The organism is Blautia sp. RTP21359st1_E11_RTP21359_211015, from assembly GCF_040910705.1.
GTDB lineage: Bacteria > Bacillota > Clostridia > Lachnospirales > Lachnospiraceae > Blautia_A > Blautia_A fusiformis.
On sequence record NZ_JBDGAB010000002.1, the window covers coordinates 1 to 57671 of the forward strand.

At 44.8% G+C, this 57671-nt stretch carries 45 protein-coding genes, 2 pseudogenes and 1 other annotated feature (1 of these 48 running past the window's edge); of the genes and pseudogenes, 38 read left to right on the forward strand and 9 right to left on the reverse strand.

What is annotated here, in order from left to right:
* The first annotated feature begins 275 nt into the window (after positions 1–275).
* From AB5026_RS00800 to AB5026_RS00820, 5 genes are all read left to right on the forward strand, one after another.
* Entirely contained in the window at positions 276–1271 is a 996-nt protein-coding gene (locus AB5026_RS00800) for an ROK family protein (RefSeq protein ID WP_250789833.1), read from the forward strand.
* A gap of 402 nt (positions 1272–1673) precedes the next feature.
* On the forward strand, positions 1674–2702 hold the full coding sequence (locus tag AB5026_RS00805; RefSeq protein WP_044962122.1) for a zinc-binding dehydrogenase: 1029 nt from the start codon (positions 1674–1676) through the stop codon (positions 2700–2702).
* A 9-nt stretch (positions 2703–2711) separates the two neighbouring features.
* Positions 2712–3104 (forward strand): VOC family protein, encoded by a 393-nt coding sequence (locus AB5026_RS00810; protein WP_008369413.1) that lies wholly within the window; start codon positions 2712–2714, stop codon positions 3102–3104.
* An 18-nt stretch (positions 3105–3122) separates the two neighbouring features.
* A complete protein-coding gene (locus tag AB5026_RS00815) occupies positions 3123–4487 on the forward strand; it encodes an MFS transporter (protein WP_059086762.1) in 1365 nt (454 codons plus the stop codon).
* An 84-nt stretch (positions 4488–4571) separates the two neighbouring features.
* On the forward strand, positions 4572–4988 hold the full coding sequence (locus tag AB5026_RS00820) for a PfkB family carbohydrate kinase (RefSeq protein ID WP_288245244.1): 417 nt from the start codon (positions 4572–4574) through the stop codon (positions 4986–4988).
* A gap of 97 nt (positions 4989–5085) precedes the next feature.
* Here AB5026_RS00820 and ilvN read toward each other — a convergent pair whose 3' ends face one another.
* From ilvN to AB5026_RS00835, 3 genes are all read right to left on the reverse strand, one after another.
* Complete coding sequence (ilvN, locus tag AB5026_RS00825) at positions 5086–5595, reverse strand: acetolactate synthase small subunit (RefSeq protein ID WP_015526065.1); 510 nt, start codon at positions 5593–5595, stop codon at positions 5086–5088.
* A gap of 12 nt (positions 5596–5607) precedes the next feature.
* Complete coding sequence (gene ilvB, locus AB5026_RS00830) at positions 5608–7326, reverse strand: biosynthetic-type acetolactate synthase large subunit (RefSeq protein ID WP_288245215.1); 1719 nt, start codon at positions 7324–7326, stop codon at positions 5608–5610.
* Positions 7327–7426: 100 nt separating this feature from the next.
* Positions 7427–7668: a binding site (T-box leader), on the reverse strand.
* Positions 7669–7851: 183 nt separating this feature from the next.
* The gene (locus AB5026_RS00835) at positions 7852–9138 is read right to left on the reverse strand and encodes an HlyC/CorC family transporter (protein WP_368212602.1); all 1287 of its coding nucleotides are present in this window, start codon (positions 9136–9138) and stop codon (positions 7852–7854) included.
* A 232-nt stretch (positions 9139–9370) separates the two neighbouring features.
* Between AB5026_RS00835 and AB5026_RS00840 the strand changes: the two genes are divergently transcribed.
* The 5 genes from AB5026_RS00840 to AB5026_RS00860 all read left to right on the forward strand — a co-directional run bounded on the left by AB5026_RS00840 (position 9371) and on the right by AB5026_RS00860 (position 15227).
* On the forward strand, positions 9371–10069 hold the full coding sequence (locus AB5026_RS00840; RefSeq protein ID WP_368212603.1) for an ABC transporter ATP-binding protein: 699 nt from the start codon (positions 9371–9373) through the stop codon (positions 10067–10069).
* Between the two features lie 9 nt (positions 10070–10078).
* On the forward strand, positions 10079–12394 hold the full coding sequence (locus tag AB5026_RS00845; protein WP_368212604.1) for an FtsX-like permease family protein: 2316 nt from the start codon (positions 10079–10081) through the stop codon (positions 12392–12394).
* A 265-nt stretch (positions 12395–12659) separates the two neighbouring features.
* Positions 12660–13037 (forward strand): diacylglycerol kinase family protein, encoded by a 378-nt coding sequence (locus tag AB5026_RS00850; RefSeq protein WP_021652500.1) that lies wholly within the window; start codon positions 12660–12662, stop codon positions 13035–13037.
* A gap of 93 nt (positions 13038–13130) precedes the next feature.
* Positions 13131–13556: a phasin family protein gene (locus tag AB5026_RS00855; protein ID WP_202031287.1), complete on the forward strand. Its 426-nt coding sequence runs from the start codon at positions 13131–13133 to the stop codon at positions 13554–13556.
* Positions 13557–13625: 69 nt separating this feature from the next.
* The gene (locus AB5026_RS00860; RefSeq protein WP_173745797.1) at positions 13626–15227 is read left to right on the forward strand and encodes an AarF/ABC1/UbiB kinase family protein; all 1602 of its coding nucleotides are present in this window, start codon (positions 13626–13628) and stop codon (positions 15225–15227) included.
* Between the two features lie 143 nt (positions 15228–15370).
* Here AB5026_RS00860 and AB5026_RS00865 read toward each other — a convergent pair whose 3' ends face one another.
* Together AB5026_RS00865 and AB5026_RS00870 are read right to left on the reverse strand one after the other, a co-directional pair.
* Complete coding sequence (locus tag AB5026_RS00865) at positions 15371–16189, reverse strand: AraC family ligand binding domain-containing protein (protein WP_368212605.1); 819 nt, start codon at positions 16187–16189, stop codon at positions 15371–15373.
* Positions 16190–17201: 1012 nt separating this feature from the next.
* A complete protein-coding gene (locus AB5026_RS00870; protein ID WP_059086770.1) occupies positions 17202–17846 on the reverse strand; it encodes a YesL family protein in 645 nt (214 codons plus the stop codon).
* A gap of 593 nt (positions 17847–18439) precedes the next feature.
* Between AB5026_RS00870 and AB5026_RS00875 the strand changes: the two genes are divergently transcribed.
* The 12 genes and pseudogenes from AB5026_RS00875 to larE all read left to right on the forward strand — a co-directional run bounded on the left by AB5026_RS00875 (position 18440) and on the right by larE (position 31714).
* Positions 18440–19693 (forward strand): sugar ABC transporter substrate-binding protein, encoded by a 1254-nt coding sequence (locus tag AB5026_RS00875; RefSeq protein WP_195274713.1) that lies wholly within the window; start codon positions 18440–18442, stop codon positions 19691–19693.
* 99 nt (positions 19694–19792) lie between these two features.
* Positions 19793–20695 carry a carbohydrate ABC transporter permease gene (locus tag AB5026_RS00880; protein WP_173723295.1) on the forward strand — a complete coding sequence of 301 codons (903 nt, stop codon included), beginning with the start codon at positions 19793–19795 and terminating at the stop codon, positions 20693–20695.
* A gap of 15 nt (positions 20696–20710) precedes the next feature.
* On the forward strand, positions 20711–21550 hold the full coding sequence (locus AB5026_RS00885; protein ID WP_173723293.1) for a carbohydrate ABC transporter permease: 840 nt from the start codon (positions 20711–20713) through the stop codon (positions 21548–21550).
* 181 nt (positions 21551–21731) lie between these two features.
* The gene (locus AB5026_RS00890; protein ID WP_368212606.1) at positions 21732–23951 is read left to right on the forward strand and encodes an alpha-galactosidase; all 2220 of its coding nucleotides are present in this window, start codon (positions 21732–21734) and stop codon (positions 23949–23951) included.
* Positions 23952–24100: 149 nt separating this feature from the next.
* Positions 24101–25021 carry an AraC family transcriptional regulator gene (locus tag AB5026_RS00895; RefSeq protein ID WP_118608115.1) on the forward strand — a complete coding sequence of 307 codons (921 nt, stop codon included), beginning with the start codon at positions 24101–24103 and terminating at the stop codon, positions 25019–25021.
* A 311-nt stretch (positions 25022–25332) separates the two neighbouring features.
* Complete coding sequence (locus AB5026_RS00900; RefSeq protein ID WP_368212607.1) at positions 25333–26658, forward strand: alpha-glucosidase/alpha-galactosidase; 1326 nt, start codon at positions 25333–25335, stop codon at positions 26656–26658.
* A gap of 152 nt (positions 26659–26810) precedes the next feature.
* Complete coding sequence (locus AB5026_RS00905; protein WP_256137108.1) at positions 26811–26960, forward strand: substrate-binding domain-containing protein; 150 nt, start codon at positions 26811–26813, stop codon at positions 26958–26960.
* Positions 26935–27420: pseudogene (locus tag AB5026_RS00910) on the forward strand (hypothetical protein); the annotation flags it as partial. The gene AB5026_RS00905 and the pseudogene AB5026_RS00910, both read left to right, overlap by 26 nt.
* Positions 27421–27429: 9 nt before the next feature.
* Positions 27430–28980, forward strand: coding sequence for an FGGY-family carbohydrate kinase (locus AB5026_RS00915; RefSeq protein ID WP_235812425.1), 1551 nt, complete (start codon positions 27430–27432; stop codon positions 28978–28980).
* A 91-nt stretch (positions 28981–29071) separates the two neighbouring features.
* Positions 29072–29434, forward strand: coding sequence for an inorganic diphosphatase (locus tag AB5026_RS00920; RefSeq protein ID WP_243874191.1), 363 nt, complete (start codon positions 29072–29074; stop codon positions 29432–29434).
* Positions 29435–29828: 394 nt separating this feature from the next.
* Complete coding sequence (locus AB5026_RS00925; protein WP_022426660.1) at positions 29829–30629, forward strand: MBL fold metallo-hydrolase; 801 nt, start codon at positions 29829–29831, stop codon at positions 30627–30629.
* A 257-nt stretch (positions 30630–30886) separates the two neighbouring features.
* A complete protein-coding gene (gene larE, locus AB5026_RS00930; protein WP_178016029.1) occupies positions 30887–31714 on the forward strand; it encodes an ATP-dependent sacrificial sulfur transferase LarE in 828 nt (275 codons plus the stop codon).
* A 145-nt stretch (positions 31715–31859) separates the two neighbouring features.
* Here the strand turns inward: larE and AB5026_RS00935 are convergent, their stop codons facing one another.
* The gene (locus AB5026_RS00935) at positions 31860–33824 is read right to left on the reverse strand and encodes an oleate hydratase (RefSeq protein WP_303005513.1); all 1965 of its coding nucleotides are present in this window, start codon (positions 33822–33824) and stop codon (positions 31860–31862) included.
* A gap of 157 nt (positions 33825–33981) precedes the next feature.
* A complete protein-coding gene (locus tag AB5026_RS00940) occupies positions 33982–34566 on the reverse strand; it encodes a TetR/AcrR family transcriptional regulator (RefSeq protein ID WP_015526040.1) in 585 nt (194 codons plus the stop codon).
* Positions 34567–34707: 141 nt separating this feature from the next.
* Between AB5026_RS00940 and AB5026_RS00945 the strand changes: the two genes are divergently transcribed.
* The 14 genes and pseudogenes from AB5026_RS00945 (at position 34708) to AB5026_RS01010 (ending at position 51271) form a co-directional block, all read left to right on the forward strand.
* Complete coding sequence (locus AB5026_RS00945) at positions 34708–35736, forward strand: substrate-binding domain-containing protein (RefSeq protein WP_015526039.1); 1029 nt, start codon at positions 34708–34710, stop codon at positions 35734–35736.
* A complete protein-coding gene (locus AB5026_RS00950) occupies positions 35714–37222 on the forward strand; it encodes a histidine kinase (protein ID WP_021650429.1) in 1509 nt (502 codons plus the stop codon). The genes AB5026_RS00945 and AB5026_RS00950 overlap by 23 nt, the downstream gene beginning before the upstream one ends.
* Positions 37200–38798 carry a response regulator gene (locus tag AB5026_RS00955; RefSeq protein ID WP_015526037.1) on the forward strand — a complete coding sequence of 533 codons (1599 nt, stop codon included), beginning with the start codon at positions 37200–37202 and terminating at the stop codon, positions 38796–38798. Before AB5026_RS00950 ends, AB5026_RS00955 begins: the two co-directional genes overlap by 23 nt.
* 41 nt (positions 38799–38839) lie before the next feature.
* Positions 38840–39883, forward strand: coding sequence for a sugar ABC transporter substrate-binding protein (locus AB5026_RS00960; RefSeq protein ID WP_242826998.1), 1044 nt, complete (start codon positions 38840–38842; stop codon positions 39881–39883).
* 308 nt (positions 39884–40191) lie between these two features.
* Positions 40192–41220, forward strand: coding sequence for a multiple monosaccharide ABC transporter substrate-binding protein (gene chvE / locus AB5026_RS00965; protein ID WP_227588556.1), 1029 nt, complete (start codon positions 40192–40194; stop codon positions 41218–41220).
* Positions 41221–41305: 85 nt separating this feature from the next.
* On the forward strand, positions 41306–42844 hold the full coding sequence (mmsA, locus tag AB5026_RS00970; RefSeq protein ID WP_044960730.1) for a multiple monosaccharide ABC transporter ATP-binding protein: 1539 nt from the start codon (positions 41306–41308) through the stop codon (positions 42842–42844).
* A 4-nt stretch (positions 42845–42848) separates the two neighbouring features.
* Entirely contained in the window at positions 42849–44024 is a 1176-nt protein-coding gene (mmsB, locus tag AB5026_RS00975; protein WP_092070224.1) for a multiple monosaccharide ABC transporter permease, read from the forward strand.
* A 380-nt stretch (positions 44025–44404) separates the two neighbouring features.
* A complete protein-coding gene (locus AB5026_RS00980; protein ID WP_227574384.1) occupies positions 44405–45742 on the forward strand; it encodes an IS1182 family transposase in 1338 nt (445 codons plus the stop codon).
* A 713-nt stretch (positions 45743–46455) separates the two neighbouring features.
* On the forward strand, positions 46456–47901 hold the full coding sequence (gene nhaC, locus AB5026_RS00985; RefSeq protein ID WP_015526033.1) for a Na+/H+ antiporter NhaC: 1446 nt from the start codon (positions 46456–46458) through the stop codon (positions 47899–47901).
* Between the two features lie 5 nt (positions 47902–47906).
* A complete protein-coding gene (locus tag AB5026_RS00990) occupies positions 47907–48398 on the forward strand; it encodes an amidohydrolase family protein (RefSeq protein WP_015526032.1) in 492 nt (163 codons plus the stop codon).
* Positions 48399–48451: 53 nt separating this feature from the next.
* The gene (gene iadA / locus AB5026_RS00995; RefSeq protein ID WP_015526031.1) at positions 48452–49612 is read left to right on the forward strand and encodes a beta-aspartyl-peptidase; all 1161 of its coding nucleotides are present in this window, start codon (positions 48452–48454) and stop codon (positions 49610–49612) included.
* A gap of 35 nt (positions 49613–49647) precedes the next feature.
* Positions 49648–49848, forward strand: a pseudogene (locus AB5026_RS01000) (sugar ABC transporter permease); the annotation flags it as partial.
* Between the two features lie 201 nt (positions 49849–50049).
* Positions 50050–50841 (forward strand): ParA family protein, encoded by a 792-nt coding sequence (locus tag AB5026_RS01005; protein WP_015526030.1) that lies wholly within the window; start codon positions 50050–50052, stop codon positions 50839–50841.
* Positions 50828–51271, forward strand: coding sequence for a hypothetical protein (locus AB5026_RS01010; RefSeq protein ID WP_021650455.1), 444 nt, complete (start codon positions 50828–50830; stop codon positions 51269–51271). Before AB5026_RS01005 ends, AB5026_RS01010 begins: the two co-directional genes overlap by 14 nt.
* A 148-nt stretch (positions 51272–51419) precedes the next feature.
* Here the strand turns inward: AB5026_RS01010 and AB5026_RS01015 are convergent, their stop codons facing one another.
* Positions 51420–53141 carry an ABC transporter ATP-binding protein gene (locus AB5026_RS01015; protein ID WP_173739790.1) on the reverse strand — a complete coding sequence of 574 codons (1722 nt, stop codon included), beginning with the start codon at positions 53139–53141 and terminating at the stop codon, positions 51420–51422.
* Between the two features lie 441 nt (positions 53142–53582).
* Between AB5026_RS01015 and AB5026_RS01020 the strand changes: the two genes are divergently transcribed.
* Both AB5026_RS01020 and AB5026_RS01025 read left to right on the forward strand, forming a co-directional pair.
* Positions 53583–55835: a PTS transporter subunit IIABC gene (locus AB5026_RS01020; protein ID WP_015526027.1), complete on the forward strand. Its 2253-nt coding sequence runs from the start codon at positions 53583–53585 to the stop codon at positions 55833–55835.
* A 239-nt stretch (positions 55836–56074) separates the two neighbouring features.
* Positions 56075–56902, forward strand: a complete 828-nt coding sequence (locus tag AB5026_RS01025; protein ID WP_147603315.1) for a PRD domain-containing protein — start codon at positions 56075–56077, stop codon at positions 56900–56902.
* 28 nt (positions 56903–56930) lie between these two features.
* On the opposite strand, the gene AB5026_RS01030 is transcribed toward AB5026_RS01025, so the two are convergent.
* Positions 56931–57671: the 3' portion of a LysR family transcriptional regulator gene (locus AB5026_RS01030; protein ID WP_015526026.1), read on the reverse strand. It continues 138 nt past the right edge of the window; only the last 741 of its 879 coding nucleotides appear in the window; its start codon lies beyond the right edge, outside the window; it ends in the stop codon at positions 56931–56933.

Genomic DNA, 57671 nt, shown 5'->3' on the forward strand with positions numbered 1-57671 from the left:
ACTGTGTAAGACATTGCAGTACCGTAAGGTGTTTGCCAATGCAGTAGTGGGAGAAGCAAGAATCCCCCTGCTTTAGCTGTGGGGAGTGTCAAAAAACATTGCTTTACAAGAAGAATAAAAAAGCATATAATTCTTTTATAATATATTTAATAAAAGAGGGTAAGAAAACGGAAAATAAAGATAAAAAAAATATAACAAGAAAAAGAATAATTAATTATGTGCTGAACAATCATGTTACATCCAAGGCGGGAATCGCAAAAGAGTTAAACTTGAGTATGCCGACTGTGTTAGCAAATGTGAATGACTTGTTAGAAAAAATGGTGTTGGAAGAAACTGGGGAATATGCTTCGACCGGTGGAAGAAAGGCAAAAAGTATAGGGATTAATAAGTCATACTGTCATGCAATGGGAATTTTGATTACAGCGAATCATATAGAAATGGTATTAGTAAATCTTGGAGATGAGATTATAAAAAAAGATCGCATCCGTTTAAAATTTACGGCAGAATTATCCTATTGTACAGAAGTGGCACAAAAGGTCAAAACTTTTCTTGAAGGCGAATTATCGAAGGATACGCTACTTGGGATTGGAGTGGCGATTCCGGGAATTATTGATCAGAAAGAACGGATCGTTTTAAAATCCCATGCTTTAGGTATAGAGAATTATAGTCTGCGCTTTTTAGAGCAGGCTTTGGAAATTCCAGTATATTTTGAAAACGATGCTAATGCTGCAATGCTTGCAGAAAAAAAGCAAAAGTATCCAAATGCGATATATCTGTCTTTGAACCACACCTTAGGAGGCGCATTCTGCATAGATGGAAAGCTGTTTCGAGGGCAGAACCAGAAAGCAGGTGAGTTTGGTCACATGATACTCGTTCCCGGTGGAAGAAAGTGTTATTGTGGTAAATCAGGATGTGCAGATGCATATTGTGCTGCAAGTGTACTGACACAAGATAACAGGCAGTCACTGGATGCATTTATGGAAAAAATTGAAAGTGGTGATGAAAAAAATTTGCAGACATGGAATGAGTATCTGGATCATCTTGCTGTTTTGATATCAAATCTGCGGATGGCATATGATATGGATATTATACTCGGAGGTGATGTGGGAGGTGTATTGTCAGATTATATGATACCACTGGGAGAAAAAGTGATGGCATATAATGGCTTTGAGCATGATGTTTCATACTTAAAAAATTGTTCGTATAAGAAAGAAGCGTCGGCTGTTGGAGCCGCGAAATACTTTTTTACAAAACATATGGCAGAATTGTAAATTTTTTGAACGCAGATAAGCAGTCCACCGCATCTGGTGCGCAGGGCGTCAAGCGTTGGGTAAGGGGATGTTCACTCTGTTGGAGTTAAAAGCTCCCACTGACAGGTTGCAAAGTGAATGCAGATGTCCGCTTTATATGTGTGAAAAACGAGAAGTTGTGTAAAATTAGAAAAAGATATTATAGTAAAAAACGGAAAGAAAACAGTAACTACGGTTTCCTTTCCGTTTTTTTTTATGTTAATTATGAAAAATATACAAAAAATATATTTTGAAATTATGAAATATATAAAAATATGAAAAAACATATTGACAAATTGTGTTTACATGGTAATAATATAATTACTTTGATAAAACATTTTATAAAACATAAAACAAAATAACATAAAAAAGGAGAAAACAGTTATGTTACAGCAGGTAATGACAAATCCAGGAGAAATTATTTTCAGAGAGGTTCCGGTTCCGGAGGTAAAGGAAAATCAGGTGTTGGTAAAGATTATGAATATTGGTGTTTGTGGATCAGATATTCATGTTTATCATGGAAAACATCCGTTTACAAAATATCCGGTAACACAGGGACATGAGGTTTCCGGTGAGATTACAGAACTTGGAAAAAATGTCACAGAGTTTCATGTGGGACAGAAGGTGACGATAGAGCCTCAGGTATATTGTGGACATTGCTATCCATGTCGTCATGGAAAGTATAATCTCTGTGAGGAATTAAAAGTAATGGGATTTCAGACGACAGGAACAGCATCTGAGTATTTTGCAGTGGATGCATCGAAAGTAACACCTATTCCAGAAGATATGTCCTATGAAGAAGGAGCTATGATCGAACCTCTTGCTGTGGCAGTTCATGGTGTAAAACAGATGGGCGATGTGGCTGGCATGAATATTGCAGTCCTTGGAGCAGGACCGATTGGAAATCTCGTGGCACAGGCAGCAAAAGGAATGGGGGCAGCGAAAGTGATGATCACAGATATCAGTGATCTTAGACTGGCAAAGGCAAAAGAATGTGGAATTGATGTGTGTGTGAATACCCAAAATAAAGACTTCGGTGAGGCAATGATCGAAGCATTTGGACCGGATAAGGCAGATGTGATCTACGACTGTGCCGGAAACAATATCACAATGGGACAGGCAATTAAATATGCAAGAAAAGGAAGCACGATCGTACTGGTGGCTGTTTTTGCAGGAATGGCAGAAGTAGATCTTGCAGTGGCAAATGACCACGAACTTGACATTAAGAGCACGATGATGTACCGCCATGATGATTACATAGATGGAATCAGACTGGTAAATGAGGGCAAAGTTCATTTGAAACCGCTCATCTCAAAGACATTTGCTTTTAAAGATTATCTGAAGGCGTACCAGTATATTGATGATAACCGCGAGACAACGATGAAAGTAATTATCAACGTCAGTGAAAAGTGAGGAGTTCGTATGGAAAATAAATATGGAATTGTCGGAGTTGCCCATGTCGGGCTTCCGACAAACGATTTGCAGAAAACAGTTGAGTTTTATAAGAGTCTTGGATTTGAAGTAATTATGCAGTCTTATAATGAAAAAGCAGGGGAAAAAGTGGCATTTTTACAGATAAAAAATTACTGTATAGAGACTTTTGAAAATGGGCAGGCGGCAATGTCAGACGGTGCATACCAACATGTTGCACTTGATGTGGAAGACATTGAAAGTATGTATCAGAAAATCTGCAATGAAAAATACACAATTATTACAGACGGAATCGAAGAACTGCCATTTTGGGAAAATGGTGTGAAGTTTTTTATGATCAAGGGACCAAATGAGGAAAGAATAGAGTTCTGTCAGAAACTCTGATAAAAATAGGAGGGACATATGGGAAGCGAAAACAAAAATGGAAAAGTACCGCTGATCAGTAAGATTGCATATGGGTTTGGTGATGTCGGATGTAATTTCAGCTGGATGTTCGTCAGTAATTTTCTGATGATATTTTATACAGACGTGTTCGGAATCAGTATGGCGGCTGTGTCAGCACTTATGCTTTTTTCAAGATTTTGGGATGCGATCAATGATCCAATCGTCGGGGGACTTACGGATAAAACAAAATCGAGATGGGGACGGTACCGTCCATGGCTGTTAGTAGCGGCACCAATTACAGCGATTCTTCTTGTTATGACATTCTGGGCAAGACCCGACTGGCCGCAGAATGGAAAGATCATTTATATGGTAATTACATATTGTCTGCTGGTTTTGGGGTATACCTGTGTGAATATTCCATATGGAACCTTGTGTGGTGCTATGACACAGGATATTGATGAACGTGCAAAAATAAATACATCCCGCTCGGTTGCAGCGATGATTGCAATTGGTGTGTTAAATATTATCACAGTTCCGCTGCTCAGCAAATTCGGCAGTCACAGTGCAAAGACAGGATATCTGACGGTGGCGGTCATATATGGATGTATTTTTACAGCCTGTCATTTCTTCTGCTTTGCGAAGACGAAAGAGGCAGTGATTACTCCGGAAAAAGAAAAAATTTCTGTAAAGATACAGTTGAAAGCAGTCATGCAGAACAGACCATATCTTCTTGCATTGGCAGGACAGATATTATTTGGATTTACATTATATGGTAGAAATGCAGATATTCTGTATTATTTTACATATGTGGAAGGGAATGCCTCCTACTACACAACTTATTCGATGTGCATCATTATTCCTTCTATCATCGGGGCAGCCTGTTTTCAACCATTATTCCGCAAGTTGAATAACAAAGGAAGAACAGCATCTCTCTTTGCTTTATTTACAGGAATTTCCATGTTGTCTATGTTTTTCTTCAATGCCAAAGAATCACCAGCTATTTTTTATGCATTATCTGGTCTCACACAGTTTTTCTTCTCTGGATTTAATACCGCAATCTATGCAATTATTCCAGACTGTGTGGAATATGGGGAGTGGAAAACCGGACTTAGAAATGACGGTTTTCAGTATGCATTTATTTCACTTGGAAATAAAATCGGAATGGCAGTTGGAACAGCACTTTTAGCAGGATTACTTGGAAAATATGGTTATATTGCAAATCAGACACAAAATGCAATTGTACTTTCAATTATGAAACATGCATTTACGACGATTCCGGGTGTACTGTGGATTGTGACTGCGGTTGTATTATTTTTCTACCGGTTAAATAAAAAACGTTATAACGAGATTGTAGAGGAACTGAAAAATGGAAGAAAAAGTTGATATCGTGGCATTGGGAGAGTTGCTTCCTATGATCCAAATTATCGCTCGTCTCTTTGGAAGAGCAAAGAGTATGCAGTGAAAAAAATGAGATCTGTCATAGAATTGGTAGATGTCATGAAGGTATCGGATGAAGAGAGTACTCTGTTGACAGAGGCGAAAAGTTATGAGCAGGCTGCAGATCAACTCCTTGCCATGGGACCAAAGCTGGTTGCTATTACATTGGGAGAACAGGGCGTTCTTATGGCAACAAAAAGCAGAAAAGAAATCATCAAAGCATTTCAGACACATGCGATCGACACGACTGGGGCAGGTGATTCATTCTGGGGAGGCGTATTATGCAGTATCCTTTCTATGAATAAGAATGTTGAAAAAATGGAATGGGAAGAAATCAAAAAGTGTGCTGTTTTGGGAAATGCAGTTGCTGGATTGTGTGTGCAAAAGAGAGGCGGAATCCCTGCGATTCCGACGAAAGAGGCAGCGCTTGAATTTATGCAGAAATAATGAATGTATATGAACAAACTCGGGGCTGTAAAAATCACGATTTATTAATCGTTAAAGCATCAGCCCCGTGTTTTTCTGTCGGAGTATTATTCAGCTTTTATCTCTCCATCATACTGATAGACTCAATTCCGACACTTCCGCCGCGGACAACTTCGATATGTTTGAACTCTTCTTTGATAAGCTTGATGACCGCGTCATTTTTGGTTGCGGTCTGGACGAATTCCAGAAGGAGGCTGTCTTTTCCATAGTCGATGACACGTGCCTTGAAAGTCTCAGCAATCTGGAAAAGTTCTACTTTATCTTCCGGGGAGCAGCCCTTTACCTTGATGTAAAGGATCTCCTTCATTCGAACGAACACGTCTGTAAAATCAATAACCTTGATCACCTCGATCATACGGTTCAGCTGTTTTTTGATCTGCTCAAAGGTTTCATCATCGCTGACTGTGGCGATGGTCATTCTGGAAACTGTTGGGTCCTCCGTGGTTCCAACAGTAAGACTGTCCAGGTTATAGGACTTTCCGGAGAAAAGACCGGAAATCTTGGAAAGAACACCGACCTGGTTTTCAACGTAGAGAGAGATCCATCTTTTTTTCATTCCTTTATCCATCATTCATTCCTCCTAACAATCCATGATCAGATCAGCCAGGGTGCCGCCCGGCTTGACCATCGGGTAAACCATTTCCTCCGGATCAATGATAAATTCGATGATCGTAGGAGTTTTTGTATTCTTCTTAGCCGCTTCGAAAGCAGCCGCAATCTGATCCTTCTCAGTTACGCGGATACCCTTTGCCCCATAGCTCTCTGCGAGACGGATGAAATCCGGTGTGTATTCCGGATATTCCTGACCGTCTGTGCGGCGGGAGAGTGCACCGGCCTTCAGATTTGTCATGGCGTAACGTTTTCCGTAGAAAAGCTTCTGCCACTGGCGGACCATTCCGAGATATTCATTATTAAAGATACAGCAGATGATCGGAAGCTCCTCCAGAACTGCGGTAGCCAGCTCCTGAATGTTCATCTGCATGCCGCCGTCACCGGAAACGGAGATGACCGGTGTGTCTGGATTACCGATCTTGGCACCGATAGCACCTGGAAGGCCGTAACCCATAGTTCCAAGTCCGCCGGACATGATCAGCTGACGGTTCTCGGTGATGTCTGCATACTGGCTCACCAGCATCTGATGTTGACCTACATCGGTAACAAGAATGGCCTTGTCAAACTGGCGGTTGATCTCGCCGATGATATCCAGCGGTCCCATAATACCACGGTCTTTCATGGTAAGAGGATGCTCTTCCTTCCATTCCTGGATCTGCTTCAGCCATTTGCCGGTATTACAGTCCTGTACATATTCATTCATTTTTGTTATTGCCTCTTTTGCATCGGCAACGATGGGGATGTCTACATGGATATTTCTGGAAATGGAAGCGGTGTCAATATCGATGTGGACGATCTGTGCATGTGGGGCAAATTCATGGAGCTTGCCTGTGATACGGTCGTTAAAACGGGTTCCGATGGAAAACAGAAGATCGCATTCATTCACGGCCATATTTGCGGCATAAGCGCCATGCATACCAAGATTTCCGATAAACAGAGGGTTCTTTGTGGAAATGGCGCCACGTCCCATGACGGTTGTGACAACCGGGATCTGAGTTTTCTCAACAACCTGGGTGAAAATCTCCTGCGCGCGGGAAATGATCACACCGCCGCCAGCAAGAAACAGAGGTTTTTTGGCCTTCTGCAGCATTTTGAGGGCACGCTTCAGCTGTCCGATATGCACGCTGGTGTTAGGCTTGTAGCCACGGATATTGACGGTCTTCGGATACTCAGCACTTCCCAGCTCGGCCATTACATCCTTTGGAAGGTCGATGAGAACCGGGCCTGGGCGTCCGGTGCGTGCGATATAGAAGGCTTCCTTGATGATACGTCCAAGATCCTCACGGTTGCGGACGGTAACACCGTATTTTGTGATGCTTCTGGTGATCCCGACAATATCAACCTCCTGGAACGCATCGTTTCCGATGAGGTGACGGGCAACCTGTCCGGTAAAGCATACAAGCGGAACACTGTCATAGTTGGCAGTTGCAAGACCTGTAACAAGGTTGGTAGCTCCGGGACCGCTGGTAACGAGACATACGCCAACCTTTCCGGTAGTTCTGGCATAGGCATCTGCTTCGTGTACAAGGGCCTGCTCGTGACGCGGCAGGATGATGTCAATGCCGTTCTGTTTATATAATTCATCGCTGATATCGATGGTGCAGGCACCAGGATAGCCGAACAGAACATCAACGCCTTCTTCTTTTAAGGCTTTTACAAGCAATTTGTTTCCGGAAATCTGTTTCATGAATTGGTTCCCTCCTTTGATGATGTGAAAAGTTAAGCAGATAAGGGCTGCCGCGAGAAATTTTTCCAATAAAAAAGTCCCGGCATATCGGATAAAATATGCTCAGGACGGATGATTCCGCGGTACCACCTGTTTTCAGAGGTAAAACTCTGCTCTCTGCCAGTACAAAATTATACTGCCTCCCTGTAACGTGGGAATGACGATGAAGCCTACTGCATGAAGATCCATGGTTCAGTCCACTGCTCGAGGGCTACTTCCACAGTTCAGTCACGAAGATTCTCACCGGCCATCTTCTCTCTGTGCATCCGGAGACTGTGTACTACTCCCTGTCATTGCATTTAGTAAATATGGATAAAAATTTTCTATCATTATAATATAAAATATCGGAACTGTCAATCAAAAATCCTGATGGCTCAACGGGTGAGCCGGGGATTACGATAACAGTTCCGATATGGATGATATTAAGTATTAAATATTTTTTCGGTACATCAGCTGTTTCTTGTTACGGAGCTGGAGCCTGCTTACTCAGGATTCGGTATTATCCCGTGTTTCAGGATTTTTTTCCGGAAGGTAGACATGCACTTTCTCGATACGGTTTTTATCCAGCTTTTCTACGATCAGACGGATTCCGTCTTCTGTGATCACTTCGTCACCGGCAACAGGCAGACGATCCAGATGTTCGATGATAAATCCACCCAGGGAATCATAATCCTCGGAATCCAGTTCCGTATCCAGATGATCATTTACGTCATCCAGATGCATGGAACCTTCGATGATATATTCCCGGTCGGAAATCTTCTGGACAAGCTCGTCCTCCTTCTCATCGTATTCGTCATGGATCTCACCCACGATCTCCTCCAGGATATCCTCCAGTGTGATCAGTCCGGCCATATCACCGTATTCATCCAGTACAATGGCAATGTTGAAGGTGGAGTCCTTCATTTCCACAAGAAGATCGGAAATGCTTTTTGTTTCGTAAGTGAAATGCGGCTTTCGGAGGAAATGATCGATAACAAATTCCTCATTTTTGTCGTAAAGAAGAAGATCCTTCATGTTGATGATTCCCACAATGTTGTTCTGGCTGTCCTTATAAACCGGCAGACGCGTGAACTTATCCTCGCGGAAAATATCGATCAGCTCATCATAGGTGGATTCCACATCCGCAAAGGTAACATGTACTCTTGGAACCATGATATCCTTGGCTGTGGCATCTCCAAGATCAAACACATTGTAGATCATTTCTTTTTCGTCGGATTCAATGACACCGTCCTCATGGCTGACGTCCACGATAGTACGAAGCTCCTCCTCGGTCATGGCCTTGCTGGCTGCATCCGGATCCACACGCATCAGGCGCATCACACCTCTTGAAAAGAGATTGATGATAAAGATCACCGGTGTCATGATAGTCATAAGAAATTTAAAGACCGGGATATAGCGGAGGGTGATCTTTTCAGAGTTAATGGTTGCGTAGTTCTTGGGGGTGATCTCACCGAAGATCAGGATCAGAACCGTCAGGATCACCGTCACGATGCTGACCATATAGCCGCCAAAGCTGTATGCAAGTGTGGTTGCAAGGGAAGAAGCTGAAATGTTTACAATGTTGTTTCCGATGAGAATCGCACTGAGAAGCTTGGGCGTCTGGTTCTCCAGGATATCGAGAGCCATGGCTGCACGCTTGTTTCCCTCGTCTGCAAGAGAGCGGAGACGGATCTTGTTTACCGACATCAGCGCGGTTTCGTTAGATGAGAAAAAGGCTGACAATGCCAGCAGAATAAGTAATATGATTATCTGGTAAGTGTCGCTGGGGTCCACTTTCAATATTCACTCCTTTAAAAATAAGATTATTTGGTTAAAAATATACAGATACTCCCACATTATATACGTTTTGACGGCTTTTGGCAAGAGCCGGACCGGTACAGCGCACATAGATATATGGAAAAAATACGAAAATAAGTCTGCTTCTTGACAAAAGAGTAAGCCCAGACTAACATATATGTATATTCATATATAAAGAAGAAATGTATAGGAATGGAAGGAGAGGTTTATGTTTCTGGAGATAAAAGAAATCAAAAAATCCTTCGGGGCAGGAGAGAGCCATGTAGATGTTCTGAAGGGGATCGATCTTGAGATTGAAAAGGGAGAATTTTGTGTGCTTCTGGGGCCGTCCGGTTCCGGGAAATCCACGCTGCTAAACATTATTGGCGGCATTGACGGAGCAGATGCAGGAAGCATTACCATTCAGGGAGAACAGCTGGAGGATATGAATGAAAAGAAGCTTTCCCTCTACCGCAGAAAACATCTGGGATATATTTTTCAGATGTATAATCTGATCCCCAATCTGACTGTGAGGGAGAATATTGAAGTTGGTGCTTATTTAAGTGACAGACCGCTGGATGTGGATGAACTGCTGGAGACACTGGGACTTTATGAACATCAGCGGAAGCTTCCGAACCAGCTCTCGGGAGGTCAGCAGCAGAGAACTGCTATTGGACGTGCCATTGTAAAAAATCCGGATATCCTGCTTTGTGATGAGCCTACCGGCGCTCTGGACTACAACACCTCCAAGGAAATCCTGAAGCTGATCGAAACAGTCAATCACAAATACGGAAATACTATAATCATGGTTACTCATAACGATGCCATCAAGGATATGGCAGACCGTGTGGTAAAGCTTCGTGACGGGATGATCCGCAGAAACTATCAGAATGAGCAGAAGATTCCGGCTGCTGACCTGGAATGGTAAGGGGGCATTATGAAGAATCCTTTACGTAAACGTATCCCCAGGGAACTGAAGGGGGAATTTGGAAAATATCTGGTGGTTTTCCTGCTGATGGTACTGACCATCGGGTTTGTGTCCGGCTTTCTGGTAGCCGATGGAAGCATGCTGAAGGCTTATAATGAGAGCTTTGATAAATATAACATCGAAAACGGAAATTTCCGTACTGCGGAAAAGATTTACAGTTCTCAGTGGAAGGGTATTGAAGCTGCCGGTGTTAAGCTTTATGAGAACTACTATATAGAAGAAGATCTGGATAACGGAAGCACCATGCGTTTTTTTAAAAACCGTGAGAAGGTGAATAAGGTCTGCCTGATGAAGGGAGAAATGCCGTCAGGGCAGGGCGAGATCGCCATTGACCGTATGTATGCGGATAACAACAGTCTTAAGGTAGGAGATACCCTGATCAGAGGTGAAAAATCCTGGAAGATCACAGGTCTGGTGGCACTTTCGGATTACAGTGCCCTGTTTCAGAATAATAATGATTCCATGTTTGATTCTGTAAAGTTTGGTGTGGCGATCGTAGCTCCGGAGGAATTTGAAAACCTGGATCAGGAAAAGCTCCGGTATAATTATGCATGGATATATGATCATCAGCCAAAGGACGAAAAAGAGGAGAAGAAGGTTTCCGAGGATCTCATGGAAGATATTGGCAAAGTGGTAGCTCTGGAAACCTTTGTCCCACGTTATCTTAACCAGGCGATCATTTTCACCGGTGATGATATGGGCGGAGACAGGGCAATGGTCATCACGCTTCTTTATATTGTGATCGTGATCATGGCTTTTGTGTTTGGAATTACCATCAGCAATACGATCCGAAAGGAAGCCGGTGTTATCGGTACGTTACGTGCATCCGGTTATACCAGGCGGGAGCTGATCCTTCATTATATGACGCTTCCGGTTCTGGTCACGCTGGCCGGTGCCTTGATCGGAAATATTCTTGGATATACCGTATTTAAGGGTGTATGTGCAGACATGTATTACGGGAGCTATAGTCTGCCGACTTATGTGACAGTATGGAATGCAGATGCCTTTCTTCTGACAACTGTAGTTCCGGTCATCATTATGATACTGATCGATCATGCAGTGCTCTGGTACCGCCTGAAGCTTTCGCCTCTGAAGTTCCTGAGAAGGGATTTTTCCGGGAAAAGACAGAAACGCGCGGTGTATTTAAGTCCGAAGATCGGAATTTTTTCCAGGTTTCGCCTCCGGGTGATCTTTCAGAATGTCAGCAATTATCTGGTGCTGTTTGTGGGAGTCATTTTTGCAAATTTGCTGCTGTTTTTCGGCATGCTCCTGCCGTCTACGCTGGATCATTATCAGATGGAGATCCAGGAGAATATGCTGGCGAAATACCAGTACATACTTTCGGTTCCGGCAAGTGCCTATTCTGGGAATAAAGAGGATGCCATGAATTCTCTTCTGGAATATTATACGGATATCAGAACGGACAATAAAGATGCGGAAAAATTTTCTGCGTATTCTTTGAATACCATGCCTGGTAAATATAAAAGTGAGGAGATCGCTTTTTACGGTGTGGAGCCTGACAGCCGGTATATCCAGGCGGATCTTTCGGGAGACGGTGTTTATATTTCCAGTGCCTATGCGGACAAATTCCGGATCAAGGAGGGCGACACCATAACTCTGAAGGAAAAATACGAGAAGGATGAGTATTCCTTTAAAGTAGATGGAATCTATGATTATGCGGCAAGCCTCTGTGTATTTATGGAAAGAGATAAACTGAATGAGGCGTTTGATCTTGGAGATGATTATTTTGGAGGATATTTCTCTGATACAGAGATCCGAGACATCCCTTCAAAATATATCGGCTCTGTTATTGATCTGGAAGCTCTTACAAAAATATCCAGGCAGCTGGATGTCTCCATGGGAGATATGATGGGAATGATGTATGGATTTTCCGTGATCATTTTCCTGGTGGTGATCTATCTGCTTTCCAAGGTCATCATCGAAAAAAATGCCCAGTCGATTTCCATGACCAAGATCCTGGGCTATACAAATGGTGAGATCAGCCGTTTGTATATACTTTCCACATCACTTGTGGTGGTGTTCTGCCTGCTGTTAAGCCTTCCGGTTGAACGGCAGATCATGGAAGTGCTGTTCCGCGAGATGATGCTTTCCAGTATTTCGGGATGGATCACCATGTGGGTGGATCCCATGATCTATGTGAAAATGACAGCGATCGGAATCGCAGCCTATGCAGTGGTAGCAGTGCTGGAATTCCGGAGGATCCGTCATGTGCCCATGGATGAAGCACTGAAAAATGTGGAATAATATGTGACATCTGTATATATATCCGGAAAAATAATTCAGGATATCCGGAAATTTTACAGAATATGCAACAGGATCAGGAGTATGTGTGGTTTAACTGAGTGCGGATGCTTTTATCCGCTTGAACAGTTGTCTGTGAATAACCACATATACTCCTTAAATATTCATAAATTTTCCGGAATACTGGAAATATTACTACAAACTTGTTATAATAATCCCATACTTCCCGTTGGAGGGAATAATTCAAACAGGAAATCAGGTGAGGAACATGGCAGGCAGAAAGAAGGATCCGCTGTATAAAAGCTTCGGATATGCGTTTCAGGGGATTTTTACCTGCATCCGCAAGGAAAGAAATATGAAGATCCACTGTATGGTGGCAGCGCTTGTGGTGATCGCAGGACTGATCCTTGGGATTTCCGTGACAGAGTGGTGTATCTGCCTGGGGCTGTTCGGAATGGTGATGGCGCTTGAGCTGGTGAATACGGCAGTGGAAGCTGTTGTGGATCTGGTCACAGAGGAACGTCACCCACTGGCAAAGATCGCCAAGGACACAGCGGCCGGAGCAGTACTGATCGCAGCGATCATGGCAGCGATCGTCGGACTGATCATTTTTGTTCCCAAGGGACTTGCTTTTCTGGGAATATGACAGGAACAGAAAACTTTTGTTTCAGGATAGGGTCTTGTCGGACTGTGGTGTGATGGTCCGGCAGCTGCCGGTTTCAGGAAAGGAGAAAATATTATGGAATTAGGTGAAGGACTGAAGAAAATTTTATTGGTGGGTATTGGTACAGCAGCAGTGACAGCAGAGAAATCCAAAGAAATCCTGGATGAACTGGTAAAAAAGGGTGAGCTTACGGTTGAACAGGGTAAGGTTCTTAATCAGGAGCTGAAGCATAACATCAAATCAACAGTTAAGACAGCTGCTGATTCTGTAAAGGAATCTGCAGCCAGAAAGAATGATCAGGAAGAACTGAAGGCAACGATTTCCAGGCTGACACCGGAGCAGCTGGCTGCTGTGAAGGCGCAGATCGAGCACATGCAGGCCGAGGCTGCTGAGGAGAAAGCCGAGACAGCAGAAGAACCGGCAGAGGAATCTGTACAGGAAGCTTCTGCGGAAACAGAAAATGCAGAAGATACCGGGAGCGAAGAACAGGCAGCAGAGTAACCGACTGCGGATCGCAAATATCCGCTTGACTAAACGACAACGCAGACGAAGCAGTAAATGGAGAAGTTTATGGGCAGAGAAGAAAAGGAGAAAAAAGAGAAAGGCGGATATGGAGAACGGCTGAGAGAGATCACAGCCGTTCTGAAAAAACATGCCATTACCCGGGGTGTTTCTCCTGAGAAGCTCCGGCTCATACTGGAAGATCTGGGCCCAACTTATATTAAGTTGGGTCAGATCATGTCTCTTCGTTCCGATATTCTGCCGAAACGCTACTGTGACGAGCTGATGAAGCTCTGCTCTGATGTACCACCGATGCCTTTTTCCCAGGTGATCGAGGTACTGGAAGAGTCCATGGGCTGTCCGTGGCAGGCAGAATTTCAGCATATTGAGCAGAAACCTCTGGGAGCAGCATCGATTGCCCAGGTGCATCGGGCCACGCTGAAAACAGGTGACGAGGTTGTGATCAAGGTTCAGCGAAAGGGAATCTATGAGACCATGGCCAGGGATATCGGCCTGATGCATAAAGCAGTGCGCCTGATGCCGCCGGTGAGCATTAAGGGCATGGTGGATCTGAACATGGTTTTAAGTGAACTGTGGACTGTGACCCAGGAGGAAATGAATTTCCTGACAGAAGCTGCAAATATGGCAGAATTTGCAAAAAAGAACAAAGATGTGGCTTTTGTGAAAGTACCGATTCTCTACCGTGAGTATATTTCGCCGCATATTCTTGTGATGGAATATATTGACGGTTTTGCCGTCAATGACAAGGCTGCGCTTCTGGCCAATGGTTATGATCTTAATGAGGTCGGAACGAAATATGTGGATAATTTCATCAAACAGGTGATGGAGGATGGCTTTTTCCATGCGGATCCCCATCCGGGAAACGTGCGGATCCAGGATGGAAAGATCGTCTGGATCGATATGGGAATGATGGGACGGCTTACAGAGCACGATCGTCAGCTGATCGCAGAAGCTATTGAAGGGGTTGCCATGAACAACATCGGCAAGATCCAGGATGCGGTCCTGGCTCTTGGGGAGTTTAAAGGCAAACCGGATTCCAGCAAGCTTTATGAGGATCTCCGCGGACTTATGGAGAAATACGGTACTGCGGATATGGGGAACATTGATGTGGCTGAAGTGATGGTGGACCTGATGGAGGTCATGAAAGAAAATAAGATCATGATGCCTCACGGACTGACTATGCTTGCAAGGGGGCTGACTCATGTGGAGGGGGTTCTGGCTGAGATATGTCCGGACATCAATATGACACAGATTGCTGCGGCAAGGCTCAAGGAGCAGCTGTTCAGCAACGGGAACTGGAAGCGTGAGATAAAAAAAGAAGGAAAAAATCTTGCCTGGTCCCTGAAACGTGCAGTGGATATTCCTTCTCTGGCGGCGGATTTCCTTCAGGGCTGTATGAAGGGGCAGACAAAGATCAATCTGGATCTTCATGCCTCGGATGATCTGGCGTGGCTTTTGCGGCGGCTGGTGCGGAATATTGTGATGGGGCTGTGGGTGATGGCACTTCTGATCAGTTCCAGCATTATCTGTACTACGGATATGAAACCAAAGCTGTGGGGGATTCCGGCGTTGGGCGCCTTTGGTTATGTGTTTGCTTTTATTATTGTTTTGTATGTGTTTATCAAGCATTTCTTTTCAGGAAAAAAATAAAAGACGGAGATCATTTGCAGAGTCTGCGGGATGGTTTCCGTCTTTTTTTGCTGTTATGGAATTGTTTCGGTCTGCTGTTATAACTGCGATTAGGAGCTATCATCTTCCGACCGGCTGGTAAAGGACGGAGTGCGGGTGTCTGGTCAGGTGTAGATGGTTCCGCTGTAGGCTTTGCGGAATTCCTTTGGGGTGTAGCCGGTTCCCTGGCGGAAGTAGTTGCAGAAGGAGGGAGCGTCCCGGAAGCCGCAGGAGAGAGCTGCTTCTGTGATGGTGCAGGAGGAGGAGCAGAGAAGCTGGGTTGCCATCTGGAGGCGGTGTTTCAGGAGATATTGTTTTGGGGAGATGTTTTCATGTTCCATGAAGATTCGGTAAAGATAGGAACGGTCGATTCCTACGTAGTGTGCCACGTCTGAGATCTGGATGGGGTAGGCATAGTTGTTTCTGATGTATTCGGAGGCTTTCTGAAAGTACAGGTTTGAGATGTCGGTCCTGCTTTCGGAGGGCTTTTTTTGCATGTCGGATAGTATCAGGAGGAGGTTTCCTGTGGAGGCAAGGTCGTTTCCGTTGTTTTCGGAAAAGGTGTCAAGTAGGCTTTGCATGTGGGTGAGGAGGCTGTTTTGCCGGGAGGGTGTTTCCGGGGTGAAGATTGGGGTGTCGGAAAATACGGTTTGTTTCAGGATTTCTTTGCAGGCGGAGCCGTCAAAGCCTGCCCAGGCATAACTCCAGGGTTCGGAGCTGTCAGCGCGGTAGTAGATGGAGTCCATGGGGCGGATGAGAAAGGCGTCGCCTGCTTTCAGATGGTAGGTGTGGCCGCTGCACTGGTAGATGCCTTTGCCGTGGAAGATCACGTGGAGAAGGTAGTGTGGGCGCATGGCCGGGCCGAAGGAGTGGTTCGGACCGCAGTCTTCCTGGCCGCAGAAGTAGACGGAGAGGGTGTGCTGTGGGTTGGGTTCTTTTTTCATTTGGTTGGGCCTCCTGTTTTTTGTTATGCAGCAAAAACTAAATGTAATTTTGGGTTACAAAATGGGGTGGATGTTGTATGAGATGATTATACAATATTGGGGTGGGGAGGGCAATGGGAAAGGGGGAAAGGGGACGCCCGTGAGGCGTGTGCTGTCTGTCACCGGGGCTTCGTCGGGGGCTGGCTTCTAAGGCGCCGGAATTCTGCTAAAACCGCTTCAAAAATTCTCGAACTCGCGTCTGAAGCCGCTCAGACAGCGAGAATTTTTGAAGCAACGCAGATTTCCGCCGCCTAAGAAGCAGCTCCCCTCCTGCAGAGTCCGGTGACAGACAGCACACGCCTCACGGGCTGGCTTTTCAGGGCGGAAGGGATAGAGTGGCGATGGCGGGAGGGATTACAGGTGAGGAGGGAGCAGATAGCATCTGATTCCTCCTGTAAAAATTCTGGATTATCGGAGGGATTACAAGTAAGGAGAGAGCAGATAGGAAAATGAGTAGACGGAGTGGGAATTTGGTTCAGAGTGGGAAGTGAGGTGGTTTCCCGGGAGTTGGATGGGTCATCAGCGCTGCGCTGGATGACTGGGACGAAAGGCTGAGTTTCCCTGTGGCCTGCCGGGGAAGAATGGGTCGAGGCGCTTCGCTGTCGACTTGGAGGTGAGTTGTTGTGGTAATGTATTGGCGCTGGGGCGAGATGTGATATTGATATTGTAGAATACATCGGCATCCTCATCGGCATAGCGCAGCATTATCAATACCGTAGAATACATCGGCATCCTCATCGGCATAGCGCAGCATCATCAATACCGTAGAATACATCGCCGTGCCAATACACTAACACATTCCCACAGTGTACGACAATATAGCGTGCCCGGAAAGGGGGAGCGCGAGGGGGAAAAACGGGCTTCGCAACTCTGAGTGCTTTCCCCCTCGCAGATTTCCTCCGCTTTGAAAAGCGAAAATACTATATCTAAAAATACTATATCTAAATAAATAACAATTTTCCCAAGCTTTTCATCACAAAAGCGAAATATCCTCCTCCGGAGGAAGCAGCTTTTTAAAAAATCGATACAACAGCATCGAATTTATAAAAGCTACAAGTCCAAATCCAAAGAAAAACCAGCAGCATGCGTAAAGTGGCTGCAGCTTTGCATCGAGATATGTCATATACAATGGAAAGATCGTGATCACCGCAATGGCGATCGTTGTGGGGAAATGCATAAATGCCAGCAGAAATGCATTTCTGCAAAGTGCCCCCAGTGTATTGGCAAAGGTTGCGATTACCGGGAATATGTATAAAGTAAAAATTATCAGCAAAGTCAGAACCCCCACAGAAAGATAAAACAGCATATGTGCAGCGCTTCCTTCTGCATGGAGCAGAAAGCGGATATTCAGGATGATCATGGTTCCGGCAGCAAGGATCAGCAGCCATATGATCAGTGACTGTTTGAAGTTTTCCTTAAAAGCTCTGAAAAATGTTTTCGTTGTGCCGTTGTTATTCCCTTTTACTGTACGCATCATGCAGTGATAAAGGGCAGTTAGTGACGGCCCAATGGTGATCACGGGGATGCAGCAGAGAATAAAAAGAAGATTGGCGATCACGATGTCACCCAGCTTGTTGAGAAATACATGGACGACATTATCTTCATTTAAAAGATTCATAACGAAATACCTCCTTATATAGAAATGTAGAAATGAAAACAGACCATATGGGAAAAGTCCGATACAGCTAATCTTAGCATAGTTTTTGATTGTGTGTAAAGAGAGGGGACGCAGATAAGTATCAGCACGGTTTATGGGACTGTATAAAAAAACATGGAACTTTGCGTGCACATGTGAAAATGATGGCACGCATGGAATTATGTTAGGAAAGGAAAATTGTGTTTTTTGGAAAATGACATTTATACATGTGCTGAGTTAGTAAAAACATACAAAAACAGATATGTAAAAATGTTGGTTTTGCTACAAGGAAATAAATGGGTGCCAAAATATGCTCATAAATAGTGAAAAATATGAAAATATATGTAATAAATGAAAGAAAACATGTAAAAATGACGAATAATTAACTAAGTATGAACAAAAAATGGATAAAATGAATAAAAAGTAACATTTTTCCATGTTGAAATGACAATAATCCATTTATCATTTTTCCATGTGCAATTATAATAATATCAACGGTCAGGGACGTGAAAAAATATAAAAACTGACCAAAAGAAAGAGGGAAAATAAGAAAGATTTAAAAGGAGGAAGAAGTTATGAATTTCAAAAGAGTAGCAGCATTATTGTTAGCAGGTGCCATGGTAATGACAGCAGTTCCGGTATATGCAAAAGGTGACGATGTTACACTTTCCGTATCCATCTGGGACACCAATCAGGAGCCGGGAATCAAAGAAATTCTCGCAGACTTCACAGAGAAGACAGGAATCAAGACAGAGATCTCCGTTGTTAAATGGGATGAGTACTGGACAATGCTTGAGGCCGGTGCACAGGGTGGTTCCCTTCCGGACGTATTCTGGATGCACTCCAATGAGAGTGAGAGATACATGTCCAACGATATGCTTCTTGATCTGACCGACAAGATCAAAGACAGCGATCTGATCGATCCGGAGAACTATCCGGAGGATATCTGGGGCCTGTATACATACGATGACAAATATTTTGCAGTACCGAAGGACGTAGATACCATCGCTCTCTGGTACAACAAGACATTATTTGATGAGGCAGGACTTGATTATCCGACAGCTGACTGGACATGGGATGATGTTACAGAGGCAGCTAAGAAGCTTACTAAGGATGACGGTTCCCAGTATGGTCTCGGAATGAGAAATGATAACAACCAGGCTGGATACTACAACCTGATCTATGATAACGGCGGACACATCATCAGTGATGACAAGACAAAATCCGGCTGGGATGATGAGAAGACGATCGCAGCTATGCAGACATTGGAAGGATGGATCAAGGATGGCGTGATCCCGTCTCTTGAGACAATGTCCGAGAACAACGAGGACGTACTTTTCGAGGCTGGTAAGATCGCTATGACATGCCAGGGCTCCTGGATGATTTCAGCATTTAAAGAGAATGAGTACACAGCAGCGAACTGTGATTGTGTAGAGCTTCCTAAGAACGCTGAGACAGGCAGAAGAGCTTCCGTATACAACGGACTTGGATGGGCAGCATCTGCTTCCGGTGAGCACACAGACGAAGCTTGGCAGCTGATCGAGTACCTCGGATCCAAAGAGGCTCAGGAGAAACAGGCTGAGCTTGGTGTTACAATGAGTGCATACAAAGATACATCTGATGCATGGGCTAAATCCGCAGACTTCAACCTTCAGGCTTATCTGAACATGATGGATGACATGGAGATCCGTCCATACTCCAAATCTACTGTAACATGGGAGAACGAGGACAACGAGATCCTTAAGGGCGTATACACAGGCGACATCACAATGGAAGAGGCTTGCAAGCAGATGGCTGATCAGATGAACGAGAAGCTGGCTGAGGAGTAAGCATTAAGAAACACCGATAATTAAGTGCAGTAATGAGAGGGGCCGCCGCACTCAGGTGCAGCGGCCTCATACATAGAAGGAATAGAAGGAGTGATTCTTATGGCTAAAACTACCAAGTCACAGGCACGGACAAAGAGAGAGCGCAGTGAGTTCCTCTGGGGCTGGCTGTTTATTCTCCCAACAACCATCGGATTGATCGTATTGAACATCATTCCGATCTTCCAGACTATTTACCAGAGCTTTTTCAAAACAGGAGATTTTGGTAAAGGAAATATCTTTATCGGTTTACAGAACTATCAGAAGGTTTTTGCAGATAAAGAGATCTGGCAGGCACTGATCAACACATTCAAATATGCGATCGTGGAGGTTCCTTTTTCCATTGTCATCGCACTTGTTCTTGCAGTACTTCTTAACAGAAAGATGAAGGGCCGTTCTATTTACAGAACCATCATCTTCCTTCCGATGGTAGCAGCTCCGGCAGCGGTAGCCATGGTATGGAGATGGCTGTTCAACTCTGATTATGGTCTTATCAATAACGTTTTCCATGTTCATGTAAACTGGGTTTCTGATCCGAAAATTGCAGTATTTTCCGTTGCGATCATCGGTGTATGGTCTATCATCGGTTACAATATGGTTCTTTTTCTGGCAGGACTTCAGGAAATTCCGAGAGATTATTATGAAGCGGCAGAGATTGACGGAGCTACAGGTGTGAATGCATTCTTCAGCATTACGATTCCGCTTCTGTCGCCAACTATTTTCTTTGTACTTGTTACACGTGTAATTGGATCCCTGCAGGTATTCGACCTGATCTATATGGTTATTGACAAGTCAAACCCGGCACTTACCAAGACTCAGTCACTGGTTTATCTGTTCTATAAATATGCATTTATCAATAAGAACATGGGATACGGCGCTACGATCGTAGTAGTACTTCTTATTATCACCATGATCCTGACAGTATTCCAGATGATCGGTCAGAAGAAATGGGTATTCTACAACTAAAAAGGGGGATTAACCATGGATAGTATGGAAACAAAAAAGAAATTAACCACTATTTTAATACATGTCATACTGATCATTGTGTCCATAACGATGCTTGTGCCATTTATCTGGATGATCCTGACAGCTTTTAAAACTGTAACGGAAGCAACATCTGTAGATCCTTTCACCATTTTCCCGAAAATATGGAGAAAAGACGCATTTATTTCTGTTATCAATAATATGAACTTCCTGCTTCTGTACAAGAATACACTGCTTCTGATCTTCTTCCGAGTAGTGTGTGCGGTTCTTACAGCAACTATGGCAGGTTATGCATTTGGACGACTGAACTTCAAGGGTCGTGATCTCTGCTTTAGTCTTGTACTGTTCCAGATGATGGTTCCGGTACAGATCTTCATCATCCCGCAGTACCTGATGGTCAGCAAGATGGGTATGCTGAATACGATCTTTGCCCTTGTATTCCCAGGTATGGTCACTGCGTTCGGTACTTTCCTTCTGAGACAGGGATACATGGGACTGCCGAAGGATCTGGAGGAGGCTGCCAGACTTGATGGATGTAACATCGGTCAGACCTTCCTTTACATCATGGCACCACTTACAAGATCCAGTATGGTTGCACTTGGAATTTTCACAGCTGTATTCGCATTCAAAGACCTGATGTGGCCGATGATCGTTAATACAGATAAGGATATGCTGGTACTTTCTTCCGCACTTGCAAAGATGCAGGGCCAGTATGTATCCAAATTCCCGGAACTGATGGCTGCATCTCTGATCGCCTGCATTCCGATGATCGTGATCTACATGATCTTCCAGAAACAGTTTATCGAAGGTATTGCTACCAGCGGTGGAAAACTGTAATCAGAAATATTACATAAGGTAATACAAGACCGCTGACAATGTATATAACTGAGGATTTGGTTATTGAGGTTGTCAGCGGTATTTTTATCGAAGCAAATGTCAAAATGCACAGTTATTTGATGATTCTTAAGGAAAGAGGCGGATATTTTTATCCGCAGTAAACGAAAAAAAGGAGAAAATTATGCCGATCAAATTTCACGAGGGATCAAAGACATTCCACATTTATAACAAACATTTAAGCTACATCACCTGTATCATGGAAAATGGCCAGATGGAGAATCTGTACTATGGAAAAGCTATCCGCGATAAAGAGGATTTCAGTTATCTTCACGAGGAGATCATGCGTTCCCTGATGGCTGTATGTGTTCCGGAACCGGGACTTCTTTCCATGCAGTATACCAAACAGGAGTATCCTGTTTACGGAACCGGTGATTTCAGAAGCCCCGCTCTTACTGTTCGTCAGGAGAACGGAAGTGAGATCGTAGATTTCAAATATGTTTCCCACGAGATCTATGGCGGCAAAAAGAAACTTGCAGGTCTTCCTGCAACTTATACAGAGAGCGATGAGGAAGCAACATCTCTGGACATCATACTTCATGATCCTGTGATGGACACAGATCTTGTTCTTACCTATTCTGTATATGAAGATTATCCGGTGATCACAAGAAGTGCACGCCTTGTTCAGAAAGGGGATCAGAAAATCCGTCTTGAGAACGTGATGAGTGCAGCAGTGGAGTTCCCGGATATGGATTATGAGATGATCCATCTTTCCGGTGCGTGGGCACGTGAGCGCTATGTAAAAACACGTAAACTTGAGATGGGTACACAGGCTGTACAGAGTCTTGCAGGAACCGGCTCCAGCTCTGAGCAGAATCCGTTTATCGCGCTGAAGCGTCCTCATACAACAGAAGATACAGGCGAGGTTTTCGGCTTCAGCTTTGTGTACAGCGGAAACTTCCTTGCACAGGTTGAGGTTTCCACCTACGAGATGACACGAGTTATGATGGGGATCAATCCACAGGGATTTTCCTGGGAGCTTTCCAGAGATGAGGAATTCCAGACTCCGGAGGTCGTTATGGTATACAGCGATAAGGGCTTAAACGGAATGAGCCAGGCTTACCACAGACTGTACCGTGACCGCCTGATGCGCGGAAAATGGAGAAATCATGCACGCCCGATCCTTCTTAATAACTGGGAGGCAACCTATTTTGATTTTGATGAGGAAAAAATCCTCAATATTGCAAAAAAAGCCAAAGAGGTTGGGGTAGAGCTTTTCGTTCTGGATGACGGATGGTTCGGAACCAGAAACGATGATTACCAGGGTCTTGGCGACTGGTTTGTAAATAAGAATAAGCTTCCAAACGGAATTTCCGGACTTTCCCGCAAGATCGAGGAGATGGGCCTGAAATTTGGCCTCTGGGTAGAGCTTGAGATGGTAAACAAGAACAGCGACTGCTACAGAGCACATCCGGACTGGCTCATCGGAGCACCGGACCGTTTTGAGTCCCACTCAAGACATCAGCACGTTCTTGATTTTTCCAGATCTGAGGTTGTGGATTTTATTTATGATTCCATCTCCAAGGTTATTGAGGAATCTTCCATTTCCTACATTAAATGGGATATGAACCGCTACATGTCCGAGCCTTTCAGCCGCGGCGCATCTGCAGCAGATCAGGGCAAGACTATGCATAAATATATCCTTGGTGTATATGAGCTGTATACAAGACTGACAGAGAGATTCCCTGACATCCTCTTTGAATCCTGCGCAAGCGGCGGAGCAAGATTTGATCCGGGAATGCTGTATTTTGCACCGCAGACATGGACCAGTGATGATACCGATGCAGCAGAGAGAGAAAAGATTCAGTACGGTACCTCCTTTGTTTATCCGATCGTCAGCATGGGATCTCATGTATCAGCAGTACCGAATCATCAGCTGCACCGTACCACACCGCTTTCTACAAGAGCAAATGTGGCATATTTCGGAACCTTTGGCTATGAGCTGGATCTGAACCTTTTAAGTGCCAAAGAGATCGAAGAGGTAAAGGCACAGGTGGAATTCATGAAGGAACATCGTGACCTGATCCAGGTGGAGGGTGATTTCTACCGTATCTTAAGCCCGTTCGAAGGAAATGATACTGCATGGATGGTTGTTTCCAGAGACAAAAAACAGGCAGTTGCCGGATACTATGAAAGACTGAACAAGGTCAATGCTTCCTGGATGCGTCTGCGCTTCAAGGGTCTTGACGAGGATCAGCTTTACAAAGTAAAATGGGAAGATAAGTGCCTGAAAGCTTACGGAAATGAGCTGATGTATGCAGGAATCCCGGTTGATCGTGACTACTGCAATAAGACAAACGGTGATTTCCATTCTGTATTGTATACAATTGAAGCAGAGGACTGATTTCTGTAAATGATGGAATAAAAATTATCTGCAGAAAAACATCCGCCTGACCAGAAAAATAACAGGCCGCCGGATATGGCGGCCTGTTATTGGGTGGCGGAGCAGCTCACAGGCGGAAACATAATATATGACATCAGGGAGGTGACAAGTTGCTTCACACAGTTGGTTTTACAAACTCGGACAGCTATAAATGTCTGGAGAATTTAAAGAAAGGTGCGGTGGATCTCTGTCTTACTTATTGTGGGTGGGAAAAATGCGATCCGGGACATCGATTTGGACCAAATAAAAGGATCTCTCATGTACTTCATATCGTGGAATCCGGAAGCGGAGTTTTTGAGATGGATGGCCATCAGTATCATCTGACAGGTGGAGAAGCATTTCTGATCCCAGCCAGTGTGGAGGCCTGGTATGAGGCAGACATGGATAATCCCTGGACGTACCGCTGGGTGGGATTTGAGGGAATGACTGCAGAGGAAGTGATCCATGTAAGCGGCTTCAGCAGGGAAAATCCGGTCCGAAGGATCCACTGCATGGAAAATGCGGCGAAGTATATTGATGCAATGGTACGGACCAACAAGCTCGTTTTTGAAAATGAACTGAAACGGAACGGACTTCTGATGCTTCTTTTTTCTGACCTGATCACAGATAACCGGGATGCATGTCTGAGAGAAGGCAAGCTTCTCCCATCCCACAGATATCCAAATTCCGTTTATGTGGAGCATGCAGTGGATTACATTGCAGCCAACTTTGACAAGCGGCTGAAGATCAATGAGCTGGCAGACCGCATTGGCGTCAACCGGAGCTATCTTACCAGTTCGTTTAAAAAAAGCCTCGGATGCTCGCCGCAGGAATATCTTATGAATCTTCGTATCGAGAAGGCAAAGACTCTTCTGAAAAATGGAGGTATTCAGGTCAGTGAAGTAGCTGCAAAAGTAGGGTATGGAGATCCGCTGGCTTTTTCCAAGGTATTCAAGGCAAGAACAGGAAGAAGTCCGAGAGAATACAAGGAAGAAAAGAGAAGACTTGTAGTGAAGGGAAAGAAGGGCGATTATATGGAATCGGAGTCCTGATTCTGTGATATATTCACAAAGAAAAAAGAACTCTCTGTCTGGTCCGGAATATATAAAATTCTGGTATCGGGCAGAGAGCTTTTTATGTCATAAGAAATGTTATAGAAAATTACTTCCAGGTATCTCATGCAACAAAACAACAATTATTAACATCAAAGTACATATTTTAAACAAGTTTCCGGTAGTATGATAAGATCACAAAGAAAACGAAGCGGGACTGCACCGCAAAAATAGCAGAAAATCAGGAATTCCAAAGAAAATACAAGAATTCCGGATAAGAGACCAAACAAAGGAAACAGGAGGAAACGAACATGATCAAAATTACATTCATGGGAGCAGGAAGCACGGTTTTCGCAAGAAATGTACTTGGCGATTGTATGTGCACACCGGCACTTTGCGAGAGCGAGATCGCACTTTATGATATTGACGAGAAGAGACTGGAGGATTCCAGAATTATCTTAAGTGCCATCAACCACAACGTAAACGAGGACCGCGCAGTGATCAAAACTTATCTCGGTGCCGAGAACCGTAAAGATGCACTTCGAGATGCAGATTTCGTAGTCAACGCCATTCAGGTAGGCGGATATGAGCCATGCACAGTTACAGACTTTGAGATCCCGAAGAAATACGGCATTAAACAGACTATCGCAGATACCCTGGGAATCGGCGGAATCATGCGTGCACTTCGTACCATTCCGGTCCTGGAAGAGTTTGCCCGGGATATGGAAGAAGTCTGCCCGAACACTCTGTTCCTGAACTACTCCAACCCTATGGCAATGCTTACCGGCTATATGCAGCGTTTTACAAAGATCCGTACTGTAGGCCTCTGTCACAGCGTTCAGGTCTGCTCCCAGAAGCTTCTTGAGGGAATGGGAATGGAAGACAAGCTTGAGGGACGTACCGAGCTGATCGCAGGTATCAACCACATGGCATGGCTCCTTGAGATCCACGACAAAGACGGAAATGATCTGTATCCGGAGATCCGCAGAATTGCCGAGGAGAAGAATACCTCCGGTGAGAAGCATGAGGACATGGTGCGTTATGAGTATATCCGTCATCTTGGATACTATTGTACAGAGTCCAGTGAGCACAATGCAGAGTATAATCCGTTCTTCATTAAATCCAAATATCCGGAGATGATCGAGGAGTTCAATATTCCGCTTGACGAATATCCGAGAAGATGTATCAAACAGATCGAGGGCTGGGAAAAAGAGCGCGAGGATATCCTCAAGGATGGCAAGATCGGCCATGAGAGAAGTAAAGAGTATGCTTCTTATATCATGGAGGCTGTTGTTACAAACACACCGTACAAGATCGGTGGAAATGTTCTTAACAACGGTTACATCGATAACCTTCCGTCGGATGCCTGCGTAGAGGTTCCATGCTATATCGACGGAACCGGTGTACATCCGGTAAAAGTGGGCAAGCTTCCTACACAGCTGGCAGCTATGAATTTATCCAATGTCAGCCCGCAGCTCCTTGCTATTGAGGCAGCAGTGATCAAAGACCGCCAGAAAATCTATCAGGCAGCCATGATGGACCCGCACACAGGTGCAGAGCTGAACATCAAAGACATCCAGGCAATGTGTGATGAGCTGATCGAGGCACACGGGGATTATATGAAGATGTACCGCTAAGGCAGGAAATGATCGGAAGGCAGCAAAAACTTTGAAATAAATATGCAAGGCAGCATATAAAGGCCGGAACACCAGAATGGAGAGGGTGTTCCGGCCTTTCTTTATATGGAACTTTTGATAAATAATAAAAACAACAGATCGCTGTCCAGGTCATGGAAGAACTGGAACGTCAGGGCAAAAGGATCCCGGAAGATGTTGCGGTAACCGGCTATGATAATTCACTATATGCAAGACAGGGACAGGGCATTACCACTATCACCCATCCCCAGGAAAAACTGGGAGATCGATGCTTATCCGGTTAATGAGATCGCAGAATATGTTCAGGATGTAAGCCAGGGAGATATTGATGTTCTGGTAGAAGAATATTATAATAAATACGATATGATTCTGGATGGACGTGACCCTGAGGAATTTAAGAAGCATGTAGCAGTCCAGGCAGGGATCGAGATCGGTTTTGAGCGCTTCCTCGAGGAGAAAAAATATCAGGCTATCGTAACACACTTTGGTGATCTGGGCTCCCTGGAACAGCTTCCGGGACTTGCGATCCAGCGACTGATGGAAAAAGGCTATGGCTTCGGTGGCGAGGGTGACTGGAAAACAGCAGCTATGGGTATTGAAGCGGTTTATATTGATGGCGATACAACGATCCGGAATCTGCAGAATGAGCTGAGATGGAACAGCATGTATTTCAGCAAATAATATGGGAGGTTTTTTACAATGGGAGTAAATGAGGCAAAAACAGCAATTCTTGAGAATCGCACGGCTCTTGGTATTGAGTTTGGTTCCACAAGGATCAAGGCAGTTCTGGTGGACGATAAGAACCAGCCCATCGCATCCGGAGCCTATGAATGGGAGAATCAGTATGTGGATGGTATCTGGACATACAGCCTGGAGGAGATCTGGAAAGGTCTCCAGGGCAGTTACCAGGATATGGCAGAAGATGTTCAGAAAAAATATGGAGTGGAGCTTACAAGCGTAGGTGCGTTTGGTGTCAGTGCCATGATGCATGGCTATATGCCGTTTAATAAAGAGGGAGAGCTGATGGTTCCGTTCCGTACCTGGAGAAACAACATCACAGGAGAAGCCTCTGAGAAGCTGGCAGAGCTTTTCCATTACAATATCCCTCAGAGATGGAGCATCGCACACCTGTATCAGGCGATCCTTAACGGTGAGGAGCATGTAAAAGATATCGATTATATCACCACTCTGGAAGCCTATGTGCATTGGAAACTCACCGGAAAAAGAGTTCTTGGTATCGGTGATGCGGCAGGTATGTTCCCAATCGACAGTGAAACGAAGGACTATAACGAGGAGATGGTTCAGAAGTTCGATGAACTGGTTGCACCTTATGGTTTCCCATGGAAGCTTCGCGATATTATGCCGAAAGCTCTGGTGGCAGGTCAGGATGCAGGAGTTCTTACTGAGGAAGGCGCAAAGCTTCTGGATGTAAGTGGAAAGCTGAAAGCTGGAATCCCGATGTGTCCGCCTGAGGGAGACGCAGGAACCGGTATGGTTGCCACAAACAGTGTCCGCCGGCGTACCGGAAATGTTTCCGCAGGAACTTCCGTATTTGCCATGATCGTCTTGGAGAAGGCACTTTCCAAACCGTATAAAGAAATCGACATGGTTACCACTCCGGCAGGAGACCCGGTTGCCATGGCACATTCCAACAACTGTACTTCGGATCTGAACGCATGGGTAAATGTGTTTAAGGAATTTGCAGAAGCTATGGGCATGGAAGTAGATATGAACAAACTGTTCGGAACTCTTTATAACAAAGCCATGGAAGGCGACCCGGACTGTGGCGGACTTCTTTCCTACTGCTATTTCTCCGGCGAGCATATGACCGGCTTTGAAGAGGGACGTCCACTGTTTGTACGTTCTCCTGAGAGCAAATTTACACTGGCAAACTTTATGCGAAATAATCTTTACACCTGCCTCGGCGCCATGCGTGTAGGTCTGGATATCCTTCTGAATCAGGAGCATGTAAAGATCGATAAGCTTCTGGGCCACGGCGGCCTCTTTAAGACAAAGGGGGTCGGCCAGCAGATCCTTGCAGATGCGGTAGATGCACCGGTATCTGTAATGTCCACAGCAGGAGAAGGCGGAGCCTGGGGAATCGCACTTCTGGCTTCCTATCTGATTAACAGGAGAGAAGGCGAAGACCTTGCGGATTTCCTGGATGAAGATGTCTTCAAAGGAAACGAAGGCAGCACACTGGCGCCGGAAGCAGAAGGCGTGAAAGGATTCAATGCATTTATGGATCGATATATGAAGGGTCTTGGCATTGAGCGTGCGGCTGTAGAGTCTGAGATATGGTAAAACGAAGAACGGATTGAAATAAAAATCTTCGATTTACTGGCATAATAGAAAAATCTGTTAATTTATTGTATGTGCTTAAAGAGGAATATAAATGAAGCAGATGATTTATGAAAAAAAGAAACCGACTCCGGGCCAGCTTGTACATATCATGATCGACCGTCCAATGAACAGTTATCATCCGGAACACAAAGAGCTTTTTTATCCGGTAAATTACGGCTACATCGAAGGAATCATCGCTCCGGACGGTGAGGAACAGGACGTTTACGTTCTGGGAATCGATCACCCGGTAAAAGAATTTACAGGAAAAGTGATAGCTATCATCCACCGCCTTAATGATGTGGAAGACAAATGGGTGGCAGTTCCGGAAGATATGACCATGACAGCTCAGGAGATCAAAGAACAGGTCCGGTTTCAGGAACAGTATTTTGAGACAGAGATAGAGATGCTGGAATAACAAAAATATAAAACAGGAGCAGACATGGTACGCCATGTGACTGCTCCTGTTTTTGTACAGGATCCATATATTATATATTTCTGTTATCTGCGATGCAGATAAACTGGATGACAGAGGATGCAAGGGAGCACCGGACTGGATTCTGTGAAAACAGGAATCTATGAAGATTTGTGGATTGATTTTTCTGCTATGAAAATGAATGGATCTTATTGAAAATATTTCTTCATAATGTTATCATTGGATACGAAAAACACAGAAAAAATAAGAAAACAAAAAATTAAACGGTTGTATATGTGTCTGTAATATGACCAGAGACAGCCGGTCAGAGTGTCAGAGAGCAGAATGGTGGGTGGCTGAATGTTTGATGACCAGGGCTATACAGGAGGAGAACAGAATGAAATTAACCATGCTTGGAACAGGTAACGCACTGGTAACAGAGTGCTACAATACATGTTTCGTGCTCAGCGATGAGTACGGCCATTTTCTGGTTGACGGAGGCGGCGGAAATACAGTGCTTTCTCAGCTGAAGAAGGCTGGCGTTGATCTGATGGATGTTCATGAGATCTTTGTTACACATAAGCACGTAGACCATATCATGGGGATCGTGTGGGTGATCCGCATCATTTGCCAGAACATGAAAAAAGGCACTTATCAGGGCGAGGCAAACATCTATGCTCATGATGAAGTGATCGGACTTCTGAAAGACATGGCATTTAAGCTTCTGAATAAGAAGGAGACACAGTACATCGGTGACAGACTTCATCTGATCGAGGTAAAAGACGGCGAGGAAAAAACAATTCTTAATAAGAAAGTGACCTTTTTTGATATCGGTTCCACCAAGGCGAAACAGTTCGGATTCCAGATGATCTATGACGGTGGTAAGGTACTTACCTGCTGCGGAGACGAGCCATACAATGAATGTGAAGAGAAATACGCAAAAGGCAGCGACTGGATGTTCCACGAAGCATTCTGTCTGTATGGACAGCGTGATATCTTCAATCCATATGAGAAGCATCACTCCACAGTTAAGGATGCCAGTGAGCTGGCTGAGAACCTTGGAGTTAAGAATCTTGTCCTGTATCACACAGAGGATAAGAATATTAAGAAACGTAAAGAGCTTTACGGAGCAGAAGGCAGAGAGTATTATCACGGAAATTTGTTTGTTCCGGATGATCTTGATGTGATCGAAATGTAATAACTGTAAAAAGAAAGACTGGAAGTATGGCATATGCTGTATTTCCGGTCTTATTATGTTTGGAAACAGAGAGGATACTAATAAATTTCATAGTACATCTGTCAGGTAGAAAAATACTTGTATGGCAAAAAGGTATCGTTTACAATAAATAATACACACATAGCATTACAAGAGCATGTCAATAAGAACAGATCTGAAAATTACAGATTCGGATCCGGCAAAAATAAGATTTTACAAATTACGAGGTGACAGAACATATGCCAGCAACAGATAACATCACACTTGAAAAAAAATACAGAAAACTCCAGGAAATCCTCCGTTCCCTTGGAAGTGTAGCCGTAGCTTTTTCCGGTGGAGTGGACTCCACATTTTTGCTGAAAGCTGCACAGGAAACACTTGGCGACAAAGCTATGGCCATTACCGCATGTCCATGCTCCTTCACCGACAGAGAACTGAAAGAAACGCAAGATTTCTGCCAGGAAAATCACATTTGCCAGGAGATATGCAAGATCAACGAATTCGACATCCCGGGGTTCCGCCAGAATCCGCCGGACCGATGCTATATCTGCAAAAAAGCCATCTTTACCAGACTTTGGGAAGCTGCAAAGGCGCGCCATATGAACATGATCGTGGAAGGTTCCAACATGGATGATCTGGGCGACTACCGCCCGGGAAAAAGGGCTATCCAGGAGCTTGGGGTCCGCAGTCCGCTCCAGGAAGCAGGCCTCTATAAAGAAGAGATCCGGGAGCTGTCAAAAGACATGGATCTTCCAACCTGGAACAAGCCATCCTTTGCCTGTCTTGCTTCCAGATTTGTATACGGTGAGACCATTACCGAGGAAAAGCTTCACATGGTAGATCAGGCCGAGCAGTTTCTGATGGATCTGGGATTCCATCAGTTCCGTGTTCGCATCCACGGTACCATGGCGAGGATCGAGGTTCCGGAAGAAGAGATCCTGAAAATTGCAGATAATGAAACAAGAACAAAGATCACAGAGAAATTCCGCACATTGGGATTTTCTTACGTGACTCTGGATCTTCAGGGCTTCCGTTCCGGAAGTATGAATGAAACACTGGGAAAATAAGTATCAGAAAATAAAATAATCCCCCGGAAATACCGCGCGAGAAGTATTTCCGGGGGATTGCTGCACGAATAGAACCGGAGGCTCCGTTACTGTGTTCAAATCTTAATTTTCGGATTGAGAATATCTGCCTGGCAGGCTGTATATCTTACATATAATCTTTCAGCACATCATGATCCCGCAGTACTTTCTCAATCACAGTACCCTTCACAACATTCAGAAGTGGTTTCTTCAGTGCATTCAGCGGCCCTGGCAGCTGGATCTCCAGCGGGGATTTTCCGTCCATCAGTTTCACACTGCTGTCCAGAAGCTCACGGATATCGTAAACGCTTCCCCATACTTCCGGAACCCCACGGTCTACACCGAAAAGTCCGTATACAGCCTCCATTGCAGTACGTACGGAATATTCTGTTGTGAATACGGTATCACGAGGAGTTTCCGCAAACTGGCCCAGGAATGCAAAGTTTACACAGCCATCCGGGATAACATCCGGGCGGTCACCTTTGGTACGCGGCATGAAGAAGGCGGTGATGTACGGCATCATGGTCGGAACGCAGACAGCGCTGTTTTCTGCCATATCGTCGATCTGATCTACCGGAACACCCAGGTGGTACAGCCACTCGGCGGTAATTTCCTTACCGGTACAATCCTTCATCGGTTTCTTGATATAATCACCGGGAACATCTGTGAACAGTCCGTAAACCCATACACAGACCTTCTTCGGATCCTGCTCTTTAAACTGTCCCTGACGGTTGATGGTCCAGCTTAAGAGCCATTTGGAATCCTGGCAGCTTACGATACCACCGGTAACAACCTTGCCGGTACGTGGGTCACGCTGGCAGATATTGGTGATATAAGGGATAATACGGTCATCCAAAGTGGTGACAGTAGCGGATTCCCAGTTTGTTCTGGAAATGTCTGAGCAGAACTTTTCCGGATGTCCGAAGGATGGATCCTGAGCTGCGATATTTTTCCACAGAGACCATACACCACTAGTACGGACCTCTGCATCACCGTTTGGTGCATGGTTCTGGTCGCCGTAGATCGTGCCCTCTGTACAGCTTCCGTTAGTGACGAAAACATAATCATTTTCTGTAAGAAGGATGCCCTGCTCCACATCTTTTACCTTGCACTCGATAGCAGTGGCGATCTTTTTGCCATCTTTAAAATTAAAGATCACGTTTGTGACCTCAGTATTAAACTGGAAGTCAACACCTGCATCCTCCAGATATTTTTTCATGGGAAGAATCAGGGATTCGTACTGGTTGTACTTGGTGAATTTCAGGGCGCTGAAATCCGGAAGACCTGCAATGTGGTGGATAAAACGCTGGAAGTAAAGCTTCATCTCCAGAGCACTGTGCCAGTTTTCAAATGCGAACATGGTCCTCCAGTACAGCCAGAAGGTGGAATCAAACACTTCATCATCAAATACATCTTCGATGGTTTTATCGTAAAGATCCTCATCCTTTGTCATAAACAGCTTCATGATCTCCATGCAGCCCTTCTGGCTCAGGTTAAATTTTCCGTCGGTATGTGCATCCTGTCCACGGTTGACGGTTGCACGGCAGAGAGAATAGTTCGGGTCGTGCTTGTTCAGCCAGTAGAATTCGTCCAGAACAGAAGCACCCGGTTTTTCAAGAGAAGGAATACTGCGGAAAAGATCCCACAGGCACTCGAAATGGTTTTCCATCTCACGACCGCCACGCATGATATAGCCTCTGGACGGATCAAAGATTCCATCGCAGGCACCGCCGGCAATATCCATGGCTTCCAGGATGTGGATATGATCACCTGGCATCTGTGCGTCTCTTACCAGGAAGCATGCAGCAGCCAGGGAAGCAAGACCGCTTCCTACAATGTAGGCATGCTTGTCGTCCACACCTTCCGGTTTTTCCGGACGGGCAAAGGCTTCGTAGTTACCGTTGGAATAATAAATCCCTTTGCTGTTTTTGTCATGCTTTCCACGCTCGGTGTTGCGGTAGTTTGCAGTAGTTTCTTTCACATGGAGGTTTTCCTCTTCGTTGATCTCTCTTGTTTTTTTCATCAGCATGGCTGCGCCGGCTCCGGCTGCCGCAAGTGCTGCAAGTCCCATGAATCCTTTTTTATCTGACATATGACATCCACCTTTCGTAAATGAGATACCTGTTTGTATCGGATTAACTGTTCTTTGTTGCTGTTGAGGCTATGATAGCCCATCCGGAAAAAAGATTCTATTTACAAAATACCGAAAGTGTTCAGTTTTTTATCATTATATCTGTTTTGATAAGTTTTTATTCTGTATGCATTTCTGCTGTTTTATTTCTGGCGGCAAAATTGCGGATGGCGTTGTCGATGCTTCCATACAGTGCGGTTGCGGTATCATCTGCGATTTCGCGATAATCTTCGCGCATGCCGTTTTTGATCCAGTCCAGCATGATCCCTACAAAGCTGTATTTATACAGATCTGCGATAAAAATTTTCTGTTCATCCGTGATGGGGATATCTTTTGATTTTTCTGTTACCACGCCCATAAGAAGATCGCAGGTAAGCTGGAACAGATAATTTTCGATCTGTTCCCGCCCCACGCAGCGGTATACATTTAAGATAAACGGCTTGTTTTCCATCACGGCATCAAAGATCTGCAGAAGCCCTTCATGCCATGTGGAAGAGGTTTTTTTGCCCTGAAGGGCAATTCTGGCATCTTCCAGACAGCACCACTCCACAAGATCATAGATATCTTTGAAATGATAGTAAAAAGTCATGCGGCTGATCCCGCAGTCCGTAGTCAGGTCGTTGATGGTGATCTTATCTAAAGGCTTCTTAAGAAGCAGATGTTTCAGGGATTCTTCCAGGGCAAGCTTGGTTGCGTTTGTCATGTCTTGCGGCCTCCTTTGGCAAGGTTATAGTTATTAATATAACATGAAAGTGCACAGAAAATCCATGTTAAACAGTGACTTTTCTGTGAAATTATGATAAACTGGATCTGGAATATTTTGCGGAACAGAACGGAGTGTACTATGAAGAAAAAATCAGTTTGTATCCTGCTGATCTTTGCTGCCGTGATAGTACTTACTTATGTGACAGGAGAATCCTATTACAGAGGAATCAGTGAAAAAGCAGGGTTGGATAAACAGGAAGAGAAAATATATAAATACCAGTACGACATGATCGTGGACAGCCCCGATTCCCAGTTCTGGCAGGCAGTATATGACAGTGCGAAGAAAAAAGCAGCTCAGAATAATGTACTGCTTGAGATCATGGGGCCGGACAGAGGAACATCCTATGATAAACTTGATTATATGAATATGAGCATTGCGGCCAAGGCGGATGGTATTATCCTGCAGTATAATGGAGAAGCCGGTCTGGAAGAAGCAATCAATACTGCAGTAAGAAACGGAATACCGGTGGTTACAGTCATGAGTGATGCGGTGCACAGCCGCCGCCAGAGCTTTGTGGGAGTCAGCGATTATCAGCTTGGCATGGCTTACGGGGAAATTGTTGCCAAATACGTGGATGAGAACACGAAGAAGATCCTGATCCTGCAGAAACGGGATATTGATGATATGAACGAAAGTCAGATATACACTCAGATCAGCAATGCGGTGAAGATGGCAGCTGGGTCTGAGGATATTGAGATCAAGGGAAGGAATCTTCTGTCAACAGGAACCTTTGAAACAGAGGAGGCAGTTACTGATATTTTTCAGCAGAAGCGGAATGTTCCGGATATCCTTGTGTGTATGGATGAGGAGACAACGGAGTGTGCAAGACAGGCAATTCTGGATTTCAACCTTGCAGGAAAAGTGAAGATCATTGGTTATTATACATCTGAGGATATTCTGGCGGCAGTTGAAAAAGGTGTTATTTCAGTTACCTGTGATGTGGACACGACCCAGCTGGGACAGTACAGTGTGGAGGCAGTTACCAGCTATATAGAAGATGGAAGAACCAATTCTTTCTACAACGTAGACATTAATTTTCTTGACAGAACAGCAGTGAAGAAGATGAGGAGGGAGGCAGTCACAGATGAAAAAGATCCGTTGGAGTGACTTTTCTCTTGTAAGCAAGATCATGATCGAGGTTGGCGTGCTGGCAGTTTTACTGTTCAGCATCAACATGTTGTTTTATGCGCGGATCAACAACTCCATGCAGGAGATGGATGATGTGTATGCCAGCAATGCCCAGATCACAGAGCTTGGGCAGGTTTTTGACGATGTGCAGGACAGTATGTACCAGTATCTGAAGGTAAAAAACTCTCAGGCACTGATGGATTATTATCAGAATGAGGCGAAATACAGGCAGGAGCTGGAGAAGTTAAATGAACGGAATATTGATGATTCCGTAAAACTTCTGGAGAAGAAGATACGTAAGATGTCGGAATCATATCTTTCCTGTACCGCAGGAACTGTAGCTGCCAAGAGAGGCAGGAATGTGGAGAAATATAAGCAGGAATATGATGAAAGTCTGGAGCTTTACAGTTATATCCAGAGTTCTATGGATGAGCTGAACAAGCAGCTTTTTAAAGAAAATTCCCAGACTTATGCAGCTCTCCGGGCGGTTATGAGATATCTGGAGATCAGTAATATGATGATCATGCTTCTGGTGGTGATCTGTGGAATGTTCCTTCTGATCATGGCAACAAGGGAGATGTTCCTGCCGCTGACTAATATGGCAGAAACTGCACAGCTGGTAGGTCAGGGGAATTTTAATGTAAAGATGCCCCCAGCAGATTCCAGGGATGAGCTTGGAACGGTAACAAGAGCCTTTAATACCATGGTGGATAATCTTGGTCTTTACATTGCCAGGACAAAGGCCAGCATGGAAAAAGAACAGCAGATGATAGAGAGGGAGCTTTTGATGGAAACACATCTCAAGGAGGCACAGCTTAAGTATCTCCAGTCTCAGATCAACCCGCATTTCCTTTTTAATTCCCTGAATGCAGGAGTACAGCTTGCAATGATGGAGGATGCAGAAAAAACCAGTATCTTTGTGGAAAAGATGGCAGATTTTTTTCGCTACAATGTGAAGAAGGGTGAGGAAGATGCCACACTGGAGGAAGAACTGGAGGCTGTGGACAATTACATTTATATTCTGAATGTACGGTTTGCCGGGGACATCCATTTTTCAAAAAAAGTGGAATGTGATGTGGAAAATGTACGTGTTCCCAGTATGATCCTGCAGCCGGTTGTGGAAAACGCAGTCAATCATGGAATCCGGAATATAGATTGGGAAGGACATATTGATCTCAGTGTGGAGAGATGGAACGACCATATTGAGATCAGTGTTCGGGATAACGGACTGGGCATGACCGGAGAACAGATACAAAGAGTACTGTCAAAAAAAGTCCACAGCAGTTCAGGCGAGGGTGATTCCACGGGAATCGGAATGAATAATGTGATCAGCCGTCTGGAACTGTATTATGAGCGGGACGGATTAATGGAAATATACAGTGAAGGTGAAGGAATGGGAACAGAGGTAGTGATCAATATTCCTCTGGAGAGGAGCGAAAAAAATGTACAGAATCCTGATTGCTGATGATGAGGGGATCATGCTGGAATCCCTGAAAAATATTATAAGTTCCAACTATGGAAATGAATGTGAGATCCATACAGCCAAGACAGGCCGTGTGGTTGTGGAGGAGGCGGAGAAATATCCGCCGGATATCTGCTTTATGGACATTCAGATGCCGGGCTTAAGTGGAATCCAGGCAATCCGGGAAATTCAGAAATTTAACAGATCTGTGGTCTTTGTGATCATTACAGCCTATGATAAATTTAATTATGCCAAGGAAGCGGTAAATCTTGGAGTTATGGAATTTCTTACCAAGCCGGTAAACAAAAAGGTGATTCTGGAAATATGCTCCAAAGCTATGGAAAAGGTAGATTCTACAAGACAGAAGCGAAGCGATGATCTCCGTATCCGTGAAAAGCTGGAGACAGTTGTGCCCATGATTGAGAGCGGATATATCAATAATATTCTTCTGCAGGATGATTTTCAGACATATCAGGATAATTACAGGGAGCTTCTGGATATCCGGGAAGAATATGGATATATGATCGTGGCTGAATTCGGGGATTCCACGGAAAATGGCGTTCTTACCAATGCGGTGGGGGCCAGTGTGAAGGCAAACAAATTTTATTCCACATTCCGGGAAATCGCTCAGGGATTTTTTGAATGTCTGGTAGGACCCATTATGGGAAACCGTATTGTACTGCTTGTTCCATACCGTAATTCCAGGGAGTCCTATGAGGAACGTGTGGAGGTTGTAACAAGAACCAGAAACATGGTACATAAGCTGGAAAGCAGGATCGACAGTAAATTTCGCTGTGGTATCGGCCGGGTGAAGGAGATGGGAAGCACCATGAAAGAATCCTTCAAGGAGGCCATGATCGCACTTCGGGAAAGCACCAGCCATGTTATACATATTGAGGATGTTCCGGCTGCACAGAAATATGACGGCGAATATCCAAGAGATTTGGAACGTCGCTATGAAAAGCGGGTGATGGATAAGGATGTGGCAGGAGCTTTAAGCTGTGCCGAGGAATTTATCCGGTGGATGGAGAAGCAGCCGGGAGTAGATCTGGAGGACATGCGCATCAAGATCCTGGAGCTTGTGATGGGAGTGGAAAAAAAGGCCTTTTTTGCAGGTACCGTGAAATATGCGATCAGCTGCCGCAGAAATTATATTCATGAGATCCAGGAATATACAGATATAGAAGGAATGAAAAAATGGTTCCTAGGCAAAACATCAGAAATCTGCAGTAACATGGAAAGTGCAAGGGAAAAAGAAGCGGTTTCTATTATCGAAAAAGCAAAGTCCTATATTCGGGACAATTACAAAAAAGATATTTCACTGGATGAGGTGTCACGGGAGGTGGATATCAGCCCTTATTATTTCAGCAAGCTTTTTAAGCAGGAGACCGGAGGAAATTTTATCGAGTATCTTACAGAAGTGCGGCTTCGGAATGCAAGAGAACTTCTCAAGGATTCAGGGCTTTCCATCAAGGAGATCTGTGCGGAATCCGGATACAGCGACCCCAATTATTTCAGCAGGATATTCAAGAAATACGAAGGCGTGACACCAAGTGAATTCAGAGAGAAGTTGAGGTAGACAATATGAGCGGGGGGAAAATGATTAGGAAGCTGTTGATCTTGCTGTGTCTGTTGACATTGATGCTGAATGGCTGCGCTTCCGAAAAAACAAAGCAGACAGCTGCACAGGAAAACGATACAGAGGAAGACAGTGGTGAAAAGAAAATTCAGATCGGTCTTACAGTGGATTCTTTTGTTATTGAGAGGTGGATTCGTGACAGGGATGTATTCGTGGCAACAGCAAGGGAGCTGGGAGCGGAAGTGAATGTTCAGGATGCGGGAGCAGATACAAAAGAGCAGATCAGCCAGATTGACTATTTTATCAAGAAGCATATGGACGTGATCGTGATCATTGCCAGAGACTGCAAAGCATTATCTGAGGCTGTGGAGCGTGCCCACAATGCAGGAATCAGGGTGATCTCCTATGACCGCATGGTAAATGATGCGGATACAGACATGTATATTTCCTTTGATAACCGGAAAGTCGGAGAGATCATGGCACAGTCCATGATGGAAGCGATCCCTGATGGCGGAAAGATTTTTATGATCCAGGGCTCTGCTTCAGATAACAATGTGGACATGGTAAAAGAGGGATTTGAAGACACTCTGAAAAACAGTGATCTGAAGGTAGTTTACGAAGCCAACTGTGAGGGCTGGATCGCAGAGCTGGCAGCAGATTATGTGGAGGAAGCACTGGAAGAGTATCCTGATGTAAAGGGAATCATGTGCGGAAATGATGATATTGCCAGCCAGGTGATACAGATTCTTGCGGAAAACCAGCTTGCCGGACAGGTGATCGTGGTAGGCCAGGATGGTGATCTGGCTGCATGTCAGCGTATTGTGGAAGGAACCCAGTACATGACAGCATTTAAATCTATCGAAGATCTGGCACGCCAGGCAGCTGAATATGCGGTGAAGATGGCAGAAGAGGGAAAGATTCCGTCAGATGTGACAGATACCATGAGCGATGGAAGCTATGATATCCCGGCGAAGGTGCTGGAACCGGTTGCCGTTACAAGGGATAATATTGATGAGGTGATCATTGACGGCGGTTTCCACAGACGAGATGAAGTATATCTCAATATAGATTACGATACAGAGTAATGCAGAACAGATTGCATACCGGCATATATGTGGCAGTGAAATTCTGCAAGTAATGTGGCAGTGTATCCATATGCGCAATAATACACAATTATGACAAAAATCAATAGCAGATTTTTGGTGCAAAAATGTCTTGCCTGATGCAGGGCATTTTTCTTTTGCAAAAAAATGTCTCTGTCCTTGCCAACTATGTCCAGACAGTCCTGTGTTATAGTAACATCATCAAAGGAAACGTGATTCCAAAAACAAATAATGAAACGGAGGATTTTACAATGAAAAGAAAAATGGTATCTGCACTTCTTTGCGCAACAATGGTAGCTGGTATGGTGGTAGTTCCGGCAGCAACAGCACAGGCAGCAGACAAGAAACTGATCGGTGTTACCATGCCGACCAAGGATCTCCAGAGATGGAACCAGGATGGCGATAACATGAAGAAAGAGCTGGAGGCAGCAGGATATGAGGTAGACCTTCAGTATGCATCCAATGATGTAAGCACACAGGTTTCCCAGCTTGAGAACCAGGTAGCAAACGGATGTGACCTTCTGGTTGTGGCATCCATCGATGGAAGCAGCCTTGGCGAGCCTCTGAAACAGGCCAAAGAAAAAGGAATTCCGGTTATCTCTTATGACCGTCTTCTTATGAATTCCGATGCAGTAACCTATTATGCAACATTTGATAACTACAAAGTAGGTCAGAAACAGGGCGAGTACCTGGTAGATGCACTGGATCTTGACAATCAGGACGGACCATTCAATATTGAGCTGTTCACAGGAGATCCTGGCGATAACAACTGTAACTTCTTCTTCGGTGGTGCAATGGATGTTCTCCAGAAATACATCGATGACGGTAAGCTGGTAGTAAAATCCGGTCAGACAGAGTTCGAGCAGGTTGCTACAGCTAACTGGGACAGTGCAAAAGCACAGGATAGAATGGATACTATCATCGCAGGTAACTACTCTGACGGAACAAACCTTGACGCAGTTCTCTGCTCCAACGATTCCACAGCCCTTGGTGTTGAGAATGCACTGGCAGCTTCCTACACAGGAGAATATCCGATCATTACTGGTCAGGACTGTGACACACCAAACGTTAAGAACCTTGTAGCCGGAAAACAGGCAATGTCTGTATTCAAAGATACAAGAGCTCTTGCATCTGCAGTAGTAAAAATGGTTGACTCCATCATGAAAGGTGAGGAGCCGGAAGTGAACGATACAAAATCCTATGATAACGGAACCGGTGTCATCCCGACATATCTTTGCGATCCGGTTGTTGTTACAACAGATAACTACAAAGAGATCCTGATCGACTCCGGATACTACACAGAGGATCAGATCAAATAATCAGAATTTTTAAGAAAGAAATTTATCACATGCAGGCGGGGAATATAACCGCCTGCATGAACAGTGGAAAGGGAGGGAAATTGAGTTGGCTAAGATACTTCTGGAAATGAAAAATATCACCAAAACTTTCCCAGGTGTAAAGGCACTGGATAATGTTAATCTCCAGGTCGAGGAAGGCGAGATCCACGCACTGGTAGGTGAAAACGGTGCCGGTAAATCTACATTGATGAATGTATTAAGTGGTATTTATCCGTACGGTTCGTATGAAGGAAATATTATTTATGATGGTGAGATCTGTAAGTTTAACACTATCAAAGACAGTGAACATAAAGGAATTGTAATCATCCACCAGGAACTTGCTCTGATCCCGTACATGACCATCGGGGAGAACATGTATCTGGGTAATGAAAGAGGCAAAAGCTTTTCCATCAACTGGAATGAAACTTATGGAGAAGCAGATAAATATTTGAAAATAGTAGGACTGGAGGAATCCTCCAGAACTTTGATCAAGGATATTGGTGTAGGTAAGCAGCAGTTGGTTGAGATCGCAAAGGCACTTGCAAAGAATGCAAAGCTGCTCATTCTGGATGAGCCTACCGCATCACTGAATGAAGATGACTCCAAAGCTCTTCTGGATCTTCTTCTGAAATTCAAGAAGCAGGGAATGACCTCTATCATCATTTCCCATAAATTAAATGAAATCTCCTATGTAGCAGATAAGATCACAGTTATCCGAGATGGATCTACCATTGAAACACTGGATAAAAAGAAAGACGATTTTTCTGAGCAGAGGATCATTCAGGGAATGGTTGGACGTGAGATGACAGATCGGTTCCCGAAACGTCCAAATGTAAAGATCGGCGATGTTTCCATGGAGATTAAAAACTGGAATGTTTATCATCCGCTGTATACAGAACGTAAGGTGGTAAATAACGTATCCTTTAAAGTACATAAAGGAGAGGTTGTCGGTATTTCAGGACTGATGGGAGCAGGACGTACAGAACTGGCTATGAGTATTTTTGGCAAGAGCTATGGAACTAAAATTTCTGGACAGGTGTTCATGAACGGAAAAGAAGTGAAGCTGAATACAGTTCAGGAAGCCATCGACAACAAGCTTGCTTATGTTACAGAGGATCGAAAAGGAAACGGGCTGATCCTTTCCAAGTCCATAAAGATGAACACTACGCTTGCAAACATGTCTGGTATCAGTAATGGAAAAGTGATCGATACGGATAAAGAATACGCAGTTGCTGAGGAATACAGGAAGAAACTGAAAACCAAGTGTCCGACAGTTGAGCAGAATGTCGGAAACCTGAGCGGTGGTAATCAGCAGAAGGTCCTTCTTGCAAAATGGATGTTTGCAGAGCCGGATATTCTGATCTTGGATGAACCTACAAGAGGTATTGACGTAGGAGCCAAATATGAAATCTACTGTATCATCAATGACCTGGTCGCAGCAGGAAAATCTGTGATCATGATCTCTTCTGAGCTTCCGGAAGTGCTTGGAATGTCAGACAGAATCTATATCATGAACGAGGGCAGATTCGTAGGAGAGGTAAGTGGTGAGGAAGCTACATCTGAGCTGATCATGTCCAGGATCGTGAAGTCAGGTAAAGGAGAGTAAGAAGATGGAGAAAAAGATTAGTTTTTCAGAAATATTAAAAAAATATACCATGGTCATTGTTCTGGTATTTGTTGTGATCATGTTTTCTGTGAACACAAAGGGCGTTATGCTTCTTCCGCAGAATGTAAATAACCTGGTAGCCCAGAATGCATATGTATTTATTCTTGCAACCGGTATGCTGTTCTGTATTTTAACAGGTGGTAACATCGATCTGTCAGTTGGTTCTGTTGTATGCTTTGTTGCTGCTGTCGGTGGTAAGATGATGGTTCTCAACAGTATGAACCCGTATCTCACTATGATCGTGATGCTTCTTGTGGGTATTGCCATTGGTGCATGGCAGGGATTCTGGATCGCTTATGTACGAATTCCTCCATTTATTGTTACTCTGGCAGGTATGCTTGCTTTTCGTGGCCTTTCCAACGTAGTTCTGGAAGGACAGACCCTGGCCCCGATGCCGGATGCTTATCTGGCTCTGTTCAATAACTATATTCCGGACTTCCTTGGTGGAGGTGAAGGATTTAACAGAACATGTTTCGTAGTTGGCATTATTGTCTGCATCGTCTATGTTGCACTTGTTATGAAAAACCGTGCAGACCGTGCAAAAAAAGGCTACAGTGTTGAGTCTTTCGGTGGTGTTGCAGTGAAGATGGTTCTGATCTGTGTAGTTGTTCTTGCATTCATGTTCAGACTTGCTCAGTACAAAGGTATCCCGAATTCTCTTCTCTGGGTTGCAGTGATCATCGCGATCTATACATACATTGCTTCCAAGACTACAACAGGCCGTTATTTCTACGCAGTTGGTGGTAATGAGAAGGCAACAAAGCTTTCCGGTATTGATACGAACAAAGTTTATTTCCTTGCTTACTTGAACATGGGTCTTCTGGCTGCTATCGCAGGTATGGTGACAATGGCCAGATTGAATTCTTCCAACCCGCAGGCTGGTACAAACTTTGAGATGGATGCGATCGGTGCTTGTTTTATTGGTGGTGCTTCTGCTTATGGTGGTACCGGTACAGTTCCTGGTGTTATCATTGGTGCACTTCTGATGGGTGTTCTGAATCTTGGTATGAGTATCATGGGTATTGACCAGAATATCCAGAAGGTTGTTAAAGGTATGGTTCTTCTGGCAGCGGTTATCTTCGATGTTGTCAGCAAGAGAAAATCTTTTATCGTAAAATAATAATAGTCAGCGAATCAGGACAGCAGGTTTTCGGAGTGATCCGGAACCTGCTGTTTTTGGGTGTATATACTGTTGTTTTATGTAAGGTTATTTTGTTACTGTTCACTGGTCAATGTCATTTAGTTAATTTTCAAGGTTAGATCTTATACATGAGGTCTAACCTCTTTTTTAGTTTTTCCCTAAATAGGGGTTGACACTTCAACTCAAATGTGCGGCCGCTCTCACTACTGATTGGTTTTTAGAAGTAGTGAGAGCGGCCCTTGTAGTTAAAGAAGCATCTGCACGATGCAAATACAACTACAAGGAGATTTTTTTATGCTACAAAACCAAATCAAAACCATATTTAAAAGGGCACTGAAAAAGTCTGATTCTAAAAAAGAATTGGGCTTTTTTGTGAAAATTTCGGTCGCCCGGCAAAGGAACCAGAAATGATGTTTAAACTGCTTTTCCTGAAAAAACTGTACGATCTTTCTGACGAAGCCCTGATTAGCAGCGCCCAGACGGACATGGCATATAAATTTTTCCTTGACCTGGAACCAGAAGCAAAAATGATAGATCCCAGTCTTCTCACAAAATTCAGAAAAACTCGTATTACAGAAGATATTCTGGAAGAAATGTTAAAAGAAACCATTCAACAGGCTTTGGATAAAAATCTGATCAAATCGGGAACCATTATCGTTGATTCCACCCATACAATTGCTTCTGTCTGGGCAAAATCTCCAACGCAGATTCTGCGGGATATGAGCAAACAACTTCGGAAAGAGGTTTATAAAACAGCTTTTGAATTATCAGAGCGATTTCCTGAGAAACCCTCTTTGGAAGCAGGACTGGATGAAGAAATTGCCTATACTAGGGAACTACTCCAGGTTCTGGAGGAAGGAATAAAATCCTGTGGAAATAAAAAGATACAGAAACTTTCTCATGAAATGAAAGAACTACTAGAAGATGAGCGGCTCAAAGAGATCCGATCCAAAGATGATAAAGATGCACGGTTTGGACATAAAACGGCAACCAGTACGTTCTATGGATATAAGAATCATCTTGCGATGACTGAAGAACGTCTCATTGCGGGGATCACTGTAACAGATGGAGGAGCACCAGATGGGCAGGAATTACCAAAACTGATAGAAAACGCGAAGGAAAATGGAATAAAAGTTACAGAAGTTATAGGCGATATGGCATATGTCAGTGATGACAATCTGGAAGTCTGCGGAAAAGAGATTACATTGATTGCCAGAACCAATACAGCAGTAGCTGCTGCAGCAAACGGGAACCTTGAGGAAGGTTTCTGCTTTAATAAAGATGCTGGGATGCTGCAGTGTCCTGCCGGAGAGCTTTCCACGCGTGTAGAAAAAAGAACGGCAAAAAATGGGAATACTTATTTAAGATATATATTTAGCAAAGTAACGTGTCGGAAATGTCCCCAAAGAGAAAAATGCCGTGTAGGAAGATCAAACGCTAAAACAAGAAGCTACAGTATCACGCAAGCAAGCGAGAAAAATCTTGAAAGGCTTAAATTTGAAGAAAGCGAATATTTTCAGGAGCGAATGAAGATTCGGCACAGGATAGAAGAAAAGAATGGAGAACTAAAGGAAGCTCACGGTTTGCGTAAAGCAGATTCGAGAGGTTTATTTGCTATGCATCTGCAAATGTATTTTACGGCATTTACAGCAAATGTAAAACGAATAGTAAGATTAGATGAGCTGGCTATGGAGTAAACCATAGCTTTTTATGATTTTCCTAAGTAAAGATTTGAAAATAATATAAAAGAAAAACTTCCACTTAAGAAGAAATGGAAGTTTTTCAGTGCCCTTCAAATACAAGGGGTGTGGCACTTTTATCTGCATACACGAAACATAGTAATGTTTTATCTCCGCTTACTTTTTTTCTGAATTCCTTTCATTTTCCGTTTTGTTATGAATTGATAGTCTGTTCTGAATCCACAGGTTTCGTGGAGATCGTCAGTGATTTTCTGACGTTCATATACCGGCATGAAACCCTGTTTTTCTACATCTGCAAATTTTATGTCTTTTAAAATATGGAGCAATTGTTCTGTAGTATAAGTTCCTTTCAAAGCGCGGTTTAATAACCGGATTTGTATAGGACTGAGTGATATAAAAGGACTCGGAATTTTTTGATTTTGATGTTGTTATACGCACAATAATTACCGCTTCCACTGTTATAGTACATATCACTAAATATTACTATATAATAAAAATAAAAATTTGACAAAAAAATAAGCCTGTTTCAAGGCTTTGCGGTACTTTTTTGAATTTCAATGTGTCAAACTCCCGTGTAACAAGAAAATAAAAAAATATAAAGTTTTAGTTGTTGCCCGTTATCTTTTCTGATATAATAAGTCCAAATCTTAATACTCTGCCGTGATAAAATGTGAAACTGTCACGAAGGAGGCTAAAAGGAGAAACTACAAATGAAAGAAAAGAAAGAACGGGCCAAACGTCTGCCCACTTTTGCGGAATCGATCACACCGATCGTCGCAATGCTCCTGATCCTTACCATCGGAAAAGGCGTATTCGGCTACAGCACAGAGCCGCTTCTGATCATGGTAGCTGCAATCGCAGCATTTATCGCGTTCCGTGTAGGCATTACCTGGGATGAGATGATGGATGAGATCTGCACCAAGATTGCAAAGGGCATGCCTGCCATCCTGATTCTTGTATGTGTTGGCGCTATGGTTGGTACCTGGATGGCATCCGGTACCATTCCGATGATGATTTATTACGGCGTCCAGATCGTAAACCCGAAATTCATGCTGGTTACCGCGTTCCTGATCGAGGCAGTGGTTTCGGTTGTTACCGGTACCTCCTGGGGTTCCGTTGCAACCATGGGTGTTGCCCTGATGGGAATCGCAAGCGCCCTTGGCGTATCCCTTCCGGCTACTGCAGGCGCCTGCATCGCAGGTTCCTACTTTGGTGACAAGATGTCTCCGCTGTCCGATACCACAAACCTGGCTCCGATCGCGGCAGGCAGCACACTGTATGAGCATATCGGACATATGTTCTACACCACTGTCCCAGCAACCATCGTTTCCCTGGTGGTATATGCCATTGTTGGTATGAACGCAGATGTAAGCGCAGATATTACTTCTGACACCGTTACTACTTTATTAAGCCAGCTTTCTTCCATGTACAGCTGGAACCTGCTGATCATCATTCCGGTAGTGATCGTGCTGGGCGGCTCCCTGCTTCAGAAGCCAACCATTCCGGTTATGCTTCTTTCTACTTTTGTAGCAGGCTTGGAGAGTGTCTTCATTCAGCACGTAGCGTTAGGAGATGTGTTAAAGGCAACCGTAAACGGTTTTGATGTATCCATGATCCACCGTGCAGGATTTGACACCGAGACCTGTTCCGAGGCCGTAACCAAGCTGTTAAACCGCGGCGGTATGAACGGCATTATGAGCACCACACTTCTGGTATTCTGCGCATTCTGCTTCGCAGGTATCATGAGCCGGGCTGGCTGTCTGGATGTGGTACTCCAGAAGATCTTAAGCGTGGCAAAGAGTACCGGTGCGCTGATCACCGCAACCGTTGCAGCCTGCATTACCATGGCACTGACCACCGGTAACTCTTACCTTGCCATTCTGATTCCGGGCGAGATGTTCCGTGACGCTTACAAAGAGCGCGGGCTTGCGGCAAAGAACCTGTCCAGAACCCTTGAGGATGCCGGTACCGTAGTTGTACCGCTGATCCCGTGGTCCGCAGCAGGTGCTTACATGGCTTCCACCCTTGGCGTAGAGACTTTGGATTACCTTCCATGGGCAATCCTGTGCTACACCGGCTGGATTTTTGCAATCATCTGGGGCTTTACCGGATTTGGTATTGCCAAGCTCGATGATGAGAAGAAAAAGGAGAACTAAATACGATGTCCAGAGTGCTTTTGATTAAAAACGCGAATCTGTATGATCCGGATCCAAAAGGAATCCGTGATATCCTGATCGTAGATGAAAAAGTATTTTCTGTGGCAGAACACATCGATCCACCGGAACTTTCTGCTCCGGTGGAAGTTGTTTCTGCAGATGGAAAAATGGTAATTCCTGGTTATGTGGACCAGCATGTTCATGTGATTGGCGGGGGCGGCGCAAAGCTTCTGGTTACACGGCTTTCTTCCCTGCATGAGGAAGTGCGTGATGCTGTAAAGGCAGGGGTTCCGGTGGAAAAAGCCATCCGCATCTGCGGGGAGAACCCGGCCAGAGCCAACGGATTATTCCCGAAAAAGGGCTGCATCCGTCCGGGCAGCGACGCGGATCTTGTGATCCTGGATGAGGAATTTCTGGTAGATACGGTATTTGTCCGTGGACAGAAAATGGTGGAGTATGGAAAAGCACTGGTAAAAGGCACCTTTGAGACAGACTGACAGAAGCTTTGAAATAGAAAAGCGGAAAAGAAAGAGACAGGAGAATTGACATTATGATCAAGTTACTGAAAAACGCGAATGTGTACGCACCGGAGAAACTGGGAAAGAAAGATATCCTTATTGAGGGGGAAAAAATCCTTCTGATGCAGGATACTATTGAGGGATATGAGGGACTTCCGGGAGTGGAAACCTATGATCTGGAGGGAAAGACCGTTGTTCCGGCTTACATTGACATGCACGTGCATATCACAGGCGGCGGCGGAGAGCAGGGGCCGGCATCCCGTGTACCGGAATCCCAGCTCAGTGAATTCTTCAAAAATGGTATTACCACGGTAGTCGGACTTCTGGGAACCGATGGCGTAACCCGCAGTGTGGAAAATCTGGTCGCAAAAGCTCGCGCCCTGACCGAAGAGGGCATGACCGTGTACACTCTGACCAGTTCCTATGGTTACCCGCCGACCACCCTGACCGGAAGTGTAGAGCGCGATATCATCCTGGTTCCACCGATGATCGGTGTGAAGGTAGCGGTATCGGACCACAGAAGCTCCAACCCAGGCGGAGAAGAGCTGATCGCGCTGGCTACTGCAGCGCGCAGAGCCGGCTTACTCAGCAATACCCCTGGCCTGGTAACCATGCACATGGGTGACGGAGAGGGAAGACTGGATCCGATTTTCTATGTGCTGGATCATTCCGACGTTCCAGCCAAGAACCTGCTGCCGACCCACATCTTACGCAATCCTGGACTGATTGATGCCGGCGCGGATCTGGTGCGCCGTGGCGGCTACATTGACTGCACCGCCGGCGCCGATGATGTGGAGGTCGAATCCGATGCTCTGAAGCTCTATGAGCTGTTGCACCGCGAAGATGTGAGCCTGGATCATGTAACCATGTCCAGTGACGCGTTCGGAAGCCAGCCGCGCTTCAACGAAGAGGGCGAGTGCATTGGCCTGACCTACGCGTCCCCGAAGTATCTGCACCGTACCATCCAGATCCTGGTAAGAGAGGGCATGCCGCTGGAGGATGCCTTACAGCTTCTGACCAGCACTCCGGCCGTACTCCTTGGCAAAGAAGGAATCAAGGGCTGTGTAGCGGAAGGCGCAGACGCAGACCTTCTGGTACTGGATGAGAATCTCAACATCAACAGCCTGTTTGCCCGCGGCAAGGTCGCTGTGTGGGAGCAGGAAGTGAAGATGAAGGGCAGATTCGAGCAGTAAGGAAAAACATACAGGAGAAGGACTGTGATTGACTTATTGGTGGTGCTTCTGCTTATGGTGGTACCGGTACAGTTCCTGGTGTTATCATTGGTGCACTTCTGATGGGTGTTCTGAATCTTGGCATGAGTATCATGGGTATTGACCAGAATATCCAGAAGGTTGTTAAAGGTATGGTTCTTCTGGCAGCGGTTATCTTCGATGTTGTCAGCAAGAGAAAATCTTTTATCGTAAAATAATAATAGTCAGCGAATCAGGACAGCAGGTTTTCGGAGTGATCCGGAACCTGCTGTTTTTGGGTGTATATACTGTTGTTTTATGTGAGGTTATTTTGTCGGTTTTCGTGGTTTTATGGGGGATGTGCTTGTTTTTAGGAGAACGTTATATTATAATAAGGGCAAGTGACAGAAAATACGAAATTATGTTGTCGGGAGGCTGTAATGGGAAATACAGTAACGATCTGTTTTGCAAATAATAAGGGCGGCAGCGGAAAGTCCACCAGCTGTTCCAATGTGGGAGCGGCACTGGCCGGCATGGGTAAGAAGGTACTGATGGTAGACGGTGATATGCAGCTGAATCTTTCCCTTTCTTTTTTTTCGGAGGAAGAAGTGCTTGAGATGGCAGCAGGGGAAAAGAATCTCTACTATGCTATCGGTCATCAGTCGGATCTCAGCGATTTTATCGTGCATACGAAGTATGAGAATCTGGATCTGGTTCCGTCGTCTACGCTGATGAGCTCCGTGGAATATGAGCTTTTTACAAAATGGCAGAGAGAGTTTATCCTGCGGAAATGTCTGCAGAAGGTTAAAGATTCCGGAGTGTACGATTACATTCTCATTGATGCACCGCCTACTCTTGGCGGCTGGGTGATGAATATTTTATGTGCATCCGATTATGTTCTTGTTCCGGTAGAGGCAAGTCCGTGGGGTATGTTTGGTCTTGCAAATATGTTTGATTTCCTCAATGAAGTCAGGGAGATCGCTCCGGATTTAAAGGTTTTGGGAATCGTAGTAACCAAGGCAGATGCCAGAAAGAATTATTTCAAACAGACTATGGAAACACTGAAAGAAATGGAAGGAATCTATCTTTTCGAATCTTTTATCCGTGTAGACAGCTCCATCGAATGGTCCCAGGACAGCAGTGAACCAGTTGTGGAGTTCAAAAAAAGCAGCCGCAGCGCAAAAGAGTACATAGCATTGGCAGAGGAGGTAATGAATCGTGTCAGTAGGTAAAGCAAGCATCGCAAGAGCAGTAAATGCAGAAAAAGCATCCAAAACAGAAACAAAAACAGAGGTAAAAGAGGCTGAGGTTAAAGCAGCAGAGAAGCCGTCAGAGGTAAAAGCTGAAACAGCTGAAAAAGCGGCAGAAAAAACTACAGCAAAGAAAACAGCAGCCAAAGCTCCTGCAAAGAAGACCACAGCAAAGAAAGCAGCCGCAACAAAAACAACAGCAAAGAAAACCACTACCAGAAAAACAACAGCACGTAAAACCGCAGCAAAGAAAACAGCTGCAGCAGAAACAACAGGAACTGTAGCCCAGAACGTGATCAGCGGAGGAAACGCCGACGAACTCCAGGCCAAATTCCTCACCCCAAAGAAAGATGAGCCGGACAACAACCAGCCAGTAGGAATTAAAGACGAGCTTCCGGTTTATCTGCTGTAATCTTTGATTGAATTTTTTGAAAAGATAGTAATTGACAAATAAAAAGACTGCTATATATCTATATCACTATTGATAAGGTATACAGCAGCCTTTTATTTTGCCCTATAAAAATCTCAGTGGGACAGCGAAGCGCCTCCCTCGTATCTTTCTACATATTGTAATATGCAGCATACAATCCATTCTTCTCAAGCAGTTCAGCATGAGTGCCTCTTTCGGCGATACCCTCCTCCGTGATCACAATGATCTCATCCGCATCACGGATCGTAGAAAGCCGGTGCGCGATCGTAATGGTAGTACGATTTTTTGAAAGCTCCTCCAGACTCTTCTGGATCCAACGTTCGCTTTCGTTATCCAGAGCGCTGGTGGCCTCATCCAGGATCAGGATCGGAGGATTCTTAAGGAATACACGTGCAATGGAAATCCGCTGCTTCTGTCCGCCGGAAAGGCGTGTGCCACGTTCTCCGACATAAGTGTCGTATTTATCCGGAAGCTCCATGATAAAGTCATGGATACTCGCACATTTGGCGGCTTTGATGATCTCTTCATCGGAAGCTCCGGGCTTTCCGTAGGCAATATTATCCTTGATGGTTCCATCAAAAAGATAGACATCCTGCTGTACCATACCGATCTGGCTTCGAAGGCTCTTAAGAGTCAGCCCGCGGATATCCTTTCCGTCTACAGTAATGGAACCGCCGGTCACATCATAAAATCTGGGCAGGAGAGAGCAGATCGTGGTTTTTCCGCTTCCGGAAGGTCCCACCAGGGCAATGGATTTTCCTGCCGGGATATCAATAGAGATATCGGAAAGCACAGGAGTTTCATCATCGTTGTAATGAAAAGAAACATGGTCGTAACGCACATGTCCTTTCACGTCCGTAAGCTCCGCAGCGTTGTCTGCATCCCTGATCTCGGATTCTGTTTCCATCACATCCAGGAAACGGCGGAAACCGGAAAGACCCTTCTGCATCATTTCCACAAGTTCCACCAGGATCTGGATGGGGCTGATAAAGATTCCGATATACAGGGCATACATGGCAAGATCTGCAGTCTGCATTTCACCCTGAGCGATCAGATAGCCGCCGTAAACAAGAGTTACCAGGTACATCATGCCCTGGAAGAAAAGATTGGAACTCATGAAGCTTCCCATACAGTGATAATTATCTCTTTTGGAAACAAGGAACGCTTCATTGCTTTTCTTAAATTTGGCACGTTCGATGTCCTCGTTTGCGAAGGATTGCACCACGCGGATTCCGGAAAGCGTATCCTGAAGACTGGCATTTACATCTCCGATCTTACGCCGGTTTTCCATGAAGGTTTCCTGCATTTTTGCATTCTGGCGGAAGGAAAACACAAACATCACGATCACCAGGAGGATCAGCGGCAGTGCAAGTTTTTTGTTGATAAAGAACAGGAAGATAAAAGCACCGACGATCTTTACCAGAGAGATAAAAAGATTCTCAGGACCATGATGTGCAAACTCGGAAATGTCAAAAAGGTCACTGACCAGCTTGCTCATCATCTGACCGGAATTATTCCTGCTGTAATAGGAAAAAGACAGCTCCTGGTAATGGTCAAAAAGCTCCCGGCGCATATCACGTTCCATCTTTGCACCCATCATATGTCCCTGATAGGTTACATAATATTTGCAGAGACTCTGCACAATGTACATAACAAAAAGAGAAGCTGCAATCACAGGGAGGGCATGAAGAATAATATCCTTATCCTGTGTAAAGAGAGTTTTTGTCATAGTACGAAGAATCTGGGGATAAGCAAGATCTACCAGACTGATAACGGCTGCACAGATCAGGTCAATAAAAAAGACCGCTTTGTACGGGCCGTAGTAGTGGATGAATTTCTTGATGGTATTCATCGGAAAAGTACCTCCGTTTTTATGAAATGTATAGTGTTGTCTGAGCAAAAAATATTGCTGCCGGACATTCTATGTTCATCTTATCATAAGTGAGAATAAAGTCAAGATAAGTGAATTTCTGGCCTGTTTCGTTTCTGTATACTTTCTGAGAACAGGAACTATATGGCTGCTGTTCACAGGAAATATTCCGCAAGAGATTGTTGGCAACGGAGCGGATAGTGATATGAGGAGATATTTTTTGGAAAAAATCAAATTACTCCTTGACACAGAAGAACAAAACCCGTATAGTGTATTTCAGATTTGGTGTGTAACTGATAAGCAGGCATTAACCAGTCATAAATGTTATTATTTTTATTTGACGTTTATGGGGGGTGGTGTCTTTTTTTGTTGCCCACTTAAAAGATTCCCGCTCCAAAACGTCGAAAGAAAAGGAGAGAGAACATGAAAGACAAAATTTTCGGAGTTTTGCAGCGTGTGGGACGTTCCTTTATGCTCCCCATCGCAATCCTTCCTGTGGCAGGCCTGCTTCTTGGATTCGGCAGTTCCTTCACAAATGAAACGACCATTGCAACCTATGGACTTCAGAAGATTCTGGGAGACGGAACCATCTTAAATGCACTCCTAGTCATCATGAACAAAGTCGGAAGTGCGGTATTTGATAACCTGCCTTTGATCTTTGCAGTAGGTGTGGCCATCGGTATGGCAAAAAAAGAGAAAGAGGTAGCAGCTCTTTCCGCACTGATCGCTTACTTCGTTATGAACGTAGCCATCAACGGTATGCTGGTAGTAAATGACAAGATCACAGCAGACGGACAGATCGCAAAAAGCGTTCTGGAAGGTACTGTAACTTCTGTCTGCGGCATTCAGTCTTTGCAGATGGGTGTGTTTGGCGGTATTATCGTCGGCCTTGGTGTTGCGGCTCTGCACAACCGTTTTCATAAGATCGTGCTTCCAAACGCACTTTCCTTCTTCGGTGGTTCCAGATTTGTGCCCATCATTTCCACCATTGTATATATGTTTGTGGGAATCCTGATGTATTTCGTATGGCCGGCAGTCCAGAACGGTATTTATGCTCTGGGCGGTCTTGTAACAGGCAGCGGCTATGTCGGAACCCTGATCTTCGGTATTATCAAACGCGCGCTGATCCCATTCGGACTTCATCACGTATTTTATATGCCATTCTGGCAGACAGCCGTTGGCGGGACTATGGAGGTTGCAGGCCAGATGGTACAGGGCGGACAGAACATCTTTTTCGCCCAGCTTGCAGATTCCGCAAATGTAGCGCATTTCAGTGCTGATGCAACAAGATATTTTTCCGGAGAGTTCATTTTCATGATCTTCGGTCTTCCGGGAGCTGCTCTTGCCATGTACCGCTGTGCAAAGCCTGAGAAGAAAAAAGCAGCAGGCGGACTTCTTCTTTCAGCAGCCCTTGCATGTATGCTTACAGGAATCACAGAGCCACTGGAGTTCTCCTTCCTGTTTGTAGCTCCTGCATTGTTTGCAGTACAGGTTGTTCTTGCAGGCGCGGCTTATATGATCGCACATATGCTGAACATTGCAGTAGGACTTACCTTCTCCGGCGGTTTCCTGGATCTGTTCCTGTTCGGAATCCTTCAGGGAAATGCAAAGACAAGCTGGTTCAGGATTATCCCGGTAGGTATCATTTACTTTATTCTCTATTATGTGATTTTCACCTTCCTGATCAAAAAGTTCAACTTTAAGACTCCGGGACGTGAGGATGACGACACAGAAACAAAGCTTTATACAAAAGCAGATGTAAACGCAAGAAAAGAAGCCGGAAAAGCCGGTGAAGCAGCAGGAAGTACATCTGCAGACCCGGTAAGCGAAGCCATCACAGCCGGCCTTGGAGGAAAGAAAAACATCAGTGATGTGGACTGCTGTGCAACAAGACTCCGTATCACCGTCCATGACGCAGCAAGAGTCAACGACGATATTTTGAAAACAACAGGTTCCAGAGGAATCGTGAAAAAAGGCCAGGGTGTCCAGATCATCTACGGTCCGCAGGTAACTGTGATCAAATCCAAGCTGGAGGATTATCTGGAGACAGCGCCGAATGAATATTTTGAAGGTGCAAATGAGAAAGAAACAGACAATGCGGAAAATCAGGCTCAGTCTGATACAGAGCGTACAGCAGAAAGTACAGGTGAGGCTACTCAGAACACAGCTCCGACATCCGAAGCCAGCACGCAGCCAGAGAAAAAGGTTCTCAGAACAGCGATTGTCTACAGCCCGGTAACCGGTATCGCCGCAGACCTTTCCACAGCGCCGGATGAAGGCTTTGCGGAAGGAATGATGGGAGAGGGTGCTGTAGTCACACCGAAGGACCCGGTGATCTGTGCTCCGGAAGACGGCGAGGTAGAGTTTATTTTTGACACAAAGCATGCCATCGGATTCCAGACAGATACAGATCTTCCTATGCTCCTCCATATCGGCATTGATACTGTAAAGCTGGAAGGAAAAGGCTTCGAGATCCTGGTAGAGCAGGGACAGCATGTAAAAAAAGGCGAGCCGTTGATGAAGATTGACATCCCGTATCTTATAGAAAACGCTCCGTCCTTATGTTCTCCGATCCTTTGCACAGAGATCGAGGATAATCAGAGAGTACGCCTTCTTGCCAATGGAGAGATCAAGGCAGGAGAGCCGCTGTTCGCAGTAGAGACTGTGGAAGAATAGGAAATTTTTCAGCAATAATATAGAAGATTGGTTTTGTGAAAAGCGCGCCTAATGCCCGGGCGCGCTTTTCCTGTGGCAAAGAAAATAACTGTCTGTCAGAAGGGCTTTACACAAAAGAAAGATTCTGTTACGATAAAGAAAATCAACAGCTGCAGACAAAAATGTCGACTGAAAATCCGGGGCAGACAGTGGTGGAATGTGGAAAAGCAGCAGGATATATAAAAATGGTGGGGAAAAAGATGTACAGAGTGAGCAAGGTATTGAACAATAACGGCATCATTGCCATAAATATGGAAGAAAACCAGGAATATGTACTTCTGGGAAAAGGTGTGGGATTTGGAAAGAAGGTCAGCCAGCGTTTTGAGGCTCCGGCAGACTGTACTATTTACAGGCTGGCTCAGGAGACAGAACGTGGCTCAGCAAAAGAACTGGCAAAGAGCATAGCACCGGAATTTCTGGAGATCGCAGATGAGATATTGAGAGAAGCTGAGAAGACCTTTGGGGATACCATAGACAGAAGGATCCTGTTTCCCCTTGCTGATCATATTTCCTTTGCAGTGGGACGTATCCGGAATCATGAGCAGATCAGCAATCCTCTGACGGATGATATCAAGGTGCTTTTTTACAGCGAATTCAAGGTGGCGGAGGTATTGAAGAAGATCCTGAAGGAGCGGATGGATATTGAAATCGACGAGCATGAGGTGGGATATGTGGCACTTCATATTCACTCAGCACTTGGAGATGAAAAGGTGTCTGTTGCCATGCAGACAGCAAGAACGGTACGGGAATGCATCGCCATGATCGAGATGGCCACAGGAAGAAAGATCGATGTGATCTCCCTGTCCTACAACCGTATGATGAACCATATCAAATATATGGTAGCCCGTGTCTCCACAGGGGAGACACTGAAGCTGGATATGAATGAATATATAGAAGAAAAATATCCGGAATCCTACAGGATCGCGGAGGATGTCTGTGAGAGCCTGGGCAAAAGCCTGGGTAAAGAGCTGGATCCTATTGAAATTGGTTATCTTGCCATGCATATTGAGCGGACAGTGGAACAATAAATGTAAATGGCTGATCCGCCTCAGGGATTTACACAATAAATTCAATAGCTTTTTTGACAGCAGTACTCATGGCAGTACTGCTGTTTGTGACTAAGCAGACCTCTCTCTGAGGGAGCGGCTCCTTAAGCTGAAGGGCAAAAATCTTCCCGTCATTGATCACTTCCCGGGCAAGGGGCTCGGGGTAAAAGCCGATTCCCAGATTGTGGACGATCATGGGAAGGACCTGGTCTGTAGTTGCTGCCTCGATGTCAGGATGAAAAGAAACACGGTTTTCCATAAAGTAATTCATATACATTTCTCTAGTGCTGGTCCCTTCCGCAAGACCTACAAAGGGCAGATCCTGAAGCTCATGGATGCTGATAGGGGCAGTGGTCAGATCCTTATATTTGCTTCCGCATACAAGAATTTCCCGGTAACGCAGGAGACTTTTTTTCTGTAAAGGCTTGCGGATGGAGATCGGAGTAGTGACAATAGCGAAATCCACCGCATAATTTTTCAGTGCCTGTACTGCCTGAGGAGTAGAATGGTTAAAGAGGCGCAGGCGAACATGGGGATATTGCTCGCGGAACAGCTCCAGCTTTTCCAGAAGGATCAGACGCAGGGCATTTTCGCTGGCGCCGATGGAAACCAGACCATGCTCCAGCTCTCCGTTCTGGCGGATTTCCTCCTCGCCGATGGACAGCTGCTCAAAAGCCAGGGCAACGTGTTCATAAAGCTGGCGGCCTTCCGGTGTAAGTGCGATTCCCTTGTTGGAGCGGAGAAAGAGCGT

Excerpts from the sequence above, each read along its gene's own strand:
- AB5026_RS00875 (WP_195274713.1), top strand. The coding sequence starts at position 18,440 with ATGAATTTCAAAAGAGTAGCAGCATTATTGTTAGCAGGTGCCATGGTA.
- AB5026_RS00840 (WP_368212603.1), top strand. The coding sequence starts at position 9,371 with ATGTTTCTGGAGATAAAAGAAATCAAAAAATCCTTCGGGGCAGGAGAG.
- AB5026_RS00950 (WP_021650429.1), top strand. The coding sequence starts at position 35,714 with ATGAAAAAGATCCGTTGGAGTGACTTTTCTCTTGTAAGCAAGATCATG.
- AB5026_RS00860 (WP_173745797.1), top strand. The coding sequence starts at position 13,626 with ATGGGCAGAGAAGAAAAGGAGAAAAAAGAGAAAGGCGGATATGGAGAA.
- AB5026_RS01005 (WP_015526030.1), top strand. The coding sequence starts at position 50,050 with ATGGGAAATACAGTAACGATCTGTTTTGCAAATAATAAGGGCGGCAGC.
- larE (WP_178016029.1), top strand. The coding sequence starts at position 30,887 with ATGCCAGCAACAGATAACATCACACTTGAAAAAAAATACAGAAAACTC.
- AB5026_RS01020 (WP_015526027.1), top strand. The coding sequence starts at position 53,583 with ATGAAAGACAAAATTTTCGGAGTTTTGCAGCGTGTGGGACGTTCCTTT.
- iadA (WP_015526031.1), top strand. The coding sequence starts at position 48,452 with ATGATCAAGTTACTGAAAAACGCGAATGTGTACGCACCGGAGAAACTG.
- AB5026_RS00880 (WP_173723295.1), top strand. The coding sequence starts at position 19,793 with ATGGCTAAAACTACCAAGTCACAGGCACGGACAAAGAGAGAGCGCAGT.
- AB5026_RS01015 (WP_173739790.1), bottom strand. The coding sequence starts at position 53,141 with ATGAATACCATCAAGAAATTCATCCACTACTACGGCCCGTACAAAGCG.
- AB5026_RS00925 (WP_022426660.1), top strand. The coding sequence starts at position 29,829 with ATGAAATTAACCATGCTTGGAACAGGTAACGCACTGGTAACAGAGTGC.
- AB5026_RS00810 (WP_008369413.1), top strand. The coding sequence starts at position 2,712 with ATGGAAAATAAATATGGAATTGTCGGAGTTGCCCATGTCGGGCTTCCG.
- AB5026_RS00845 (WP_368212604.1), top strand. The coding sequence starts at position 10,079 with ATGAAGAATCCTTTACGTAAACGTATCCCCAGGGAACTGAAGGGGGAA.
- AB5026_RS00940 (WP_015526040.1), bottom strand. The coding sequence starts at position 34,566 with ATGACAAACGCAACCAAGCTTGCCCTGGAAGAATCCCTGAAACATCTG.
- AB5026_RS00885 (WP_173723293.1), top strand. The coding sequence starts at position 20,711 with ATGGATAGTATGGAAACAAAAAAGAAATTAACCACTATTTTAATACAT.
- ilvB (WP_288245215.1), bottom strand. The coding sequence starts at position 7,326 with ATGAAACAGATTTCCGGAAACAAATTGCTTGTAAAAGCCTTAAAAGAA.
- AB5026_RS00805 (WP_044962122.1), top strand. The coding sequence starts at position 1,674 with ATGTTACAGCAGGTAATGACAAATCCAGGAGAAATTATTTTCAGAGAG.
- AB5026_RS00935 (WP_303005513.1), bottom strand. The coding sequence starts at position 33,824 with ATGTCAGATAAAAAAGGATTCATGGGACTTGCAGCACTTGCGGCAGCC.
- AB5026_RS00945 (WP_015526039.1), top strand. The coding sequence starts at position 34,708 with ATGAAGAAAAAATCAGTTTGTATCCTGCTGATCTTTGCTGCCGTGATA.
- nhaC (WP_015526033.1), top strand. The coding sequence starts at position 46,456 with ATGAAAGAAAAGAAAGAACGGGCCAAACGTCTGCCCACTTTTGCGGAA.
- AB5026_RS00855 (WP_202031287.1), top strand. The coding sequence starts at position 13,131 with ATGGAATTAGGTGAAGGACTGAAGAAAATTTTATTGGTGGGTATTGGT.
- AB5026_RS00920 (WP_243874191.1), top strand. The coding sequence starts at position 29,072 with ATGAAGCAGATGATTTATGAAAAAAAGAAACCGACTCCGGGCCAGCTT.
- AB5026_RS00905 (WP_256137108.1), top strand. The coding sequence starts at position 26,811 with ATGGAAGAACTGGAACGTCAGGGCAAAAGGATCCCGGAAGATGTTGCG.
- AB5026_RS00870 (WP_059086770.1), bottom strand. The coding sequence starts at position 17,846 with ATGAATCTTTTAAATGAAGATAATGTCGTCCATGTATTTCTCAACAAG.
- mmsB (WP_092070224.1), top strand. The coding sequence starts at position 42,849 with ATGGAGAAAAAGATTAGTTTTTCAGAAATATTAAAAAAATATACCATG.
- AB5026_RS00800 (WP_250789833.1), top strand. The coding sequence starts at position 276 with ATGCCGACTGTGTTAGCAAATGTGAATGACTTGTTAGAAAAAATGGTG.
- AB5026_RS00990 (WP_015526032.1), top strand. The coding sequence starts at position 47,907 with ATGTCCAGAGTGCTTTTGATTAAAAACGCGAATCTGTATGATCCGGAT.
- AB5026_RS00850 (WP_021652500.1), top strand. The coding sequence starts at position 12,660 with ATGGCAGGCAGAAAGAAGGATCCGCTGTATAAAAGCTTCGGATATGCG.
- AB5026_RS00815 (WP_059086762.1), top strand. The coding sequence starts at position 3,123 with ATGGGAAGCGAAAACAAAAATGGAAAAGTACCGCTGATCAGTAAGATT.
- chvE (WP_227588556.1), top strand. The coding sequence starts at position 40,192 with ATGGTAGCTGGTATGGTGGTAGTTCCGGCAGCAACAGCACAGGCAGCA.
- AB5026_RS00900 (WP_368212607.1), top strand. The coding sequence starts at position 25,333 with ATGATCAAAATTACATTCATGGGAGCAGGAAGCACGGTTTTCGCAAGA.
- AB5026_RS00820 (WP_288245244.1), top strand. The coding sequence starts at position 4,572 with ATGAGATCTGTCATAGAATTGGTAGATGTCATGAAGGTATCGGATGAA.
- AB5026_RS00955 (WP_015526037.1), top strand. The coding sequence starts at position 37,200 with ATGTACAGAATCCTGATTGCTGATGATGAGGGGATCATGCTGGAATCC.
- ilvN (WP_015526065.1), bottom strand. The coding sequence starts at position 5,595 with ATGGATAAAGGAATGAAAAAAAGATGGATCTCTCTCTACGTTGAAAAC.
- AB5026_RS01025 (WP_147603315.1), top strand. The coding sequence starts at position 56,075 with ATGTACAGAGTGAGCAAGGTATTGAACAATAACGGCATCATTGCCATA.
- AB5026_RS00890 (WP_368212606.1), top strand. The coding sequence starts at position 21,732 with ATGCCGATCAAATTTCACGAGGGATCAAAGACATTCCACATTTATAAC.
- AB5026_RS00865 (WP_368212605.1), bottom strand. The coding sequence starts at position 16,189 with ATGAAAAAAGAACCCAACCCACAGCACACCCTCTCCGTCTACTTCTGC.